General features: G+C 72.8%; 61 protein-coding genes, 1 tRNA gene and 1 pseudogene (2 of these 63 only partly in view). 39 read left to right on the plus strand and 24 right to left on the minus strand.

Annotation, left to right across the window (positions count from 1 at the left end; genetic code table 11):
- From JQN72_RS02500 to JQN72_RS02510, 3 genes are all read right to left on the minus strand, one after another.
- A protein-coding gene (locus JQN72_RS02500) for an RNA degradosome polyphosphate kinase (protein ID WP_204133580.1) crosses the window boundary here: on the minus strand, positions 1-1,193 show its 5' portion. Its footprint begins 1,114 nt before the window's first position; 1,193 of the gene's 2,307 nt are visible here — the first part of the coding sequence; the start codon lies at positions 1,191-1,193; its stop codon lies off the left edge, out of view.
- A 93-nt stretch (positions 1,194-1,286) separates the two neighbouring features.
- On the minus strand, positions 1,287-2,210 hold the full coding sequence (gene mshD / locus JQN72_RS02505) for a mycothiol synthase (protein WP_204133581.1): 924 nt from the start codon (positions 2,208-2,210) through the stop codon (positions 1,287-1,289).
- A gap of 2 nt (positions 2,211-2,212) precedes the next feature.
- On the minus strand, positions 2,213-2,914 hold the full coding sequence (locus tag JQN72_RS02510; protein WP_204133582.1) for a response regulator transcription factor: 702 nt from the start codon (positions 2,912-2,914) through the stop codon (positions 2,213-2,215).
- A gap of 21 nt (positions 2,915-2,935) precedes the next feature.
- Between JQN72_RS02510 and JQN72_RS02515 the strand changes: the two genes are divergently transcribed.
- Together JQN72_RS02515 and JQN72_RS02520 are read left to right on the plus strand one after the other, a co-directional pair.
- Positions 2,936-3,238 carry a MoaD/ThiS family protein gene (locus JQN72_RS02515; RefSeq protein WP_204133583.1) on the plus strand — a complete coding sequence of 101 codons (303 nt, stop codon included), beginning with the start codon at positions 2,936-2,938 and terminating at the stop codon, positions 3,236-3,238.
- A gap of 16 nt (positions 3,239-3,254) precedes the next feature.
- Positions 3,255-4,148 carry a hypothetical protein gene (locus JQN72_RS02520; protein WP_204133584.1) on the plus strand — a complete coding sequence of 298 codons (894 nt, stop codon included), beginning with the start codon at positions 3,255-3,257 and terminating at the stop codon, positions 4,146-4,148.
- Between the two features lie 15 nt (positions 4,149-4,163).
- On the opposite strand, the gene JQN72_RS02525 is transcribed toward JQN72_RS02520, so the two are convergent.
- Complete coding sequence (locus tag JQN72_RS02525) at positions 4,164-4,535, minus strand: DsrE family protein (RefSeq protein ID WP_204133585.1); 372 nt, start codon at positions 4,533-4,535, stop codon at positions 4,164-4,166.
- Positions 4,536-4,547: 12 nt separating this feature from the next.
- Between JQN72_RS02525 and JQN72_RS02530 the strand changes: the two genes are divergently transcribed.
- Complete coding sequence (locus JQN72_RS02530; RefSeq protein ID WP_204133586.1) at positions 4,548-5,057, plus strand: FABP family protein; 510 nt, start codon at positions 4,548-4,550, stop codon at positions 5,055-5,057.
- Between the two features lie 24 nt (positions 5,058-5,081).
- On the opposite strand, the gene JQN72_RS02535 is transcribed toward JQN72_RS02530, so the two are convergent.
- Positions 5,082-6,128 (minus strand): LCP family protein, encoded by a 1,047-nt coding sequence (locus JQN72_RS02535; protein ID WP_204133587.1) that lies wholly within the window; start codon positions 6,126-6,128, stop codon positions 5,082-5,084.
- 59 nt (positions 6,129-6,187) lie between these two features.
- On the opposite strand from JQN72_RS02535, the gene JQN72_RS02540 reads away from it, so the two are divergent.
- The 9 genes from JQN72_RS02540 (at position 6,188) to JQN72_RS02580 (ending at position 12,363) form a co-directional block, all read left to right on the plus strand.
- Positions 6,188-6,607, plus strand: a complete 420-nt coding sequence (locus tag JQN72_RS02540) for a Fur family transcriptional regulator (RefSeq protein ID WP_204133588.1) — start codon at positions 6,188-6,190, stop codon at positions 6,605-6,607.
- On the plus strand, positions 6,604-7,635 hold the full coding sequence (locus tag JQN72_RS02545) for a folate-binding protein YgfZ (RefSeq protein WP_204133589.1): 1,032 nt from the start codon (positions 6,604-6,606) through the stop codon (positions 7,633-7,635). Before JQN72_RS02540 ends, JQN72_RS02545 begins: the two co-directional genes overlap by 4 nt.
- Before the next feature lie 52 nt (positions 7,636-7,687).
- Entirely contained in the window at positions 7,688-8,545 is an 858-nt protein-coding gene (locus JQN72_RS02550) for a 3-keto-5-aminohexanoate cleavage protein (protein WP_204133590.1), read from the plus strand.
- Between the two features lie 134 nt (positions 8,546-8,679).
- On the plus strand, positions 8,680-9,171 hold the full coding sequence (locus JQN72_RS02555) for a DUF4395 domain-containing protein (protein ID WP_204133591.1): 492 nt from the start codon (positions 8,680-8,682) through the stop codon (positions 9,169-9,171).
- A 153-nt stretch (positions 9,172-9,324) separates the two neighbouring features.
- The gene (locus JQN72_RS02560) at positions 9,325-9,699 is read left to right on the plus strand and encodes a helix-turn-helix domain-containing protein (RefSeq protein WP_204133592.1); all 375 of its coding nucleotides are present in this window, start codon (positions 9,325-9,327) and stop codon (positions 9,697-9,699) included.
- A gap of 75 nt (positions 9,700-9,774) precedes the next feature.
- A complete protein-coding gene (locus JQN72_RS02565; RefSeq protein WP_204133593.1) occupies positions 9,775-10,479 on the plus strand; it encodes a hypothetical protein in 705 nt (234 codons plus the stop codon).
- Positions 10,480-10,623: 144 nt separating this feature from the next.
- A complete protein-coding gene (locus tag JQN72_RS02570) occupies positions 10,624-11,610 on the plus strand; it encodes an asparaginase (RefSeq protein ID WP_204133594.1) in 987 nt (328 codons plus the stop codon).
- A complete protein-coding gene (gene dtd, locus JQN72_RS02575) occupies positions 11,607-12,032 on the plus strand; it encodes a D-aminoacyl-tRNA deacylase (RefSeq protein WP_204133595.1) in 426 nt (141 codons plus the stop codon). Before JQN72_RS02570 ends, dtd begins: the two co-directional genes overlap by 4 nt.
- Before the next feature lie 16 nt (positions 12,033-12,048).
- Positions 12,049-12,363 (plus strand): DUF2516 family protein, encoded by a 315-nt coding sequence (locus tag JQN72_RS02580; RefSeq protein WP_204133596.1) that lies wholly within the window; start codon positions 12,049-12,051, stop codon positions 12,361-12,363.
- Positions 12,364-12,390: 27 nt separating this feature from the next.
- Here the strand turns inward: JQN72_RS02580 and JQN72_RS02585 are convergent, their stop codons facing one another.
- Entirely contained in the window at positions 12,391-13,185 is a 795-nt protein-coding gene (locus JQN72_RS02585; protein WP_204133597.1) for a class I SAM-dependent methyltransferase, read from the minus strand.
- Positions 13,186-13,295: 110 nt separating this feature from the next.
- Here JQN72_RS02585 and JQN72_RS02590 point away from each other — a divergent pair, with 110 nt between their 5' ends.
- The 4 genes from JQN72_RS02590 to JQN72_RS02605 are packed head-to-tail and all read left to right on the plus strand — an operon-like array spanning position 13,296 to position 16,660.
- Positions 13,296-14,057, plus strand: a complete 762-nt coding sequence (locus JQN72_RS02590; protein WP_204133598.1) for a hypothetical protein — start codon at positions 13,296-13,298, stop codon at positions 14,055-14,057.
- Between the two features lie 32 nt (positions 14,058-14,089).
- Positions 14,090-15,364, plus strand: a complete 1,275-nt coding sequence (gene mshA, locus JQN72_RS02595; RefSeq protein ID WP_204133654.1) for a D-inositol-3-phosphate glycosyltransferase — start codon at positions 14,090-14,092, stop codon at positions 15,362-15,364.
- Positions 15,361-15,891 carry a YbjN domain-containing protein gene (locus JQN72_RS02600; RefSeq protein WP_204133659.1) on the plus strand — a complete coding sequence of 177 codons (531 nt, stop codon included), beginning with the start codon at positions 15,361-15,363 and terminating at the stop codon, positions 15,889-15,891. The genes mshA and JQN72_RS02600 overlap by 4 nt, the downstream gene beginning before the upstream one ends.
- Positions 15,892-15,922: 31 nt before the next feature.
- Complete coding sequence (locus JQN72_RS02605) at positions 15,923-16,660, plus strand: phosphoglyceromutase (RefSeq protein ID WP_204133599.1); 738 nt, start codon at positions 15,923-15,925, stop codon at positions 16,658-16,660.
- A gap of 18 nt (positions 16,661-16,678) precedes the next feature.
- Here JQN72_RS02605 and JQN72_RS02610 read toward each other — a convergent pair whose 3' ends face one another.
- Both JQN72_RS02610 and phoU read right to left on the minus strand, forming a co-directional pair.
- Complete coding sequence (locus JQN72_RS02610) at positions 16,679-18,514, minus strand: hypothetical protein (protein WP_204133600.1); 1,836 nt, start codon at positions 18,512-18,514, stop codon at positions 16,679-16,681.
- Between the two features lie 149 nt (positions 18,515-18,663).
- The gene (gene phoU, locus JQN72_RS02615; RefSeq protein ID WP_204133601.1) at positions 18,664-19,353 is read right to left on the minus strand and encodes a phosphate signaling complex protein PhoU; all 690 of its coding nucleotides are present in this window, start codon (positions 19,351-19,353) and stop codon (positions 18,664-18,666) included.
- A gap of 186 nt (positions 19,354-19,539) precedes the next feature.
- Between phoU and JQN72_RS02620 the strand changes: the two genes are divergently transcribed.
- Both JQN72_RS02620 and JQN72_RS02625 read left to right on the plus strand, forming a co-directional pair.
- The gene (locus tag JQN72_RS02620; protein ID WP_204133602.1) at positions 19,540-20,736 is read left to right on the plus strand and encodes a cell wall metabolism sensor histidine kinase WalK; all 1,197 of its coding nucleotides are present in this window, start codon (positions 19,540-19,542) and stop codon (positions 20,734-20,736) included.
- Positions 20,733-21,413 (plus strand): response regulator transcription factor, encoded by a 681-nt coding sequence (locus JQN72_RS02625; RefSeq protein ID WP_204133603.1) that lies wholly within the window; start codon positions 20,733-20,735, stop codon positions 21,411-21,413. Before JQN72_RS02620 ends, JQN72_RS02625 begins: the two co-directional genes overlap by 4 nt.
- 9 nt (positions 21,414-21,422) lie before the next feature.
- Here JQN72_RS02625 and JQN72_RS02630 read toward each other — a convergent pair whose 3' ends face one another.
- Positions 21,423-21,947: a hypothetical protein gene (locus JQN72_RS02630; protein ID WP_204133604.1), complete on the minus strand. Its 525-nt coding sequence runs from the start codon at positions 21,945-21,947 to the stop codon at positions 21,423-21,425.
- Between the two features lie 221 nt (positions 21,948-22,168).
- Here JQN72_RS02630 and JQN72_RS02635 point away from each other — a divergent pair, with 221 nt between their 5' ends.
- From JQN72_RS02635 to ispF, 3 genes are read left to right on the plus strand one after another with little or no spacing between them, the layout of a single operon-like run.
- Positions 22,169-22,651: a CarD family transcriptional regulator gene (locus JQN72_RS02635; protein WP_204133605.1), complete on the plus strand. Its 483-nt coding sequence runs from the start codon at positions 22,169-22,171 to the stop codon at positions 22,649-22,651.
- A gap of 36 nt (positions 22,652-22,687) precedes the next feature.
- The gene (ispD, locus tag JQN72_RS02640) at positions 22,688-23,380 is read left to right on the plus strand and encodes a 2-C-methyl-D-erythritol 4-phosphate cytidylyltransferase (RefSeq protein WP_204133606.1); all 693 of its coding nucleotides are present in this window, start codon (positions 22,688-22,690) and stop codon (positions 23,378-23,380) included.
- Between the two features lie 10 nt (positions 23,381-23,390).
- Positions 23,391-23,879 (plus strand): 2-C-methyl-D-erythritol 2,4-cyclodiphosphate synthase, encoded by a 489-nt coding sequence (gene ispF / locus JQN72_RS02645; protein WP_204133607.1) that lies wholly within the window; start codon positions 23,391-23,393, stop codon positions 23,877-23,879.
- 274 nt (positions 23,880-24,153) lie between these two features.
- On the opposite strand, the gene JQN72_RS02650 is transcribed toward ispF, so the two are convergent.
- Complete coding sequence (locus JQN72_RS02650; protein ID WP_204133608.1) at positions 24,154-24,477, minus strand: transcriptional regulator; 324 nt, start codon at positions 24,475-24,477, stop codon at positions 24,154-24,156.
- Between the two features lie 160 nt (positions 24,478-24,637).
- On the opposite strand from JQN72_RS02650, the gene JQN72_RS02655 reads away from it, so the two are divergent.
- Positions 24,638-25,732, plus strand: a complete 1,095-nt coding sequence (locus JQN72_RS02655; protein WP_204133609.1) for an S-(hydroxymethyl)mycothiol dehydrogenase — start codon at positions 24,638-24,640, stop codon at positions 25,730-25,732.
- Positions 25,729-26,400 carry an MBL fold metallo-hydrolase gene (locus tag JQN72_RS02660; RefSeq protein WP_307812376.1) on the plus strand — a complete coding sequence of 224 codons (672 nt, stop codon included), beginning with the start codon at positions 25,729-25,731 and terminating at the stop codon, positions 26,398-26,400. The genes JQN72_RS02655 and JQN72_RS02660 overlap by 4 nt, the downstream gene beginning before the upstream one ends.
- On the opposite strand, the gene JQN72_RS02665 is transcribed toward JQN72_RS02660, so the two are convergent.
- Complete coding sequence (locus JQN72_RS02665; RefSeq protein ID WP_204133610.1) at positions 26,348-26,992, minus strand: hypothetical protein; 645 nt, start codon at positions 26,990-26,992, stop codon at positions 26,348-26,350. The two genes, JQN72_RS02660 and JQN72_RS02665, sit on opposite strands and share 53 nt — an antisense overlap.
- Before the next feature lie 117 nt (positions 26,993-27,109).
- On the opposite strand from JQN72_RS02665, the gene cysS reads away from it, so the two are divergent.
- The 6 genes from cysS to JQN72_RS02695 all read left to right on the plus strand — a co-directional run bounded on the left by cysS (position 27,110) and on the right by JQN72_RS02695 (position 31,841).
- Complete coding sequence (gene cysS, locus JQN72_RS02670; RefSeq protein WP_204133611.1) at positions 27,110-28,543, plus strand: cysteine--tRNA ligase; 1,434 nt, start codon at positions 27,110-27,112, stop codon at positions 28,541-28,543.
- A gap of 1 nt (position 28,544) precedes the next feature.
- Positions 28,545-29,501: a 23S rRNA (guanosine(2251)-2'-O)-methyltransferase RlmB gene (gene rlmB, locus JQN72_RS02675; RefSeq protein ID WP_204133612.1), complete on the plus strand. Its 957-nt coding sequence runs from the start codon at positions 28,545-28,547 to the stop codon at positions 29,499-29,501.
- A gap of 91 nt (positions 29,502-29,592) precedes the next feature.
- Positions 29,593-30,123, plus strand: a complete 531-nt coding sequence (locus JQN72_RS02680; protein WP_204133613.1) for a hypothetical protein — start codon at positions 29,593-29,595, stop codon at positions 30,121-30,123.
- A 140-nt stretch (positions 30,124-30,263) separates the two neighbouring features.
- Positions 30,264-30,845, plus strand: coding sequence for a hypothetical protein (locus JQN72_RS02685; RefSeq protein ID WP_204133614.1), 582 nt, complete (start codon positions 30,264-30,266; stop codon positions 30,843-30,845).
- 176 nt (positions 30,846-31,021) lie between these two features.
- Positions 31,022-31,393 carry a DUF4190 domain-containing protein gene (locus JQN72_RS02690; RefSeq protein WP_204133615.1) on the plus strand — a complete coding sequence of 124 codons (372 nt, stop codon included), beginning with the start codon at positions 31,022-31,024 and terminating at the stop codon, positions 31,391-31,393.
- A gap of 7 nt (positions 31,394-31,400) precedes the next feature.
- Positions 31,401-31,841: a DUF2752 domain-containing protein gene (locus JQN72_RS02695; protein ID WP_204133616.1), complete on the plus strand. Its 441-nt coding sequence runs from the start codon at positions 31,401-31,403 to the stop codon at positions 31,839-31,841.
- 18 nt (positions 31,842-31,859) lie between these two features.
- Here JQN72_RS02695 and JQN72_RS02700 read toward each other — a convergent pair whose 3' ends face one another.
- The 5 genes from JQN72_RS02700 to JQN72_RS02720 form a co-directional block, all read right to left on the minus strand.
- Positions 31,860-32,510, minus strand: a complete 651-nt coding sequence (locus tag JQN72_RS02700; RefSeq protein ID WP_204133617.1) for an RDD family protein — start codon at positions 32,508-32,510, stop codon at positions 31,860-31,862.
- Positions 32,511-32,548: 38 nt separating this feature from the next.
- Entirely contained in the window at positions 32,549-32,971 is a 423-nt protein-coding gene (locus tag JQN72_RS02705) for a DUF2752 domain-containing protein (protein ID WP_307812377.1), read from the minus strand.
- A gap of 2 nt (positions 32,972-32,973) precedes the next feature.
- Positions 32,974-33,414 carry a DUF4190 domain-containing protein gene (locus JQN72_RS02710; protein WP_204133618.1) on the minus strand — a complete coding sequence of 147 codons (441 nt, stop codon included), beginning with the start codon at positions 33,412-33,414 and terminating at the stop codon, positions 32,974-32,976.
- A 95-nt stretch (positions 33,415-33,509) separates the two neighbouring features.
- Positions 33,510-34,757 (minus strand): DUF4032 domain-containing protein, encoded by a 1,248-nt coding sequence (locus JQN72_RS02715; protein WP_204133619.1) that lies wholly within the window; start codon positions 34,755-34,757, stop codon positions 33,510-33,512.
- Between the two features lie 92 nt (positions 34,758-34,849).
- Complete coding sequence (locus JQN72_RS02720; protein WP_204133620.1) at positions 34,850-35,947, minus strand: ABC transporter ATP-binding protein; 1,098 nt, start codon at positions 35,945-35,947, stop codon at positions 34,850-34,852.
- A gap of 194 nt (positions 35,948-36,141) precedes the next feature.
- Between JQN72_RS02720 and JQN72_RS02725 the strand changes: the two genes are divergently transcribed.
- The 8 genes from JQN72_RS02725 to JQN72_RS18155 all read left to right on the plus strand — a co-directional run bounded on the left by JQN72_RS02725 (position 36,142) and on the right by JQN72_RS18155 (position 44,193).
- Entirely contained in the window at positions 36,142-36,570 is a 429-nt protein-coding gene (locus JQN72_RS02725; RefSeq protein ID WP_204133621.1) for a CBS domain-containing protein, read from the plus strand.
- Positions 36,571-36,625: 55 nt separating this feature from the next.
- Positions 36,626-38,335, plus strand: a complete 1,710-nt coding sequence (locus JQN72_RS02730) for a serine/threonine-protein kinase (protein WP_204133622.1) — start codon at positions 36,626-36,628, stop codon at positions 38,333-38,335.
- 116 nt (positions 38,336-38,451) lie between these two features.
- Complete coding sequence (locus JQN72_RS02735) at positions 38,452-39,915, plus strand: threonine/serine exporter ThrE family protein (RefSeq protein ID WP_204133623.1); 1,464 nt, start codon at positions 38,452-38,454, stop codon at positions 39,913-39,915.
- A 77-nt stretch (positions 39,916-39,992) separates the two neighbouring features.
- A complete protein-coding gene (locus tag JQN72_RS02740; protein WP_204133624.1) occupies positions 39,993-41,078 on the plus strand; it encodes an LCP family protein in 1,086 nt (361 codons plus the stop codon).
- An 82-nt stretch (positions 41,079-41,160) separates the two neighbouring features.
- Positions 41,161-41,236 (plus strand) — tRNA-Thr (locus JQN72_RS02745).
- 200 nt (positions 41,237-41,436) lie between these two features.
- Positions 41,437-42,219 carry a winged helix-turn-helix domain-containing protein gene (locus JQN72_RS02750; RefSeq protein ID WP_204133625.1) on the plus strand — a complete coding sequence of 261 codons (783 nt, stop codon included), beginning with the start codon at positions 41,437-41,439 and terminating at the stop codon, positions 42,217-42,219.
- A gap of 214 nt (positions 42,220-42,433) precedes the next feature.
- Positions 42,434-42,598 (plus strand): hypothetical protein, encoded by a 165-nt coding sequence (locus JQN72_RS02755; protein ID WP_204133626.1) that lies wholly within the window; start codon positions 42,434-42,436, stop codon positions 42,596-42,598.
- 944 nt (positions 42,599-43,542) lie between these two features.
- The gene (locus JQN72_RS18155) at positions 43,543-44,193 is read left to right on the plus strand and encodes a Fic family protein (RefSeq protein ID WP_239099992.1); all 651 of its coding nucleotides are present in this window, start codon (positions 43,543-43,545) and stop codon (positions 44,191-44,193) included.
- Between the two features lie 142 nt (positions 44,194-44,335).
- On the opposite strand, the gene JQN72_RS02765 is transcribed toward JQN72_RS18155, so the two are convergent.
- The 3 genes and pseudogenes from JQN72_RS02765 to JQN72_RS02775 form a co-directional block, all read right to left on the minus strand.
- Complete coding sequence (locus tag JQN72_RS02765) at positions 44,336-44,488, minus strand: hypothetical protein (RefSeq protein WP_204133627.1); 153 nt, start codon at positions 44,486-44,488, stop codon at positions 44,336-44,338.
- Between the two features lie 55 nt (positions 44,489-44,543).
- Positions 44,544-45,053, minus strand: a pseudogene (locus tag JQN72_RS19025) (transposase); the annotation flags it as partial.
- Positions 44,978-45,877, minus strand: a complete 900-nt coding sequence (locus tag JQN72_RS02775) for a DNA polymerase beta superfamily protein (protein WP_204133628.1) — start codon at positions 45,875-45,877, stop codon at positions 44,978-44,980. The gene JQN72_RS02775 and the pseudogene JQN72_RS19025, both read right to left, overlap by 76 nt.
- Before the next feature lie 104 nt (positions 45,878-45,981).
- Between JQN72_RS02775 and JQN72_RS02780 the strand changes: the two genes are divergently transcribed.
- A complete protein-coding gene (locus tag JQN72_RS02780; RefSeq protein WP_307812379.1) occupies positions 45,982-47,409 on the plus strand; it encodes a 3' terminal RNA ribose 2'-O-methyltransferase Hen1 in 1,428 nt (475 codons plus the stop codon).
- Positions 47,402-49,936, plus strand: a complete 2,535-nt coding sequence (locus JQN72_RS02785) for a polynucleotide kinase-phosphatase (protein ID WP_204133629.1) — start codon at positions 47,402-47,404, stop codon at positions 49,934-49,936. The genes JQN72_RS02780 and JQN72_RS02785 overlap by 8 nt, the downstream gene beginning before the upstream one ends.
- A gap of 75 nt (positions 49,937-50,011) precedes the next feature.
- Here JQN72_RS02785 and JQN72_RS02790 read toward each other — a convergent pair whose 3' ends face one another.
- The 5 genes from JQN72_RS02790 to JQN72_RS02810 all read right to left on the minus strand — a co-directional run.
- The gene (locus JQN72_RS02790; protein WP_204133630.1) at positions 50,012-51,271 is read right to left on the minus strand and encodes a HipA domain-containing protein; all 1,260 of its coding nucleotides are present in this window, start codon (positions 51,269-51,271) and stop codon (positions 50,012-50,014) included.
- The gene (locus tag JQN72_RS02795; protein WP_307812380.1) at positions 51,264-51,770 is read right to left on the minus strand and encodes a helix-turn-helix domain-containing protein; all 507 of its coding nucleotides are present in this window, start codon (positions 51,768-51,770) and stop codon (positions 51,264-51,266) included. The genes JQN72_RS02790 and JQN72_RS02795 overlap by 8 nt, the downstream gene beginning before the upstream one ends.
- A gap of 250 nt (positions 51,771-52,020) precedes the next feature.
- Complete coding sequence (locus tag JQN72_RS02800) at positions 52,021-52,602, minus strand: antibiotic biosynthesis monooxygenase (RefSeq protein ID WP_204133631.1); 582 nt, start codon at positions 52,600-52,602, stop codon at positions 52,021-52,023.
- Positions 52,603-52,690: 88 nt separating this feature from the next.
- Complete coding sequence (locus JQN72_RS02805) at positions 52,691-53,410, minus strand: DUF4190 domain-containing protein (RefSeq protein WP_204133632.1); 720 nt, start codon at positions 53,408-53,410, stop codon at positions 52,691-52,693.
- A 68-nt stretch (positions 53,411-53,478) separates the two neighbouring features.
- Positions 53,479-54,150: the 3' portion of a hypothetical protein gene (locus tag JQN72_RS02810; RefSeq protein ID WP_204133633.1), read on the minus strand. Its footprint extends 117 nt past the window's final position; the window shows 672 of its 789 coding nt (coding positions 118-789); the start codon falls outside the window, past its right edge; its stop codon occupies positions 53,479-53,481.

Here is a 54,150-nt window from a genome sequence, read left to right on the forward strand (position 1 = left end):
TCCGTCGGGGCGAGGTCGGCGTTGGTGCGGGCGACGAACGGCTCGTAGTGCAGCTCGGAGCGTTCGAGGTCGGCGATGACGTTGAGGGCGCGGAGGTCGAGCGGCGCGGGCAGCCGGTAGACCTCCGAGGACGCGACGCCGAGCTCGCGGACGATGAGGTCGAGGACGTGGTCGTCCATCGCGGCCTCGACCTCGAGGCGCACCGGCGGGCCGAAGCGGCGGCGGGAGAGCTCGCGCTCCAGGGCCGTGAGGATGTTCTCGGCGTCGTCCTCCTCGACCTCGAGGTCCTCGTTGCGGGTGACCCGGAAGGTGTAGTGCTCGCGCACCTCCATCCCCGGGAAGAGCTGGTCGAGGTGGGCGGCGATGACGTCCTCGAGCGGGACGAACCGCGCGTCGTACATGTCGGCGAGCGGCGACTCGTCCGGCCCGGGCTCGATCCGCACGAGCCGCGGCAGCATCGGCGGCACCTTGACCCGGGCGAAGTGCTCCTTGCCCGAGCGCGGGTTGGTGAGGATGACCGCGAGGTTGAGCGACAGCCCGGAGATGTACGGGAACGGGTGCGCGGGGTCGACGGCGAGCGGGGTCAGGACGGGGAACAGCCGGTCCGCGAAGACCCCGCTCAGCCGCTCGCGCTCGTCGTCGGAGAGGTCCTCCCAGTGGACGATCGTGATGCCCTCCTCCTCGAGGGCGGGGCGCACCTGCGCGGCGTAGACCTTCGCCTGCATCGTCATGAGCTCGTGCGCGACGCTCGAGATCTGCTCGAGGACCTCGCGCGGCTCGAGCCCCGAGGCCGAGCGGACCGCGATACCGGTGGCGATGCGGCGCTTCAGCCCGGCGACCCGGACCATGAAGAACTCGTCGAGGTTCGAGGTGAAGATCGCGAGGAAGCGGGCGCGCTCGAGGAGCGGGACGTCCTCGTCGGCCGCCAGCTGCAGGACGCGCTCGTTGAACTGGAGCCAGGAGATCTCGCGGTCGAGGAAGCGGTCGGAGGGCAGGGCGTCCTCGTCGGTGCCCTCCTGCTGCCGCGGCGTGTGGATGAACCGCCCGTTCGTGCCGCGCGGCTGCTGGTGGCGCGTCTCGCTCGCCGATGCGCTCGCGATCGAGACCTCGCTGACGATCGCGGCGTCGGCGGAGGCCTCCGCGGCGGCGTCGCGGGCTGTGGTGTCCTGCGTGACTTCGGACTCGACCGACATGGTCTCCATCCTGTCAGGTTCCGTGCCGGGCGACCGGGGTGCTCACCCGCTGTTCACCCGGGCGGGGCGGACGTCGCCCGGGAGCGACAGGGTTCAGCCAGGGAGCGAGTACTGCGCGTCGACGGCGGCGTCGGTGAACCCGAGCCGCTCGTAGGTGCGCCTCGCCCGGACGTTGTCGCCGTCGACGTAGAGCTCGACCTCCGCGAGGCCCTGGCCGGCGAGGTGCGCCACCCCGAGCTCGGTGAGCGGCCCCCCGAGCCCGCGACCCTGCTCCTCGGGGGCGACACCGACGGCATAGACCTCGCCGCTGCCGTGCCGGGCGCCGGTCATCCCCGGGGCGTGGCTCGCGCGGTCCTCGGGCTCGATCTTGGTCCAGTGGAACGCGACGAGCCGGCCGTCCCGCTCGACGAGGAGGAAGCCCGCGGGGTCGAACCACGGCTGCGCCATCCGCTCGTGGAGGTCGTCGACGGTGAGCCGGCCCTGTTCGGGGTGGTCGGCGAAGGCCGCGGCGTTGAGCCGCACCCAGGCCTCGTCGTCGCGACCGGGCTCGAAGGTCCGTACCGCGTACCCGTCGGGGAGCGTCGGGTCGGTGTCGTCCTCCGCCGTCAGCGGCCGGGACATCACGTGCAGGCTACGGGTGCGCTCGAGCCCGGTCGACTCCGCCAACGCCCGCGCCGCCGGGAGGTCTCCGTGGGCCCACGCGGAACGGGCGCCGTGGGCGAGGGCCGCGTCGAGCAGCGCCCGGCCGTGACCGGTGCGCCGGTCGGCCGGGTCGACGACGAGCTCGGCGACGGCGTGCACGGTGCCGGCGGAGGACACCTGGGCGTAGCCGACGACCCGCTCGTCGTCACCGCGCCGCAGGACGTGGACGACGCCGTCGCGGGACGGGCCGAGCGCGAGCGCGAACGCCTCCGAGACCGGCGCGACGCCGTCGGCCGCCTCCGCCCGGTCCCAGAGGGCGGCGACCTCGGCCGCGAGACCGCCCTCGACGGCGGTGAGCCGCTCGGTGCGGGCCATCGTCAGCCGTCGACCTCCTCGAGGTCCTCCTCGGCGGCCTCGGGGACGAAGCGGTACCCGACGTTGCGGACGGTGCCGATGAGGAGCTCGTGCTCGCTGCCGAGCTTGGCGCGCAGCCGCCGGACGTGGACGTCGACGGTGCGGGTGCCGCCGAAGTAGTCGTAGCCCCAGACCTCCTGGAGCAGCTGCGAGCGGGTGAACACGCGGCCGGGGTGCTGCGCGAGGTACTTGAGGAGCTCGAACTCCTTGTACGTGAGGTCGAGCAGCCGGCCACGCAGCCGCACCGAGTACGTCGCCTCGTCGATGACGAGCGACCCGGCCGTGATGGGGCCGCCCTCGTCGGCCCCGGTCTCGGAGCGGCGCCCCACCGCCAGCCGGAGGCGGGCCTCGACCTCGGCCGGCCCGGCGGTGTCGAGGACGACGTCGTCGACACCCCACTCGGCCGTGAGCCCCGCGAGACCGCCCTCGGTGACGACGACGATGAGCGGGCACACGACGCCGGTGGTCGTGAGCACGCGGCACAGCGACTTGGCCATCGCGAGCTCGCGGCGCGCGTCGACCACGACGGCGTCCGCGTCCGGGGCGTCGACCAGGGCGGACGCCTCGGCGGGGAGGATGCGAACATGGTGGCTGAGGAGCCCGAGCGCCGGAAGGACCTCGGCGCTGGGCGCCAAGGTGTTCGTCAGCAGCAACAGGTGGGCCATTGCCCCACAGGATAGGCGGTCATGGACACAGGGCAGCGCGCCTCGGCGCCAGGTGGGACGGAGGCCACCACCGGGACGGCCGCGGAGGCGACGGTCACGGTGCGGTACTGGGCCGGTGCCCGGGCGGCCGCGGGCGTGGACTCCGACGTCGTCGCGGCGGGCGACGTCGCGACCCTGGCCGAGGCCCTCGTGGCCCTGCGCCCGGGGCTGCGGGACGTCCTGCCGGTGTGCACCGTGCTCGTCGACGGGCGGGCCGCCACCGGCGCCGACGCCCTGCGGCCCGGAGCGGACGTCGAGGTGCTGCCACCCTTCGCCGGCGGGTGATGCGAGGATGCCCGGCGTGGACGACGACGCGAGCGCGGGGGAGGTGACGTACACCAGGTCATCCCGCCACGCGGCCTCCACCGGCGCGGAGTCCGAGACCCGAGCGGCTCGTCGGGCCCGGCGGGAGGCGCAGCTGCGCAACCCCGTGCTGCCCGCGATGGCCACCGTCACCCGGCCGGCCGTCGTCGTCACGACCGTCGTCCTCACCGGGCTGCTCGTCGCCGGGCTGCGCGTCGACCCCGTCATCCTCGCCGGCGGGCTGGCCTGGACCGGCCTGCTCCTCGCCTTCGGCTGGCCCCGGCTCCTCGGCAGCTCGAGCCGGTTCGGGTCTTCGCTGGCCATCGGCGTCGCCGGTGTCCTCACCCCGGTGTCGGCGGTGGTCCCCGACGGCACCGCGAGCCTGGCCGTCGTGCCGGTCGCACTGACCATCGGGCTCGCGCTGATGTTCGGCCACCAGATCGTCCGCACCGACGGCCGGCCCCGGCTCACCGAGTCGGTGGGCGTCACCTCGCTGGGGATCGCCCTCGTGGCGGTCGGGGCCACCTGGCTCCCGCTGACCAGCGGGCACCGGACCGCCGCGCTCGCGGTCGCCGGCCTGGTCGGGGTCGGCGCGGCCTCGCTCGCCGACCTCGCGGTCGGGATGCGCCCGTTGCGGCCCTGGCTGCTCCCGCTCGCGATGGTGCTCGGCGCGTCGGGAGCGCTCGTCTCCGCCGGCATCGTCGGCGGCCCGCGGCCCGCGGCCGCCGCCCTCGCCGGGATGCTCGTCGGCGCGGTCTCGCACGCGTTGCGGCGCGTCCTGTGCGTCCTGCCGCCGGTGACGTCGCTCCGGGGCCAGCTCGCGAGCGCCGCGGCGGGTGTGCTCGTCGGCGGCGTCGTCGCCTACGGGGTGGCGCTCGCCCTCGTCGGCTGAGGTACCGGCGGTGCGTCAGTAGACGAGCGCCCGGGTGCCGGGGGCGATGACCTCCTCGACGAACGCCGCGGCGCCACGGACGGTCGCGCCGGGCACGAGGTCGTCCTCGGTCAGCCCCCGCCGGGCAGCGCACTGGCCGCACACCGTGACCCGCCCACCCTCGAGGACGGCGTCCCGCAGCTCGGCCGCCGGCGCCGCGTGCGGCAGTGCGAGCTCCTCGGCCCGTCCGGGCACCGCCATCCACACCGCGTCGCCGGTGAGCCAGAGGCTGACGTCGAGCCCGGCGGCGAGGGCGGTGGCCGCGACGGTGATCCCCTGGTTGAGCCGCTCGGGCGCCTCGGTGCCGCAGGTGACCTTGACGACGAGGGCGCTCGCGGGGGACTCCATAGACTGCAGCGTATGGTCTTCCAGCTCGACACGAACCTGCACCCGGACCTCGCACCGCTCGCCTGGCTGGTCGGCTCCTGGGCCGGCGCCGGGGTGGTCGGCTACCCGACGATGGAGTCCCAGCGGTTCGGCCAGGAGGTGCTCGTCGGCCACGACGGCCGCCGCTTCCTGCGCTGGGAGTCGCGCAGCTGGCTGCTCGACGACGACGGCAACCAGGTGCGGCCCCTCGCCACCGAGCTCGGGTTCTGGCGTCCGGTCACCGAGGGCGAGGACGGCACGAACGTCGAGCTCCTCCTCGCCCACCCCACCGGCTTCGTCGAGATGTACGCCGGGAAGGCCGAGCCGGCGAAGGTCGAGCTCCGCACCGACGGCGTCATGCGCAGCCCGGAGGCCAAGGAGTACACCGCGGCGCACCGGCTCTACGGCTACGTCGAGTCCACGCTCATGTGGGTCATGGACATGGCGGCCGTGGGTCAGGAGCTGCAGTCGCACGTGTCGGCCGAGCTCAAGCGGGTCAGCTGACCGGGCCGGCCGCCCCGCCGGGGGTCAGGGCGTGACGAAGACGTCGAGGTACTCGTCCATCGAGTCGGTGCGCAGCGCCTCGCCGAGGAGGGCCATCCCCTCCTCGTCGACGATGTCGATGGACCCGGCCTTCGGGTCGGTGCCGAACCCGGTGAACGGCGCGGTCGCGAACACGACGTCGGAGGCGCGGATGCCGCGCAGCTCCAGGGCGTAGTCCCTCATCGTGCCGATCGTCAGGTCGCGGTCGACGACGAGGTTCTCGGTGGCGGCGTCGGTGAACCTCGCGATCTTCACGGGGTTGGCCACCGTCCCCCTGCTCGTCGCCTTGAGCAGCAGCGCCTTGACGAAGGCCAGCTGCCGCCGGCCGCGCGAGATGTCGCCCTCGCTCAGCTCGTAGCGCTCGCGGACGAAGCCGAGCGCCTGCTCGCCGTTCAGCTCGTTCCAGCCCTCCTGGATGGCGATGCCCCCGTTCCCGGACGCCGAGCTGCCCTCCTCGGCGTAGACCCGGACCCCGCCGACGGCGTCGGTCATCCGCTTGAAGCCGTCGAAGTCGGTGCGCGCGACGTGGTCGATGCGGATGCCGAGGAGGTTCTGCAGGGTCTCGACGAGCAGCGGCTCCCCCCCGAACGCGTACGAGGCGTTGATCTTGTTCTTGCCGTGGCCGGGGATCTCGACGAAGAGGTCGCGGGGGAAGTGGATCATCTGGATCGACGTCGGGTCCTCGGGGACGTGGACGAGGACGATGACGTCGGAACGCCCTCGGTCGCTGCCCCGGCTGTCGGAGCCCACGAGCAGGAAGTTGGTGCCCGTGCCCGACTCCGGGACCGGCGACCCGTCGGGTGCCGTGGGGGGCGGTACCGTGGGGAGAAGGTCGGCCTGGGTGACGTTGTCGTTGACCGTCCAGGCGAGGTAGGCGACGAAGCCGCCCGCCGCCACCAGCCCGAGCAGCACGACGGCGACGAGCGCGATGACGACGGCGCGCAGGCCCCGGCGGCGGTGCCGCGGGTGCTCCTCGGGCTCGGTCTCGCCGCTCTCGGGTCCGAAGAGGTCGAGGCTGTCGTGGTGCGTCACCGGCCCAGCATACGAAGGGCGGGCACCCCGGTGCGCCGGGAGCCGCCTACATTGGAGGGATGAGCGACCTCGGGGCCCGCCTGCGCGCGCACGGCAAGCGGCTCACGTCCCAGCGCGAACGCGTGCTGGCGGCGGTGGGGCGGCTCGGCCACGCCACGCCCGACGAGGTCGCCGAGGCGGTCGCGGCCGACGGCGGCGCGGCGGTGCCGGTCTCGACGGTCTACCGCTCGCTCGACGCCCTCCAGGAGCTCGGCCTCGTCGGGCACACCCATGTCGACCACCGGGCGCCCAGCTACCACCTCGCCGAGCACGCCACCCATCTGCACGTCGTCTGCCGAGGCTGCGGCTGGGTCGGCGAGATGCCGCTGAGCGTCGCCGACGAGCTCGTGTCGCGGGCCGACGAGGCCCTCGGCTTCGCGGCGGACGCCAGCCATGCCGCCGTCCACGGACTGTGCCGCACCTGCCGGGAGGACCGATGACCACCACACCCACGACCGCCCCGTCCCCGCTCCTCGGCCGCCACGGTGCCGTCGAGGCGGAGGGCCCGGACGCCGGGGTCGCCGCGCACTACGGCGACCCGATGCGCGAGCAGCGTCTCCTCGCCGAGGGGCTGGCGGTCGTCGACCTCTCGCACCGTGGGGTCGTCACGGTTTCCGGCCCGGACCGGCTCTCCTGGCTGCACTCGATGACGACCCAGGAGCTCACCGGCCTCGCGCCCCGGGAGTCGCGCGAGTCCCTCGTCCTCTCGCCGAAGGGGCACGTCGAGCACGCGCTGCACGTCGTCGACGACGGCGCGACGACGTGGGTCACGGTCGAGCCCGGGAGCGCGCCGGCGCTCGTCGCGTGGCTCGAGTCGATGCGCTTCATGCTGCGGGTCGAGGTCGCCGACGTCACGGACCGATGGGCCGTGCTCGGCGAGCCGGTCGGGGCCGCGTCCCTCGAGGGTGAGCCGCTCGCCTGGGTCGACCCGTGGCCCGGCCCCGTCGGGGACACCGCGACGTACGGCCCGCTCGAGGGGCATCCGGCCGCCGGACGGGCGTGGCGCGAGCTGCTCGTGCCGCGGGAGGGGCTGGACACCGCGGTCGGGGACCGTCCGCTCGCCGGCGTGTGGGCGGCCGAGGCGCTCCGGGTGGTCGCCTGGCGTCCCCGGGTGGGCTGGGAGACCGACCACCGGACGATCCCGCACGAGCTCGACTGGCTGCGGACCGCCGTGCACCTGCACAAGGGGTGCTACCGCGGGCAGGAGACCGTCGCCCGGGTGCACAACCTGGGACGTCCGCCGCGCCGGCTCGCCTTCCTCCACCTCGACGGGTCGGGCCACGTGCTGCCGGACGCCGGGGCCGCGGTCGAGGCCGGCGGCCGCGAGGTCGGGCGGCTGACCTCGGTCGCCCGACACCACGAGGACGGTCCGGTGGCGCTCGCGGTCGTCAAGCGGTCGGTCCCGACCGACGTCGATCTTCTCGTCGGCAGCATTTCCGCCGCCCAGACCGTCGTCGTCGAGCCCTGAGCGCCGTAGATCCTCCGGCGGCCAGGCGGTACCCGGCTGCCATGATGAGCCCATGACGACGCCGTCCGCCGGGGTGACCGGCACGCTCATCACGGTCGCGCCCACCGGCGCGGAGCACGCGAAGGCCGACCTCCCGCAGCTGCCGACCACCCTCGACGAGGTCGTCGAGACCGCGCGGCGGTGCGAGGCCGCGGGTGCCTCGCTCGTCCACCTGCACCTGCGCGACGCCGAGCACCGGCCGACCCTGGACCCCGGTCTGCTCCGGGCTGCGGTCGAGGCGGTGCGCGAGGCGACCGACCTCGTCGTCCAGCTCTCCACCGGCGGCTCGGTGCACGACGCGCTCGAGCAGCGGCTCACCGTCCTCGACGCCGAGCCCGACTCCTGCTCGCTCACCTGCGGGACGACGAACTTCGGCGACGACGTCTTCCTCAACCCGTGGGGGTTCATGAGCGACCTCTACGTGCAGGCGCAGGAGCGGGAGGTCGTGCCGGAGCTCGAGCTCTTCGACCTCGGGCACGTCCACGCCGTGCGCCGGCTGCTCGACACGCACGGGCTGCCGTTCGGCGGGCGGGTGCACGTCGACTTCGTCACCGGTGTGCCCGGCGGGATGCCCGCGACGACGGCCGCGCTCATGGCCGGTGTCGCGATGCTGCCGACGGAGGTGACCTCGTGGTCCGCGACCGGCATCGGCCGCGGCCACCTGCCGGTCATGGCGGGGGCGCTCTCGGCCGGCGGGCACCTGCGCGTCGGCATGGAGGACAACGTCGTCTTCCGCCGGGGTCAGGTCGTGCAGCACAACGACGAGCTCGTGGCCCGGGCCGCCGAGCTCGCCACCCTCGTGCAGCGACCGCCGCTCACGACGTCCGAGGCGCGCGAGCTCCTCGGGGTCAAGGACCGGCGCCGACGCTGACGCCTCGCGGTCCGGCGTCGTGGGTCGGCTCGTGGGGTCGGGCAGTCCGTCTCCCGGGCCGGTCCCTCGTCCGGCAGGTGGGACGGCGGCGATGGACGGGGAACACCTCTGCATAATCCGGGGTTATGGGTTCTATGAGGTCTCTGGTCGGTTTCCCCGCCGTCGTCAACGAGACGGCGGCACGGTCCGTCGCGGCCGGGGTGGTCCTGCTGGCCGGCGCGACGATGGTCACCGGATGGCTCTGGTTGGCCGTGGTCCTCGCCACCGGCTTCGCGCTGCGGGTACTGTCCGGGCCGCGGCTGAGCCCCCTCGGCCGGCTCGCGGCGCAGGTCGTGGCGCCGCGGCTGGGTGCGCCGCGGCTGGTCTCCGGCACGCCGAAGCGGTTCGCGCAGGGCATCGGGCTGGTCGTCTCCGGCGCGGCCGTCGCGGCCCTGGCGCTGGGCGGCACGGCCGTGGCCACGGCCCTGCTCGCCGTCCTCGTCGTCTTCGCCACCCTCGAGGCGGTCGTCGGCTTCTGTGCCGGCTGCTACGCGTTCGGCCTGCTCATCCGGGCCGGGATCGTCTCCGACGACACGTGCGTCGAGTGCGCCGACATCACCGCCCGGCGCCTCCCGGTCGCCGCCTGACCTCCACCCGCCAGGACCCCCGTCACCCCCTCGCGAACGTGTGTGAACACGCCGCAGGATCCGCGGCGTGTTCACAGACGTTCGCAGGGGCGTGGCCGGCTTCACGCTTGCTCCGGTTTGCATTCTGCTAACTGAAGCAAGCACAATGGGTCCGTGAGCAAGAACCCGCTGAACGACCTCGGTGAGAGCCTGGGCGACTACCTGCGCGAGCAGCGCACGTCGGCCCAGCTCTCGCTGCGTCAGCTGTCCGAGCTCGCCGGGGTCTCCAACCCCTACCTGTCCCAGATCGAACGTGGGCTGAAGCGGCCCAGCGCCGAGATCCTCCAGCAGCTCGCCAAGGGCCTGGAGGTCTCCGCCGAGTCCCTGTACGTCCGGGCCGGCATCCTCGACGCCGAGACCGCCCACCCCACGTCCGACGCCCTGGACGTCCGCCGTGCCGTCGCCGAGGACCCGGTCCTCACGGCCCGGCAGAAGAAGACGCTCCTCGACATCTACGCGTCCTACGTCGAGGACGACTCCCGGCAGTGACGCCGACGTAGCCCCCGGCAGTGCCGCCGCACGGGCGCCCCGCACCTCGTCCCCTCCACCCTGAAGGAGTCCGCCATGGCCGTCATCGACGACCTCCGCAAGACCGTCGACACCACCCCGCTGTACGCGATCGCCGGGGTCACCGACCTCGCCGTCGAGAAGGTCCGCGGTGCGCAGAAGCGTGCCGAGACCCGCAGCGCCGAGATCACCAAGCGCGCCGAGGCCGCTCGTGCCGACCTCTCGCCGTCCGCCGTCCAGGCCCGCGCCGAGCGCCTCGCCGAGCAGGTCAAGGACCTCCCGGCCCTCGCCCTGAACCAGGGCCTCGTCGTCTCCGGCCGCGTCACCGAGGGCTACGAGGCCTTCGCCACCCGCGGCAAGGACGTCGTCGGCCGCATCCGCACCCAGAAGTCCACCCAGGACCTCGTCGCGCAGGCCGGCACGACCGTCGCCCAGGCCAAGGGCGCCGTCACCACCGCCCGCCACGCCGCCGCCGAGATCGAGCGTTCCGCCAAGGCCACCCTGACGACCGGCCGCAAGGAGGCCGCGAAGGTCGCCACCGTCCTCACCGACTCCGTCGCCGAGGAGGCCAAGGAGGCCCAGGTCGAGGTCGCCGCGTCGGCCAAGCGCACCCGCGCCGCCGCCAAGCGGACGAGCACGACGTCCAAGAAGGGCACGAAGCGCACGACCGCCTCCACCAAGGCGGCCGGCACGAGCGCCCGCAAGACGGCCAAGGCCTCGACCAAGGCCGCCGAGAAGGCGGCCGAGAAGGTCGGCGACTGACTCCTCCCGAGTCGCGGCGGTGACACGCCGCGAACGGTCACCGGTTCGCCCCCTTTCCGGTGACACCCTGGTCAGGCCCGGGGGCCGGTTACCCTGCCCGGCCCCCGGGCCGCTCCATGTCCGAGCCGCGGCTAGCGTGTGGGCGTGCCGCAGCCCACACCCTCCGCTCTCGCCGATGCCCCCGTCGTGGCCCACGTCGTCCGCGGAGGCGTCGTGGAGTCCGTCCACCGCGCGAGTATCGCGGTCACCGACCCCGACGGCTCGCTCGCCGAGGCGTGGGGCGACCCGCACGACCCGGTCCTGCCACGGTCGTCGACCAAGCCGCTGCAGGCGGTCGCGATGCTCCGGGCCGGCCTCGATCTCCCGTCGGAGCACCTCGCGCTCGCCTGTGCGAGTCACAGCGCCGAGCCGTTCCACCTCGACGGCGTCCGGGCGATGCTCGCGGCCGCGGACCTCGCCGAGGCCGACCTCGGCAACACCCCGGACCTGCCGTACGAGCCGTACGAGCGCGACGTGTGGGTCGCTGCCGGTCACGTCGCGCGGCCGCTCGCCCAGAACTGCTCCGGCAAGCACGCCGCCATGCTCGCCACCTGCGGGGTCGCCGGCTGGGACCGGCGGACCTACCTCGACGCCGACCACCCGCTGCAGCGGCACGTCACGGCGACGATCGAGGACCTCGCCGGCGAGCGGGTGACGGCGACGGTGGCCGACGGATGCGGCGCGCCCGCCGTGGCGGTCTCGCTCGTCGCACTCGCCCGTGTCTTCGGGGACATCGCGACCGCCGCCCCGGACACGCCCGAGGGCCGCGTCGCCCATGCCGTGCGGGCCCACCCCGACCTCCTCGGGGGGACCCGCCGCGACGTCACCGCCCTCGTGCGGGGGACGCCGGGCGTGGTCGCCAAGGACGGCGCGGAGGGCGTCTACGCGGTGGGGCTGCCGGACGGGCGCGGCGTCGCGCTCAAGGTGGCCGACGGCGGGCAGCGTGCCCGGGCCGTCGTCCTCGCCGCCGTGCTGCGCCGCCTCGGCGTGGAGTCGCGGGCCTACCCGCGCCTCGAGGACGCCCCGGTCCTCGGGCACGGCGAGCCGGTGGGGTCCGTCGTGGCGGTGGGCATCGCTGAGGGTCCGGGATGAGGACCGTCCTTCAGCGGGTCAGTCGCGCCGCGGTGAGTGTCGACGGCGAGGTCGTCGGGGCCCTCGACCGCCCGGGGCTCGTCGCGCTCGTCGGCGTCACCCACGACGACGGTCCCGAGCAGGTGGAGACCACCGCCCGCAAGATCGCCGGGCTGCGCATCCTCGACGGCGAGCGCTCGGCCACCGACCTCGGTGCGCCGGTCCTCGTCGTCAGCCAGTTCACCCTCTACGCGGACGTCCGCAAGGGCCGACGGCCCTCGTGGAACGCGGCTGCTCCCGGCCCCGTGGCGGAGCCGGTCGTGGAGGCCGTGGTCGCCGCGCTGAGGGCCCGCGGGCTCGAGGTCGCGACCGGGCGGTTCGGGGCCCACATGGACGTCGAGCTCGTGGGCGACGGCCCCGTGACCATCGTCCTCGACGTCTGACACCTAGGCTGTGCCCATGTCGTTCGGCACGCTGCAGTCCTACATCGAGCTCCTGCTCACCCTCGTGGCCCTCGGGGTCGAGCTCTACGCGGTCGTCGACTGCCTGCGCCGCCGCCCCGACGCGTTCACCGCGGCGGGCAAGCGGACCAAGGGCTTCTGGCTCGCCGTCACCGGCGTGGCGGTGCTCTTCGGCGTCGTCGCCGTGGGCGGTCTCGGGATCATCGGGATCATCGCCGTCATCGCCGCCGGGGTGTACCTCGCCGACGTCAAGCCGGCGCTCGACCAGGTGATGGGCCGCGGCGGCCAGCAGGGGCCGTACGGGCCCTGGTGACCTCGGCGGACGACGTCCGCCGAGGCCTCAGCGTGGCGCCACGCAGTCCCATGCGACGGTGAGCTCGCCCAGCCGCCACCGGGACGGTCCGTCGAGCAGCGGCCACCCGGCCTCGCGCAGCGACCGGGCCGCCCCCAGGAAGCGCTGCCGTACCCCGTAGGACGCGAGCGGCGCGTGCCGCACCCACGCGTCGTCGAGCGCGGTGAGCAGCGCGTGCACGTGCTCGCCCGGGACGTTGCGGTGGATGAGCGCCTTGGGCAGCCGCTCGGCCACCACGCCGGGACGCTCGAGCCCTCGCAGCCGCCATGCGAGCGACAGGCTCTGCGGGCCGTCCGCGGTGACGGCGACCCAGGTCGCGAGCCGCCCGAGCTCGTCGCACGTGCCGTCGACGAGCATCCCGTCCGGTGCGAGCCGTCCGGTCGTGCGTTCCCAGGCGCCGGGCACCTCGGCCTCGTCGTACTGCCGCAGCACGTTGAAGGCACGGACGACCACCGGCCGCGCCCCGCCGGGCAGCGGCACCTCGAACCCACCCCGGGCGAAGCGCAGCCCGGGCCGCTGCAGCGGGCGGGCGGCGGCGACGCGGTCCGGGTCGATCTCGATGCCGACGACCTGGAGGTCCGGGCGGACGCGCAGCAGCCGGTCGGACAGCTCGACCGCGGTGACGGGCGAGGCGCCGTACCCGAGGTCGACGACGACCGGTGCCGGCCCGGCCCGGCGCAGGCGCCACGCCTGCGGGCCGGCCAGCCAGCGGTCGCAGCGGCGCAGCCGGTTCGGGTTGGTCGTCCCGCGGGTGATGACCCCCTCGGGGCGCTGGCCGGCCACCTGGCCAGCGTAGATGCGTCCGTCGGACCTGGGCCGTCCCCTCGTCGACGCGGCGCCCGTCCTACCCTGATCCCGTGCTGGATCGGCTACGGGTGAGGCGGGAGAGCGAGGTGAGCCTCTCCATGCTCGCGCTCGTCGTGTCACTCGCGGCGGCCCTCGTCCTCGGCCTCGTGTCGTGGGTCCCGCGGGTCCTCGCCCTGGAGGTCGGCATCACCGACGTCGAGCCGGGCCTGCTCTCGGTGGCGCAGAACACCCGCGGCGTGCAGTCGCTCGGTGCCGACCTCACGGTGACGCTCTACGACCGCGGCTTCCGGCTCTCCCGCGGGACGACGGTCCTCGCCGACACCGTCACCAAGGGTGCGCCGGTCGTCGCGCTGCGCGGCTCGGTGGTCTCGGGCGAGGAGCACCCGCAGGAGCGGGTCCGCTCGGCCCTGGTCGACGTGAGCATCGACGCCGTGACCCGGGACGGCGAGAAGGTCACGTACAGCGGGGTCGTTTCGGGCCCCGGTGAGGCGCTGCCGCTGCGGATCACCTTCGAGCCGCTCGACGGCCGGATCCGGATGGACGTCGCGGTCGAGGGCGCCTCCGCCGTCGCGCTCAACCTCGACTGGCGCCCCGCGACCACCGGCATCGCTCCGGCCCTGCCCGCGCGCAACCTCAAGGCCAAGGCGTACTGGGTCGACCCGACCGTCGTCCAGCAGCCGGCGTTCACCTGGGTGCTCGGTACCGACGTCTCGATCGGACCGGTGCGGGTGCCGCGGGCGGTCGACCTGCGCCAGGACGGCCGGATCGCGGTGCACGTCTGGGCCCCACGGGCCGTGGTCACGGTGACCGACACCCCGCGCGGGGCCCGTGACACACTCGAGGGGTGACTGACCGACCCGCCGCGCCGCACCGTGTCGCGATGGTGTCCGTGCACACCTCGCCCCTCGCCCAGCCGGGCACCGGCGACGCCGGCGGGATGAACGTGTACGTCCTCGAGGTCGCCCGCCAGCTGGCCCGGCAGGGCACTGCCGTCGACCTCTTCACCCGCACGACGAGCGCCTCGCTCGCCGACCTCGTCGAGGTCGAGCCCGGCATCGTCGTCCGGCACGTCGCCGCCGGCCCGTACGAGGGGCTGTCGAAGGAGGACCTCCCGGGGCAGCTCTGCGCCTTCGCCGCCGGGATGATGCGGGTCGCCGCGCACGCGCCGTCCGGCTACTACGACCTCGTGCACTCGCACTACTGGCTCTCCGGCCAGGTGGGGTGGCTCGCGGCCGACCGGTGGGGTGTCCCGCTCGTCCACACGATGCACACGATGGCGCGGGTCAAGAACCTCCACCTCGCCGACGGCGACGAGCCGGAGCCGCGCGGCCGCGAGATCGGTGAGGCGCAGGTCGTTGACGCCGCCGACCGGCTCGTCGCGAACACCGAGCGCGAGGCCAGCGAGCTCGTCGAGCTCTACGGTGCCGACCCCGACCGCGTCGCGGTGGCGGAGCCCGGGGTCGACCTCACGACCTTCCGGCCCGGGTCGCGGGTCGAGGCACGGGCCGCGCTCGGGCTGCCGTCCGAGGCCGTGCTTCTCCTGTTCGTCGGTCGGATCCAGCCGCTCAAGGGGCCGGACGTCCTCGTCCGCGCGGCCGCCGAGCTCGTGCGCCGCGACCCGTCCCTGCGTGAGCGCCTCGTCGTCGGCATCCTCGGTGGAGCGAGCGGGTCCGGCGTGCGCAACCCGATGGGCCTCCCGGAGCTCGCCGAACGGCGTGGCATCGGCACCGCGCTGCGCGTCGTGCCGCCGGTCGACCGCGAGACCCTGGCGCAGTGGTACCGCGCGGCCGACGTCGTCGCGGTGCCCTCGCACAGCGAGTCGTTCGGGCTCGTCGCCGTCGAGGCCCAGGCCTGCGGGACGCCGGTCGTCGCCGCGAACGTCGGTGGCCTGCCCACCGCGGTCGGGGACGCCGGCGTGCTCGTCGACGGCCACGACACGGCGTCCTGGGCCAGCGCCCTGGGCTCGGTGCTGTGCGACCCGGAGCTCGCCTCCGGGCTGTCCCGCCGCGCGGTCGAGCACGCCCAGGGGTTCGGATGGGCGCGGACGGCCGAGAAGCTGCAGGGCGTCTACCGGGAGGCCCTGGCCCGCCGCAAGGACGTCTCCATCCACGACGCCGAGCGGCTCGAGGACATCCCGCGGGCGGTCATCCCGTGAGCGCTGCCGAGCTCGTGGCCACGGTGCGCTCCGCCCTCGACGAGACGGGCGTCGAGTACGAGACGGGTGCGCGCGACGACGAGCTCGTCGCCAGCCTGCCCGGCGAGAAGAAGCTCAAGACCGTCGTCTCGCTCGTGTGCTCGGACCAGGCACTGTCGGTGTCGGCGTTCGTCATCCGCAACCCGGACGAGAACCACCTCGAGGTCTACCGCTTCCTCCTCGGCCGCAACCTGCGTCTGCCCGGGCTCGCGTACAGCGTCGACAAGACCGGCGACGTCTACGTGACGGGCCGGGTCCCCGCGGCGGGCGTCGGCACCGAGGTCGTCGACCAGCTGCTCGGGGTCGTCCTCGCGGCCGCGGACGAGCCGTTCAACGAGCTGCTCGTCCTGGGCTTCCTCACCTCGATGCGCAAGGAGTGGGAGTGGCGGGTCGACCGCGGCGAGAGCCTGCGCAACCTCGAGGCCTTCCGGCACCTGCTCGAGCGCCCCGGCGACCCCCCGCGGGCCACGGAGCAGCCACCCGGGTGACCCGGGTCACGTCGTCGCTAGGCTGGCTCGCATGACGGAGCACACCCTCATCCTCCTGCGCCACGGCGAGTCCGACTGGAACCAGAAGAACCTCTTCACCGGGTGGGTCGACGTCGACCTCACCGAGAAGGGCCGCGTCGAGGCGGTCCGCGGGGGGCGGCTGATCCAGGACGCCGGGCTCCTGCCGGACGTCGTGCACACCTCCGTCCTGCGCCGCGCCATCACGACCGCCAACCTCGCCCTCGACGCCTGCGACCGCCACTGGGTGCCGGTGCACCGCAGCTGGCGGCTCAACGAGCGGCACTACGGCGCGCTGCAGGGCCTCGACAAGGCCGCCACCCGCGAGACGTACGGCGACGAGCAGTTCATGCTCTGGCGGCGCAGCTTCGACACCCCGCCGCCCCCGATCGAGCAGGGCAGCGAGTACGACCAGTCCGGCGACCCGCGCTACGCGGGCATCGAGGTCCCGACCACCGAGTGCCTCGCCGACGTCATCCCGCGGCTCATGCCCTACTGGGAGGGCGACCTGCGCGAGGACCTCGTGGCGGGGCGCACCGTCCTCGTCGTGGCCCACGGCAACAGCCTGCGCGCCCTCGTCAAGCACCTCGACGGCATCGGCGACGACGACATCGCCGGGCTCAACATCCCCACCGGGATGCCGCTCGTCTACCGGCTCGGGGACGACCTCATGCCCACCGGCCCGGGCGAGTACCTCGACCCGGACGCCGCCGCCGAGGCCGCTGCCGCGGTCGCGAACCAGGGGCGCTGACCCCCGACCGGGGCCCGCTCACAGGGTCCAGCCCGGCTGGTCCCACACCATGGGGCGGACGGACGGGACGTCGTCGAACACCCGCCGGCCCTCCCCGTCCTCGAGCCGGAGCCGGAAGGCGGCCGCCTGGTCGGCGTTGACGACATCGACGACCGCCGCGCCCTCACGCATCCGGGTCACCTTCGAGACCGGGTAGGCGTTGGGGCTGGTCGCCAGCAGCTGTGCGGTCCGCACGCCGCCCGCCGGGGTGTCCGGGGCCACGACGAGGAACCTCCCGGTGTTCGCCCGCGGGTCGACGACGCGGACGACCGCCGGCTCGCGCGCGTCGGCCGCCGGGACGACGACGGCCGGCTGCCACAGCTCGGTGTCGTCCGGTCGGACCACCCCTTCGGTGACGACCGACCGGACGACCCCGCCCCCCGGGGTCCGCACGAGCACGACCCGCACCCGCGTCGGGGCGTCCGACCAGCCGTCCTCGAGGAGGGGGAGCTCGACCCGGGTGTCGAGGACGACCTCCCGGTGGAGGAGTGTCCGCTGCACACCGGTCGCCAGCGCGACCTGGGTCACGAGGGTGTCCACCGGGTCACCGCTCTGCGCGATCCCCGGATAGGGGTCGGTCAGCCCGACGGGCCCGTCGTGGCCGGCGCAGCGCAGGCGGGTGGCGAACGACGGCGGGCTCCCGAGCAGCGGGAGCCCCACCCCTGCGAGCAGCGCTGCCGGTGTCCACGTGCGCCGGATGTCTCCCGACGCCAGGGGCTCGACCACCGTGCTCAGCTCGAGCCCCTGCTCCGTTGGCGGGGCGAGTACGAGGAGGCGGGGTGGCTCGGCATCCGGTACCTCGACCGCCACGACCGGGGCCTCGCCCTCCGAGGGGAGCAGGACCGGGGCGGGCCCGTCGAGCGCCCGCGGGTCGGTGCCGGAGGGCCCGTGCCACACCTCGAGGGTTCCCGGGACGAAGCCGTCCTGCGCGGTGAGAGTCACGGCGACCCGGCGGTCGGCGACGTCGTCGGCGAAGAGCAGGCGGGTGCGGCCGGAGGACACGCGGGCGACGAGCGCCTGCACCTCGAGGTCCGCGGCGAGGTCGCCGCGCGGACCCCACGACACCACCGAGTCCCACGCCGGGTCGTCCGCCGGGAGCGCCGGCGAGGGCGACGCGGTGGGCCCGGGGGCCGGCCCGGTCGTGGTGTCTCGGGATGCGGCGACGGCCCAGGTCACGGCTCCCACCGCCGCTGCACCGGCGCCCGCGCCGACCACCGCCCGTCGCGTGACGGGAGTGCGCCCGGTCCGGACGAGGCCCGCCGGGTCGGGCGGCGGCTCCGGCCGGAGCCGGTCGAGGAGGAGGTACAGGTCGGGGTCCAGCCGCTCGTCGGAGGGCTGGAGACCGTCGGCCTCGCGCGCGGCGCGGTGGGCCTGGGTCAGGCGGTCGTGAGCAGCGGCGACGTCCGCCGTGAGGGTGCGTCCGGCTCGGCTCGCGACGGCCGCGACCCGGCCGGCCGGCAGCTCCCACTGCAGGTCGGCCGCGAGCGCGAGCCGCACCAGCGGGGGCTCGGCGGCGAGGGCGTCGTAGAGGGCGCCCGGGACGGCGTCCCCGGGATCGGCCACCGTGTGCCGCGGGACGGACGGCACGGCCTCGGACCGGCGCCCGGCCACGGCCGTGACCACCGCCCGCTGCGCCGCCGCGGTCGGGGCGCCGTCGTGCTCGTCCCACCGCCGGACGACGCCCGCGAGGGCACGGGTGGTCAGCTCCCGCGCCGCCGCGGGGTCGAGGAGGGCGACGAGTGCGACCGACTCGAGGTCGCTCCAGCGGGCCGTGACGAAGCCGTCGAGGTCCTCGTCCGCCGTCGCCCGCGCCACGTGCTCATCATCACCGACGAGCACGTCGCGCACAGGGCATCGGTCAGAGCCGGGGCAGCACCCGCGTCGTGTGCTCGCCCTGTTCGAAGATCCGCGAGACCGGGCGTCTCGTCCACCCTCCGAGGGTAGTCCCGCGCGCCGCGCCGGGCTCAGACGGGACTGCCGTCCTCGACGTCCTCGTGGCTGCCGCCGGCCTCCATCCCCCACTCGCCGGTGACGATCCACACGACACGCTCCGCGACGGAGACCGCGTGGTCGGCGAACCGCTCGTAGTAGCGGCCGAGGAGGGTGATGTCGACGGCGGTCTCCGTGCCGTGCGGCCACTGGCCGCTCGTGACGTGCTCGAAGAGCTCGCGGTGCAGGTCGTCCATCGCGTCGTCGTCGCGCTCGATCTGCCGGGCACCGTCGACGTCACGACCCGCGATGACCGAGCCGACCTTCTCGACGATCCGCTCGGCCACCTGGCCCATGTCACGGAACGTCGAGCGCAGCTCGGCCGGCACGGCCGACTCGGGGTAGCGCAGCCGGGCGACCTTGGCCACGTGGCGGGCGAGGTCGCCCATCCGCTCGATGTCGCTGCTCATCCGCATGCTCGTGACGACGACCCGCAGGTCGGTGGCGACCGGCTGCTGGAGGGCCAGCAGGTCGAAGGAGAGGAGGTCGATCTCCTCGCGCAGCGCGTCGATCTCGGCGTCCGCGGTGATGACGGAGTCGGCGAGGTTCACGTCGGCGTCGAGCAGGGCCGTCGTCGCCCGAGTCATCGCCGAGGCGGCGAGGTGGGTCATGTCGACGAGGGACTCGGCGATCCGGTCGAGCTCCTCGTGGTAGGCCTTGCGCATCACAGGATGAGGTCCTTCGGTGGTCGTGGTGGCGCGCCGTACCGCTGCCCGGCGCGGCCGTCGCCCGGCCACTCTCCCAGGGGGGAGTGAACCGGTGGCACCGCGCAGGTGAACATCGGGCGTCCAGCCGACGCGACGGTCGGTCGGTGTCACGGCGGGGTTCCTCCCCCACCGTACGCTGAGCGGGTGGACCCGACGATCGCGGCGACCCTCGGCGGGGCGGTTGGCCTCGTCATCGGTGCCGTCGCCGTCCTCGCCGGCCGCTGGTCCGAGCGGAGCTATGCGGACGCGCCCCTTCCGGAGGACCCCCCGCTGCCCCGCGGCGTCGGCGACGTCCTCTCCGTGCTGCGCTCCATCGCCATCGTCGTGGACACCTCGGACGCCGTGGTCACCAGCTCGGCGCCGGCCGTCACCTACGGGCTCGTCCGGCGCGGCGAGCTCGTGCACTCCGAGATGCGCCATCTCGCGCGCCAGGTCCGGCGGGACGGCGTGATCCGGGAGGCCGAGCTCGACCTCGCGCGCGGCCCGAGCCCCGACGCCAGCGTCGTCATGCGGGTGCGCGTGGCTCCGCTCGGGGTGTCGCACATCCTGCTCCTCGCCGAGGACCACACCCACGCCCGCCGGGTCGAGGAGGTCCGCCGCGACTTCGTCGCCAACGTGAGCCACGAGCTCAAGACACCGGTCGGCGGGATCGCGCTGCTCGCCGAGGCCGTGCTCGACGCCAAGGACGACCCCGAGGCCGTCGCCCGGTTCGCGCAGCGCATCCAGGTGGAGTCCACCCGGCTCGGCCGGCTGGTCCAGGAGATCGTCGACCTCTCGCGGCTGCAGGTCGCCGACACCCTCCACGAGCCGCAGCTCGTCGAGCTCTCCGCCGTCGTCGCCGAGGCCGTCGACCGGGTCCGGGTCGCCGCCGAGGCCAAGCAGATCGAGGTCAGCGCCGTGGCACCGGAGGTCCGGGTCTTCGGCGACCCGGACCTCCTCGTCACCGCCGTCGCGAACCTGCTGACCAACGCCGTGAACTACAGCGACGCCAGCACCCGGGTCGGCGTGGGGCTGCGCCGGGTCGGGGAGACCGTCGAGGTCGCGGTGACCGACCAGGGCCAGGGCATCCCCGGCACCGAGCAGGAGCGCATCTTCGAGCGCTTCTACCGGGTCGACGCCGCGCGCTCCCGCGCCACCGGAGGCACCGGCCTCGGCCTGGCGATCGTCAAGCACATCTGCGCCAACCACGGGGGCGAGGTCACCGTGTGGAGCGAGGAGGGGCGCGGCTCGACGTTCACGATGAGACTTCCCGTCGCGGTGGAACCCGCCACCGACGACACCCCTGCGGGCACTGCCGACGACGGCGTGCCCGCCGGCACCCGAGGAGAGAGCACCGCATGACCCGCATCCTGATCGTCGAGGACGAGGAGTCATTCTCGGACCCGCTGTCGTACCTCCTGAGCAAGGAGGGGTACGAGGTGTCGGTGGCCGACAACGGCAACGACGCGCTCGGCGACTTCGACGCGGCGGGCGCCGACCTCGTGCTTCTCGACCTCATGCTCCCCGGTCTGTCCGGGGTGGACGTCTGCCGGGCCCTGCGGCAGCGCTCGAACGTGCCGGTCATCATGCTCACGGCCAAGGACAGCGAGATCGACAAGGTCGTCGGCCTCGAGCTCGGTGCCGACGACTACGTGACCAAGCCCTACTCGTCCCGCGAGCTGCTCGCCCGGATCAAGGCGGTGCTCCGCCGCGGCGCCGAGCCGGAGGAGCTCCTGCCGTCGACCGTCGAGGCGGGCCCGGTGCGGATGGACGTCGAGCGGCACGTCGTCGCGGTGCGAGGAGCCCAGGTGTCCTTCCCGCTCAAGGAGTTCGAGCTCCTCGAGATGCTGCTGCGCAACGCCGGCCGGGTGCTGACCCGCGTGCAGCTCATCGACCGCGTCTGGGGCAGCGACTACGTGGGGGACACCAAGACCCTCGACGTGCACATCAAGCGGTTGCGGGCGAAGGTCGAGTCCGACCCCGGGAGCCCGGTGCACATCCTCACGGTGCGCGGCCTGGGCTACAAGTTCGAGGCCTGAGCCCCGGGCTCAGCCCTCGGCGGACGCGGAGGGCGACGGTGACGCGGAAGGCGACGGCGAGGTGCCCCCGGCCTCGGGCGCGTACTCCTCGTAGTACCGGTCGGCGGGCAGTACCGGCACGAGCACGACGTTCTCACCGGCCTCCTGGGTCGCCACGGTGAGCGAGACCATCGTCCCGGGGGCGCTCGGCACGGCGTCGAGCCGTACCGGTGAGCCGGAGTCGCTCAGTGCGTCGCCGGAGTACGCCGGGACGGACGCGCTCGCCGGGGACGTGCCCTCGAAGCCGAGCAGGAGGTCGACGGCGTCCGGGCCCTGGTTGACCGCCTGGCCCACGAGCACCCCGGGGCCACCGGCCTCGTCGGCGACGACGACCAGGTTGCGCAGGTCCAGGCCCGGCATCCTGAGCGCGACGCCGTCCGCCGGGATGTACGGGTAGTCCGTCTGGACGGGCGAGAAGACCCCGCACCCGGCGAGGGTGAGGGCGGCGCCGGCGAGGGCGCCGAGACGGAGGGCGGAGGCGGCGCGGTTCGTCACGCGGGCCACGATACCGGGGGCCGGGAGGGGCGTCTCGGGCCGCCTCCTCCACGCGCGCCCGGGCCGCGCGCGATGCACGTGGACGGCCGTTCTGTCAAGACCCAATTCTGGTCCAGAAGGCCCTCTCGCAGGCCTCTGACCTGCGCAAACGTCGCTTCGGCACATTGGGCTCGACGGGCGTGTCGTGGTAGACTTCTCCCCGCGAAAGGGGACAACAACACATGGTTTTCAAGGTCGGCGAAACGGTCGTGTACCCCCACCACGGGGCCGCACGGATCGAGGAGATCAACAACCGGACGATCCGTGGAGAGGAGAAGCTCTACCTCAAGCTCAAGGTCGCGCAGGGTGACCTCGTCATCGAGGTACCAGCCGAGAACTGCGACCTCGTCGGCGTCCGCGACGTCGTCGACAAGGCAGGCCTGGACAAGGTCTTCGAAGTCCTGCGCACCCCCTACGCCGAGGAGCCGACCAACTGGTCGCGCCGCTTCAAGGCCAACCTCGAGAAGCTCGCCTCCGGCGACGTCATCAAGGTCGCCGAGGTCGTCCGCGACCTCTGGCGCCGCGACAAGGACCGCGGACTCTCCGCGGGTGAGAAGCGGATGCTCGCCAAGGCCCGCCAGATCCTCGTCTCCGAGCTCGCGCTCGCCGAGAAGACCGACGAGGAGAAGGCCGAGACCATCCTCGACGAGGTCCTCGCGTCCTGATGCGTCTCGTCGCCCCCGGCGACAGCACCCACTGACGTGACCGACGCCCACGCCGCACCGCGCGGCGTGGGCGTCGTCGTCGTCGCGGCGGGGTCGGGCTCCCGTCTGGGCGCGGGCCGGCCGAAGGCGTTCGTCCCGCTCGGTGGCCGTCCGCTGCTCGACTGGGCGCTGGAGGGCGTGGCTGCGGTGGCGGGGCTGCGGTCGGTCGCCGTCGTCGTGCCGGCCGAGCTCGTGGACGCCGACGGCTGGGCGGGCGTGGCACTCCCACCGGGTGCCACGGTCGTCGCCGGAGGGGCAGAACGCACCGAGTCGGTGGCCGCTGGGCTGGCGGTGCTGGACCCGGCCTGCGACGTCGTCCTCGTCCACGACGCGGCCCGCTGCCTCACCCCGGTGTCCGTCTTCGACCGGGTCGTCGAGGCGGTCCGGGCCGGGGCGGACGGCGTCGTGCCCGGGCTCGCCGTCGTCGACACCGTGAAGACGGTCGACACCGAGGGCTACGTCACCGGGACGCCCGACCGCTCCGGGCTCCGGGCCGTCCAGACACCGCAGGGCTTCCCGCGGGACGTCCTGCTCGGGGCCCACGCCTCGGGGATGGTCGCCACCGACGACGCCGCACTCGTCGAGCGCACCGGCCACCGGGTCCGCGTCGTCGAGGGCGACCCGCTCGCGTTCAAGGTGACGACGCCGGACGACCTCGCGCGCGCCGAGCGTCTCGTCGCCAGGGCCTAGCATCGACCCCGTGGACCCTCTGCCGCGCGTCGGGATCGGCGTGGACGTGCATGCGCTCGCGCGGGAGGGGTCCGACCGCGAGCTGTGGGTCGCCGGGCTGCACTGGCCGGGCGAGCGAGGCCTCGAAGGCCACTCCGACGCCGACGTCGCAGCCCACGCCTCCTGTGACGCGCTCTTCTCGGCCGCCGGCATCGGCGACCTCGGCGCGCACTTCGGCACCGGGCGTCCCGAGCTCGCCGGAGCGTCCGGGAGCACACTGCTCGCCGAGGCCGCACGGCTCGTTCGTGCGGCCGGCTTCCAGGTCGGGAACGTCGCGGTGCAGGTCGTCGGCAACGGGCCCAGGATCGGGTCGCGGCGAGCCGAGGCCGAGGCCGCCTTGTCCGAGGCCGCGGGTGCACCGGTGTCGGTGAGCGGCACGACGACCGACGGGCTGGGTCTCACCGGCCGCGGCGAGGGCGTCGCCGCGATAGCCACCGCGCTCGTCGTCCCCCGCCCCTGACCTCGGCCGAGGCTGCTCCGTCCGCGTAGCCGGGCTCCTCCGCTGCGGGCGGGATACACCGACCGCGCACGAGCAGCTGTGCTGAGCACGATGACCGGCCACGACGCCGCCCCGATGTATCCGGCCCGTCGGCGACCACCAGATGCGCACCGCGTCGGGAGGGAACGTCACGGAGCCGACGAGAGTGCGCGACATGCGGATGGGGGAGCGCCCGCGCCCGCATGTCGTGCACCCTCGTCGACGCGCGGGGACGGTCAGCGAGGCTCGGGGACGGTCAGCGGGGGCGGGCGGCCGAGCGCCGGTCGGTGCCGACGATGCGGGCCATCCGCTGGAGCTCGGCGACGTGACCGCACAGCGCGTCGCGCCCGGACGGGGTGAGCACGACGCTGGTCACCTGCCGCCCGTCGCGCACGCTGCGGTCGAGCCGGGTGTACCCGTGCGCGGACAGGGACTTGAGGTGCTTGGACAGCGCCGAGTCGGACAGCCCGAGGGCGTCGCGGACGTCGCCGAAATCCCGTGAGGGGGCAGGGACGAGGTAGGCGCAGATCTGCAGCCGGTGCGGCTCGTGGATCACCTCGTCGAACACCGGGTGCGGCATGGCTGCAGGATACGTCGGCTTTCCTCCCCGGAAACCCCGAAACGGGCGGCCGTCGTGCGGACCGTGCCCGGCGACGGACGTCGGGGGCGCTCACCCGCTCCCGCGGCGGCACTAGCGTGGGCGGACGACAGCAACGCCGCTGACCTCCGAGGAGGAGATCGTGCCCCAGACCGTCCAGGGCGTCATCGCCCGCAGCAAGGGCGCCCCCGTCGAGCTCGTCGACGTCGTCGTCCCCGACCCCGGCCCGGGGGAGGCCGTCGTCCAGGTGCAGGCCTGCGGCGTCTGCCACACCGACCTGCACTACCGCGAGGGCGGCATCAACGACGAGTTCCCGTTCCTCCTCGGGCACGAGGCCGCCGGTGTCGTCGAGGCGGTCGGGGAGGGCGTCACCGAGGTCGCGCCCGGCGACTTCGTCATCCTCAACTGGCGGGCGGTCTGCGGGGAGTGCCGGGCCTGCGCCAAGGGCGAGCCCCAGTACTGCTTCGCCACCCACAACGCCACCCAGAGGATGGCGCTCACCGACGGCACGGAGCTCTCGCCCGCTCTCGGCATCGGCGCGTTCGTCGAGAAGACCCTCGTCGCCGCCGGCCAGTGCACGAAGGTCGAGGACGCCGACCCGGCCGCCGTCGGCCTGCTCGGGTGCGGCGTCATGGCCGGCTTCGGCGCGGCGGTCAACACCGGCGGCGTGACCCGGGGCGACTCCGTCGCGGTCATCGGCTGCGGCGGCGTCGGTGACGCCGCCATCGCCGGGGCCCGGATCGCCGGCGCGACGACGATCGTCGCCGTGGACGTCGACGCCCGCAAGCTCGAGACCGCCAAGGCCTTCGGGGCCACCCACACCGTCGACGCCTCCGCCGAGGACCCCGTCGAGGCAATCCGGGCGCTCACGGGCGGCTTCGGGGCCGACGTCGTCGTCGAGGCCGTGGGACGGCCCGAGACCTACGAGCAGGCCTTCTACGCCCGCGACCTCGCCGGCACCGTCGTGCTCGTCGGGGTACCGACGCCCGAGAAGCAGGTGACGCTCCCGATGATCGACATCTTCGGCCGGGGCGGGGCGCTGAAGTCCAGCTGGTACGGCGACTGCCTCCCCTCGCGCGACTTCCCCATGCTTGTGGACCTGTACCGCCAGGGCCGCTTCGACCTCGACGCGTTCGTCACCGAGCGGATCGGCATCGGCGACGTCGAGGCCGCGTTCGACAAGATGCACGCCGGCGACGTCCTGCGCTCCGTCGTCGTCATGGAGGGCGCGAGGTGAGCGGCGCGACCGCCATCGGCGCGGACGTCCCGACGACCCCGGGCGGGGTCCGGGTCGAGCGGGTCGTCACCTCCGGGACCTTCGAGCTCGACGGTGGGTCGTGGGAGGTCGACAACAACGTGTGGCTCGTGGGCGACGACCGGCAGGTCCTCGTCATCGACGCCGCACACGACGCCGGGCCGATCCTCGCGGCCGTCGGCGACCGCGAGGTCGTCGCCGTCGTGTGCACCCACGGGCACAACGACCACGTGGGCGCCGTCGCCGAGGTGTGCGCGGCCACGGGCGCCACGTCCTACCTCCACCCCGACGACCGGGTGCTGTGGGACCAGAGCCAGGACCAGGATCCGGGTGCGGACCTCTCCGACGGGCAGACGTTCACCGTCGGCGACGTCGGCCTCATCACGCTGCACACCCCGGGACACGCTCCGGGCGCGTGCTGCCTGCACGCGCCGGCGCTCGGGGTCGTCTTCAGCGGGGACACGCTGTTCGCCGGCGGTCCCGGGGCGACCGGGCGCAGCCACAGCGACTTCCCGACGATCGTCGAGTCGATCCGCACCCGGCTGCTCGAGCTGCCGCCAGAGACGGTCGTACTGACCGGCCACGGCGACCCGACCGTCATCGGGGACGAGGCGCCGCACCTGCAGGAGTGGATCGAGCGCGGGCACTGAGGGCCGCGACCGCCCACCCGACGAGACCGACCAGGACCGCGCCCGCGAGCAGCAGCACCCCGATCGCCACGCCCACGAACAGCGCGTAGGGCTCGAGCGCGTCGCGGCTCAGCCAGGCGCCGGCCACCACCGGGGCGGGTGCGGCGAGGAGCAGCGCCACCGACGTGCGGGTCGCCCACCGCGGTCCGGACGTCCGGGTCCGCAGGCCGCCGACCACGAGGGCGGCCACGGCCGCGGCGGGCAGGACGAGAGACCAGCCGGAGCCGGCGAGCACGGCGGCCGCGGCGAGCCCGGTCAGCGCCAGCGCGCCGGCGAAGCGACCGGTCCGGACGGCGACCGGCAGCCGCCGGACGGGGACGGGCCGCGGACTCGCGTGCACGGTGGCGACGCCGAGGGCCGCGACGTCCAGGGGCGCGAGCACGAGCAGCAGCGTCACCGGCAGGAGGGGCGAGCCCGTGACGGCCGCCAGGCACAGCGCGACGGCGGCGACGTTCAGGACGACCAGGGCCACGGCCGCGCCACGCAGGAGGTGTCGGCGCGGGGGCCGCGTGCGCTGCGCCTCCCTGCCTGCCCCGGCCACCCCCGTCGTCATGGCCGGAGGTTAGCGGCGCGGGACCGCCCCGTCCCGCGGTTCGGTGCAGGTCGCGGCCGGACCGTCCGCGGGCCGCGGGGTTCGGGGCGGCCGTGCCCCGCCGGTAGCCTGTCGCGGGTGACCCTCAGGCTCTTCGACTCCATGTCCCGCGAGCTGCGTGACTTCGTCCCCGTCGTGCCCGGCACCGCGGGGATCTACATCTGCGGGCTCACGACCCAGGCCCCGCCGCACATCGGGCACGTCCGCTTCGCCGTCGCCTTCGACGTCCTGCGTCGCTGGCTCGAGCGGGGCCACGGCTACGACGTCACCCTGGTGCGGAACGTCACGGACATCGACGACAAGATCCTCGCCCGCTCGGCCGAGGCCGGCGAGCCCTGGTACGCCCTCAGCTACCGCAACGAGACGGAGACCGCGGACGCGCTGGAGGCCCTCGGAGTCCTCCCGCCGACGTACGAGCCGCGCGCCACAGGTCACGTCCCCGAGATGGTCGCCCTCATGGAGACGCTCGTCGAGAAGGGCCACGCCTACGCGGCCGAGGACGGCTCCGGCGACGTCTACTTCGACGTCCGCTCCTGGCCCGAGTACGGCGAGCTGACCCACCAGAGCCTCGACGACATGGCCGAGGCCGAGGACGCCGACCCGCGCGGCAAGCGCGACCCGCGCGACTTCGCGCTGTGGAAGGGGCACAAGCCCGAGGAGCCCGAGACGGCCTCGTGGCCGACACCCTTCGGGGTCGGACGCCCCGGGTGGCATCTCGAGTGCTCGGCGATGGCCCGCAAGTACCTCGGCGACACCTTCGACATCCACGGCGGTGGCGTCGACCTGCGCTTCCCGCACCACGAGAACGAGGTCGCACAGTCCCGCTCGGCCGGGCTCGGCTTCGCCAACTACTGGCTGCACAACGCATGGGTCACGATGGGCGGCGAGAAGATGAGCAAGTCGCTCGGCAACTCGCTGCGGGTCAGCGAGGTCGTCCACGAGCACCGTCCGCTGGCCGTCCGCTACTACCTGACGGCCGCGCACTACCGCAGCACGATCGAATACCACGAGGGGTCGATCGAGGAGGCCGCGACGGCCGTCGAGCGCGTCGAGGGCTTCCTGCACCGGGCACTGCCGGGTATCGCCACGATGCTGCCGGACGGCACCGCCGAGCTCCCGTCGGACTTCCGCGAGGCGATGGACGACGACCTCGGCGTCTCCGACGCGCTCGCCGTCATCCACCAGGCGGTGCGGACCGGCAACACGGCCCTCGACGACGGCGACCACGACGACGCCGCGGCCATCGCCCGGCAGGTGGTCGCGATGACCGACGTGCTCGGCGTCAACCCGCTCGACCCCGCGTGGTCCTCGGGCGACTCGGGCTCCGGTGACGTCGCCGCCGCCCTGGACGCCCTCGTCCGCGAGCGCCTCTCGGCCCGCGCCGCGGCTCGCGGCTCGCGCGACTACGAGACCGCCGACGCCATCCGCGACCAGCTGGCCGAGGCCGGTGTCGTCATCGAGGACACCGCGGCCGGTGCCCGGTGGAGCATCGCCCGGACGAAGGGCGACTGAGATGGCCGGCAACAGCCAGCGCCGCGGCGCGGTCCGCAAGGGCGGCAAGAAGGGGCCCCAGGTCGGCTCCGGGGGGCAGCGTCGCAAGGGCCTCGAGGGCAAGGGCCCCACCCCGAAGGCCGCCGACCGGCCGAACCACAAGGCCCATCGGTCCGCCAAGTCTGCGGCCAAGCGCAGCGGAGGCGCTCCGGGCGGCCGCTCGGGGGGTCGCAGGCAGGCCGGCTCCAGCGAGGTCGTCGCCGGGCGCAACGCCGTCGTCGAGGCGCTGCGGGCCGAGGTCCCGGTCACGACGATGTACGTCGCCGGGCGCATCGACGCCGACGACCGCGTCCGCGAGGCCATCAAGACCGCCGGGCAGCGCGGCATCCCCGTCCTCGAGACCCCCCGGGGCGAGCTCGACCGCCTCACCGACGGCGCCGTCCACCAGGGCCTCGCCGTCCAGGTCCCGCCCTACGAGTACGCCCACCCCCGGGACCTCGCCGCCCAGGAGCTGCCGGGCATCCCTCTCGTCGTCGCTCTCGACGGCATCACCGACCCGCGCAACCTCGGGGCGATCGTGCGCTCCACCGCGGCGTTCGGCGGGCACGGGGTCGTCGTCCCGAGCCGTCGCTCTGCGGGGATGACGGCGAGCGCGTGGAAGACGAGCGCCGGCGCCGCCGCGCGCATCCCCGTGGCGCAGGCCGCGAACCTCACCCGGGCGCTGGAGGACTACCGCGCGGCCGGGTTCTTCGTCATCGGCCTCGACATGGACGGCGACGTCGATCTCCCGGAGCTCGAGCTCGCCTCGGAGCCCTTGGTCGTCGTCGTGGGCTCCGAGGGCAAGGGCCTCTCCCGGCTGGTCCGCGAGACCTGCGACCAGATCGTCTCGGTGCCGATGAGCTCGGCGGTCGAGTCGCTCAACGCCGGCATCGCCGCGGGGGTCACCCTGTACGAGGTCGCGCGCCGCCGTCGCGGGTGAATCTGCCGTTTCACCAGCGGCGACGAGCCGCGCTGTGACAGCATCCCTGTCGTCGTCCACCCCCGCTGCCGGACGACGGAAGGGGTGCGACATGGCCAACCGCTACGCCGTTCCGACCCAGGGGACCTTCGTCTCCCCGGGGTGGGAGGAGATGCCGCGACCGCGCACCATCGACGCCGCCGTCCGGCTCATGTGGATCCAGGCCGGGCTGATCCTCTTCGCCATCCCGGCCTCGATGCTCATGCACGACGAGATGCGAGGGCTGTTCGAGGAGCAGGCCCAGCGCAGCGGACGTGCCGTCAACACGGCGTCGCTGGACAGCGTCCTCATCTACATCGACGTCCTCGTCGCGATGGGTGCACTGCTCATCGCCGTCACGTGGCTGTGGATGGCCACGGCGAACGGCCGCGGCAGGCCCTACGGCCGGGTCGTCGCGACGGTGCTCTTCCTCGTGATGGCGCTGGGCTTCGCGGGCAACCTCGTCGACGACGTCAGACCGCAGTGGGCCGCCACCGCCGACATCGTGTACTTCGCTATCTGCACCGTCATCATCGTGCTGCTCTGGGTGCCGTCGTCCTCGCGGTACTACCGCGAGGCGTCCAGGTTCCGCCGCCTCCGCTGAGGCACCCGGGGGCGGCCGTCGGCCGGCGGCCCGGCCCTCGGTGCGCCAGCCCGACGAGTGGGGCTGTGGAAGGATCTGTGCCGCCGGGACCCGCCGGTAGCGGTCCGTCCGGGCCCTTCCACCACCGAAGGAGCGAGCCCGTGTCCGACCCCGGTACGCCTCCGCCCCCGCCCGAGAACCCGTACGGCGCTGCACCTCCGCCCCAGAACCCCTACGGAGGGCCGCCCGCACCCGAGTACGGCGGTGCGCCGACCGGACCGGTGGCCCGACCGCCGGCGATGGACCGGGCCGTCCTGCTCATGCGGGTCGGCGCGGTGCTGTCCTTCCTGTCGTTGGGCACGGTGTTCTTCCTTGGCGACGAGATCCGGGAGACGGCACGGCAGAGCGTCGAGAGCTCGGGCGAGACCCTCGACCCCTCGCTCATGGACGCCCTGGTGGCCGTGGGCATCGTCGTGGGCGTCGTGTTCGGGCTGCTCGGTGTCGCGCTCTGGCTCTTCATGGCGTGGGCCAACGGGGCCGGCAAGCCCTGGGCCCGCGTCGTCGCGTCGGTGCTCTACGGTCTGTCGGTGCTGTCCTTCCTCTCGGGACTGCTGCAGCCCGCCCCGATCCTGTCCAGGGCGCTGTCGGTCCTGACCGTCGCGCTCGGCGGGTACATCGTCTACCTGCTGTGGCAGAGGGAGTCGTCGCAGTTCTACGCCGCGAGCTCGGCGCCGCGGTACTAGGTCGTCAGGCCCGGCCGCGGGAACGGTCCTCCGGCCGGGGAGCGCTACCCGTTCCGGACTGCGGGTTTTCGGCGCGGACGGTCGAAAACTGCACGGCTGCTGTGCGAGGATCGGCGCCGCCGGGAACAGCCGGCAGGGGGCAGAATGAGCCCTCAGGAGACTGAAAGAGGGAGACCATGTCTGACTACGGATCGACGCCCCCGCCCCCGCCCCCGGGTGACGGCTCCGGCGGCTACGCGGCCCCCCCGCCGCCGGCAGGTGGCACAGGTGGTCCGGTCGACCACCCCAAGGGCATCACGATTCTGGTGCTCGGCATCCTGTCCGTCGTCTGCTGCTCGCCGCTCGGCATCGTGGCACTGGTCATGGGCAACAACGCGCTCAAGGAGATCGACGCCAACCCCAGCGCCTACAGCAACCGCCAGATCGTCCAGATCGGCCGGATCCTCGGCATCATCGGCATCGTCTTCCTCGTGCTGGGCATCATCTGGTTCCTCTTCCTGGGCGGTCTCGCCGCCGTCTCGGGCGACGCGAGCGGCAGCTCGCTCTGACATCGCCATGACGCAGGTGGAGGAGGCGGCGGCCCTCGTGGACGACACGTCCCGGGGCCGTCGCCTCCTGCTCCCGGCGGGCATCGCCACGGCGGTCGCGGCCGGCACCACCTACGTGTGGGCGGTGGACCCCAACCAGCCCGGCCACTACCCGCTGTGCCCCACCCTCGCCATCGGCGGCATCTACTGCCCCGGCTGCGGCATGCTGCGCGCGACCCACGACCTCGCCCACCTCGACATCGCCGGCGCGGTCGCGATGAACCCCTTGGCCATCCCGCTCTACATCGGGGTGGTCGTCCTCTTCGTCGTCTGGGTCCGCGCGCGTTGGCAGGGCCGGACACTGCACTGGGACCCGCCCACGTGGATGCCCGCGGCCCTGGGCATCTCGTTCGTCGTCTTCACCGTGGCCCGCAACGTCCCGGGATGGACCCTGCTCGCACCCGGCTGACCGCGCGGCGGCGCCGACTCAGCTCACCGGGCGCTTGACGACCGTCGAGGTCACCACCATGTCCGCCAGGGTCACCCGGTTGGGGTCCCAGAGCATCCAGAGGTAGCTCAGGTAGAAGACCTGGTTGATGATCGAGGACATGAGCTCGCGCAGGAAGCACGTCCCGGCGCCGATCGGTTGTCCGCTCCGGGCGTCGACGAGGATGAGCCCCATCTTCTCCTTGCCGATGCTGCGCCCGGTCCGGCCCATCCGGAACACCCGGTTCCACAGACCGATCGCAACCATCGCCAGGACGCCGACGAGCATGAGGACGAGCCCGGCCACGGCGAGCGGCGTGTTGACCTCCTCGTACGGGTCGCTCGGGGCTCCGACCCCCAGCAGGCCGGCGCCGACGAACATCGGGACCAGGCCGATGAGCTGGATCGCGGAGTCGATGAGCAGCGCGAGCACGCGGTCGCCGAACTGTGCCACCGGGCCGAAGTTCGCCTCGACGTAGCCGAGCGAGCCGACAGGCGGCGCGTAGCCGGCCTGCGGTGGAGCGGGGGCGGCCCCGTACGGGTTCTGCTGCGGAATGCCTCCGTAGGGGTTGTGCTGTGGGGCGGCACCCGGGTAGGGCGTTGGGGGCGGCGTCCCCTCGGGCGGCCGCGGTGGCTCGGGTGGGTGGCTCATGGTGCGTCCGTCCTCGTGCGGGTCGATGGTGCGAGCGGTCAGGCGGGTGACAGCCAGGTCCAGCCGGGCACGTTACGCAGGACGCCGAACACCAGGGCCACCAGTGCGATGGCCACCGGGAACCAGACCGGGTAGGCCGGGGCCGGCAGGGACGGCCGCCATCGCCGGACCAGCCGGAGAGCGAGGAGCGCGGCCGCGACGACGACCAGGACCGGGACGAGGGGATGGCGGGCGAACGCCCCCGCCAGGTCGCCGTGCAGGAGGTCGTACGTCGCACGGGTCCCGCCGCACGCGGGGCAGTACAGCCCGGTCGTGGCGAGCAGGAAACATCCCGGGTAATGACCTGCCTCGTGGGGGTCGTGGGTGGCGATCCACGCGAGCGCGCCCGCGCCGGACGCGCCGGCGGCGGCCCACCACAGCCGCGGTGAGAGGCCGCCGGGGTGCAGCGCAGTGGTCGTCACCCTCAGGGCGCCATGTTCTCGAAGGCGTCGCTGACGCCGAGCGCCGCACCGACGATCATGAGGATGACGGCGAGGACGATGGCCACGACACTCGTGATGAGACCGGCCTTCGCCATCCCGGCCCCGCCCTGGGTGCCGTTGCTCCGGGAGATCTCCTGGCCGGCGAGGTACCCGAGGACGGCACCGACGATGCCGAGCACGAGTCCCAGGGCGGAGCAGCAGATGGCGAAGACGATGCCGGCGATGCCGGTGACGAGCGCGGCGACGGCTTTCGTGTTGTTGCCCGGAGCGGCAACCACGCCACCTCCGTAGGGGGCGGCGGGCGGTGGGGCGCCGTAGCCGCCGGTTCCTCCCGTACCGCCGGGGCCGTTCTCCTCGGGCTCGGGCGGCGGGAAACCGCTGCCGGGAGGCGGCGGTGGTGGGGGCGGTGCGCTGCTGCTCATGGATCCTCCGTGTCGGCGGGTTGGCGTCCGGGTGCGCACACCCTAGCCAAGAGCCGCGGTCATCTCCGGGTGTTCGAGGGCACGGCCAGCAGGCTCTACGGACCGGTGTCGGCGACCACGGGCAGCTCCTCGGTGTCGACACCGAGGACGGAGCGCTCGTCCGGCTTCTTCGGCAGCACCTTGGCGACGTAGTCGGCGAGCGCGTCGGTGATCGGGATGTCGTGCTGTGCGCGCTCGGCCAGGTACCAGCGGTGCTCGAGGACCTCGTGGAAGACCTCGGCGGGCTCGAGCTTGGCGAGGAGCTCGCGGGGCACGCCGCGGGTCACCGGCTCGTAGACCTTGGCGAGCCAGTCGTGGGCGACGATCTCCTCGTCCTCCCCCTGGCGGTCGGTGGCCGCCGAGAAGACCTCGAGGTCGTTGAGCAGCCGGCGAGCCTGGTTCTCGCGCACGTCCAGCCCGGTGAGCCGCAGCAGCCGGCGAGAGTGGTGACCGGAGTCGACGACCTTCGGCTGGATCCGCAGCGACGCACCGTCGACGTCCGTCATGATCTCGAGCTCGTCGACGTCGAAGCCGAGCTTGTTGAGCCGACGGATGCGGTCGTCGACCCGCCAGCGCTCGGTGTCGTCGATGAGCTCGGAGCCGGTGAGCTCGGCCCACAGCTCGCGGTAGCGCGTGACGATGCGCTCGCTGATGGCGATGGGGTCGCGCTCCTCCTGGAGCAGGCCGCCGGCGTCGAGGTCCATGAGCTCGCCGGCGATGTTGACGCGGGCGATCTCGAGGTCGTGCTCGCGCTGGCCGTCGCTCAGCCGGCTGCGCAGCTCTCCGGTCTCGGCGTCCACGAGGTAGGCGGCGAAGGAGCCGGCGTCGCGGCGGAAGAGCGTGTTCGACAGCGACACGTCGCCCCACCAGAAACCGGTCAGGTGCAGGCGGACGAGGAGCACGGCAAGGGCGTCGATGAGACGGGTCGCGGTGCCCTTGCGCAGGGACTGCGAGTAGAGCGCCCGGTACGGCAGCGAGAACTGTAGGTGCCGGGTCACGAGGCAGGCGTCGAGCGGCTCGCCGTCGGTGCCGACCCGCCCGCTGACGACGGCGAACGGCTCGACCGCGGGCAGGGCGAGCCGGCGCAGGTTGCGGAGCATCTCGTACTCGCGCCGGGCGATGTCGTCCTTGATCTCCTTGATCGCGAGCACCCGCCCGGAGAGCCGGACGAAGCGGACGACGTGCCGGGAGATCCCGCGTGGGAGCGCCGCAAGGAGGTCTTCCGGCCACTCTTCGAGGGGGATGCGCCAGGGGAGGTCGAGGAGAGCCGGGTCGGGCCGTGCGGCGGTGAGCTCGAGCGCCATGGGTCCATCCTCCCGCAGGTGCCCGGCAACGGGCGACGCCCCGGCGAGCGTGGCTCGTCCGGGGCGTCGCGGGGTCGTGCGGCGGGGGTGCCTCAGAGGCGCTGGCCGGAGTCCTTGTCGAAGACGTGGAGGTGCTCGCCCTTGGGGTAGACGTAGACGGTCGAGCCCTTCTCGGGGACCTTGCGGCCGTCGACACGGGCGATGAACGGCTTCGCGAGGTTGTCGTCGCCGCCCTCGAGGGTGATCTTGCTGTCGGTGGGCGTGCCGTAGATGTACGCGTCCGCGCCGAGCTCCTCGATGACGTCGACGGTCAGCTCGAGGCCGTCGTTGTTCGTCGTGAGCTCGACGTCCTCGGGACGGACGCCGACGACGACGTGGGAGCCACCCGCGCCACCCTCACGGGGGATCTTCACGGTGTGGTTGCCGAACTTCGCGCCGTCGGACGTGGCCGGGACGGCGACGAGGTTCATCGCCGGCGAGCCGATAAAGCCCGCGACGAAGAGGTTCGCCGGCTTGTCGTACATCTCGCGGGGCGTGGCGCACTGCTGGAGGATGCCGTCCTTGAGGAGGGCGATGCGGTCGCCCATGGTCATGGCCTCGACCTGGTCGTGCGTGACGTACACGGTCGTGACGCCGAGGCGGCGCTGCAGCGAGGCGATCTGGGTGCGGGTCTGGACCCGGAGCTTGGCGTCGAGGTTCGACAGCGGCTCGTCCATGAGGAACACCTGCGGGGAGCGGACGATCGCCCGGCCCATCGCGACGCGCTGGCGCTGGCCACCGGAGAGGGCCTTCGGCTTGCGCTCGAGGTACTGGGTGAGGTCGAGGATGTTCGCGGCCTCCTCGACGCGCTTGCGGATCTCGCTCTTGTCGACGCCGGCGATCTTGAGCGCGAAGCCCATGTTGTCGGCGACGGACATGTGCGGGTACAGCGCGTAGTTCTGGAAGACCATCGCGACGTCGCGGTCCTTGGGGGACAGGTCGGTGACATCGCGGTCGCCGATCCAGATCTTGCCGCCGTTGACCTCCTCGAGGCCGGCGAGCATCCGCAGCGAGGTGGACTTGCCGCATCCGGAGGGACCCACGAGGACGAGGAACTCGCCGTCCGCGATGTCGATGTCCAGGGAGTCGACCGCCGGCGTCTCCCCGCCCGGGTAGATGCGGGTGGCCTCGTCGAACTTCACAGTTGCCATGGCGTCATTGCCTTCCTTCACCGGCAGGAACGTGCCGGACGATCCGTTGTAAAGGTGGTGCTCCCGCCTGACTCGGTGCACGCGGTGCCGCTCAGTATGCCCGACGCCCGGACGTGCCCGGGAGGGGCGTCCGCACCTCGTGACACCGTGGTCCACCTCTGGCGCGTCGGGGCGCACCGCCCTACCGTTGGCCCATGAGGATCGCGGACGTCGTCAAGCGCAAGGGCGGGGAGGTCGTCACGGTGTCGTCGGACGCCACCGTCACCGAGCTGCTCTCCCTCCTGTCGGAGCACAAGATCGGTGCGGTCGTCGTGAGCGACGACGGGACGGGGCTCGACGGCATCGTCAGCGAGCGCGACATCGTCCGGCACCTGGAGACCGACGGTGCGGCCCTGCTCGACGCCCCCGTCCGGCAGATCATGACGTCCGACGTCCACACCTGCACCCCCGACGACGACCTCGAGGACATGGCGGCGCGGATGACCGACCGCCGCATCCGGCACGTGCCCGTGCTCTCCGAGGGCGCGCTCGCGGCGATCGTGAGCATCGGCGACATCGTCAAGTTCCGGATCGACACCCTGCAGGCCGAGCGCGACCAGCTGCGCGACTACATCTCGCACTAGGCCCTCGCCGGAGGGCCTTCAGCGTCCACCCAGTCTCAGCCCCTACCGTGGTTCCATGACCGCGGACGCCCCGGTCGGCGACCACGTGCCCGGACACGCCGACGACGGACCCGAGCAGCGCATGCTCGGGCCGTACCGGTTGGTCCAGCGGCTCGGCGAGGGCGGGATGGGCGTGGTCCACCTCGCGCTCGACCGGCACGGCCGTGCGTACGCGCTCAAGGTCCTCCGCGCGCACGTCGCCCAGGACCCGCACGCCCGCGCCCGGCTGGCCCGCGAGGTCGCGACGCTCTCCCGGATCGACTCGCCGCGCGTCGCGCCGGTCATGGACGCCGACGTCGACGGCGAGACCCCGTACGTCGTCACCCGGTTCGTCGACGGGCCCTCCCTGGACGACTTCGTCGAGGAGCGCGGGCCGCTCGCGCCGGACGCGCTGCACGGGGTCGCGGCCGGCCTGGCCGAGGCGCTCGACGCCATCCACTCGGCCGGGGTGGTGCACCGCGACGTCAAGCCCGGCAACGTCCTCCTCGTCGACGGCGACCCGGTGCTCATCGACTTCGGCATCGCGCACGCGGTCGACGACGTCCGGCTCACCTCGGCCGGGCTCGTCATGGGCACGCCCGGCTACCTCGCCCCGGAGGTCGTGAGCGGGGAGGACGTCAGCCCGGCGACGGACTGGTGGGGATGGGCCGCGACGACCGCCTTCGCGGCATCGGGCACCCCGCCGTTCGGGCGTGGCTCGATGAACGCGGTCCTGGCCCGGGTGGCCACCGGCGAGCCCGACCTCGTCGCCGTCGACCCGAGGATCGAGCCGCTCCTCTACGCCGCGCTCTCGCCGGAGCCGGGGGAGCGGCCGCACCAGGCCGAGGTCGTCCGGGCGCTCGAGAGCTACGCGCACGGTGCCCCGGCCACGGAGGCCATCACCGTCCGGCGGGTGCGGGACAGCACGGAGGCGCTGCCGGCCACCGGGACCGCCGTCCTGCCGGTCGGGACGCCCGCCGCGGCTCCGAGCGCCCCGCCGCCGGCCCCCCCGTCACCCCGCGCGGAGCCCCCTCGCGCCGAGCTGCCACCACCGCCACCCCCGAGCGGTGCGGGGTACCCGGGGCCGCCGCACCAGCGCCTCGGAGAGGACGACGACCTCTCCGGCCGGGTCGTCGACCCCCGCATCGGGATGCCGACCCGGTCCGGGACGCTGCTCGCCCTGCTGGCCCTCCTCGCGGGGGTCACCGTGGCCGCACCGCTCGTCGGGCTCCTGCTCCTCGGTGTCTGGATGGTCGTCGCCCGCACCTCGGACCGCTCCGTCACCTCGCTCGTCATGCGCCGGCACGAGCGGGGGCAGCGGGGCAGTGACGTCGCCGTCGCCGTGGTCGCGAGCCCGTGGCATCTCGTCGTCGGGCTCGTCGGGACGCTCATCACCCTCGTCCTGCCCCTGCTCGTCGGGGTCTGCGCGATGTTCGCGGCGACGCTCGTCGTCGGCCAGGGGACCGGTCGGGAGACGAGCGCGGACGGCGTCGTGCCGCTGGTCGCGGCCGGGGTGTTCACCGCGCTCACGGCGTGGTGGGGTCCTGGCGGGGCCAGCCTGCGCCGCGGCAGCCGCAGCCTGGTCCGCGGCGTCACCCGGAACCCCACGGCGCGGCAGGTCGTCGTCATCGGCCTGCTGCTCGCGGCGGCCGTGCTCGTGGCGCTCACCGTGAGCCGGGGCGAACCGTCGTGGGTGCCGCTGCAGGAGGCCCCGTCCTGGGTCGACGGGTTGGTCCCCGCGCCGTGAGCGACCCGCAGCCCTCGCCGGACCGCAAGGCCCGAGCGGGCCGCGCTACCCGCCGGCCCGTCCCCCGAAAGCCACCCCGGCGCCCCGCCGGGCCGAGCCAGGAGCCGCACGACGACATGGACCAGGTGACGCCGAAGCCGAAGCGGCAGCGGGTCATCCGAGGGGACGTGCCCACCGAGCCGATGCCGATGCTGGACCTCCTGCGTCGCACGCCGTTCCGGCACACCCGCATCCCGGAGCAGGCCGGGGCGGACGAGCACGTGCGCGTGGGGCTCGACCTCGCGGTGCGGGTCGGCGAGCTCATGCTGCGCTCCGGGGCGGGCGCGCCGCACGTGGAGGGCGCGATCGCCGCGGTGGCCGCCGCCGCAGGTGTGCACCGGGTCGAGCTCGACATCACGATGCAGTCGATCTTCCTCCAGGCGACGAGCAGTGACGGGCGGGTCCACACCCTGCTCAAGGTGGTCCGGCACACCCGGTTCGACTACGCGCGGCTCACCGCCGTGCACCGGCTGGTCCACTCGCTCGTCGAGGGGGACGTCACCACCGAGCAGGCGGCGGTGCGGCTCGGCGAGATCGAGCGGCATCCGCGCAACTTCCCGGTCTGGGTCGTCGCGGGGGCCAACGCGGTGCTGGCGTCCGCCGTCGCGGTCATCATCGGGGCGGGCCCGGTCGCGGCGTTCGTGACCGTCGTCGTCGTGCTCCTCGTCTCGTTCGTCGGGCGGCTGCACGCGAAGGTCGACCTGCCGGAGTTCTACGGCAACGCGATCAACGCCTTCGTCGCCACGCTGCTCGCCGGGGTGGGGTACGCCCTCGGCGCGATGGGCGTGATCGAGCTGAGCCGGACCGACTTCGCGTTCGTCGTGGCCGGCGGGATCGTCGCGATGCTGCCGGGGCGGACGATGGCCTCGGCGATCGAGGACGTCATCTTCGGTTACCCGCTGACCGGCGCGGGGCGGCTGCTCGCGGTCTTCCTGTCCCTCACCGGTCTCGTCATCGGCATCGCCGCGGGTCTGGGCGTGATGGTCGAGGTCACCTCGCGGCTCGAGACGTCCTTCGTGTCCCCGGACGTGCTCGACCTTCGGGTCAGCGAGGCGCCGCTCGTCCCGGGGCTCGTCGCCTCGCTCGTCGTCGGGCTCGCGGCGTCCCTCACGGTGCAGAGCCGGAGGATGCTCGTCGTCCCCACGGGTGTCCTGACGGTCGTCGGGGTGGCCGGCGTCGCGTTCCTCACCCGCGGGGTGGGCATCGGCGTCATCACCGCCACCGGGCTCGCGGCGGTCGTCGTCGGGGTGATCGGTCGGCTCGTGTCGCAGCGGATGGACGCGCCGCCGCTGGTCCTCGTCGTGCCGGCGTCGTTCGGCCTGCTGCCCGGTCTGACGATCTTCCGGGGCCTCTACGAGATGGTCGGCCAGGGCTCGCAGGCGGGTGTGCTCACCGTCCAGTCGGGGATCACGACGCTGCTCAGCGCGGGGGCGGTCCTCCTCGCGATCGCGACGGGCACCGTGCTCGGCGAGTTCGTCGCGTCCCCGTGGGACAGCCAGATGCGCGGTGCGCAGGACCTGTCGGGTCGCTCCGGCCCGTGATCCCGGGCGCGGACCCTGAGAACCGCCCCAGGTGTCGGTTCCGCTCCCGGCTCGGGTTCCGCCTACCCTCTGGTGCCATGCGTACCCGTGCCGTCGCCGCACTCATCGTCGTCCTCGCCCTCGCGGCCGGCTGCTCCGGAGACCCCGAGCCCGCGTCCACCGTCGCCGCGACCAGCGCGTCCGCCACCCCGACGCAGACCCCCACGCCGGACGTCGTCGTCGAGGGGGCCGACGAGCAGCTCACCGCCGCGGTGGCCGAGGTCTACGAGGGCAAGACGGGCATCACGGCCGAGGCGCACCTCGGCACGTGGAAGAAGGAGAAGGTCGCGGTCGTCACCTCCGGGGACGACGTGACCCTGGCCGTCGGGCCGACGTGGAAGGTCGTCGGTGGCTGGTGGCCGTCGCTGGACAAGGAGCCGCAGCTCGGCAAGGGGCCGCGTTTCGTCCTCGTCATCGGCTCGGACGCCCGCTCGGACGAGTCGCTCGAGGGCACCCGCGGTGACACCCTCCAGATCATCGGCGTCGACGGCAAGGGCGGCGGTGGCGTGATGGGCCTTGCCCGGGACATCTGGGCGCCGATGCCGGGCGGGGGCAAGGCGAAGCTCAACGCCGCGTTCGCGTTCGGTGGCGGCAAGGGCCAGGTATCCAGCGTGAAGGAGGTGACGGGCCTGCCGATCGAGGGGTACGTCGTCACCGGGTTCAAGGGCTTCAAGGCCATCGTCAAGGGCAACGACGGCGTCCCGATGGACATCGCCAAGACCCTCGTCTTCCTCAAGAAGCAGACGATCAAGAAGGGCAAGCGCACCCTGGACGCCAAGACCGCGCTGCGGTACGTCCGGGAGCGCAAGTCGCTGCCCGACGGCGACTTCGGGCGGTCGTACAACCAGGGCGACATGCTGCTCCAGGCAGCGGTCGCGGCGCGGATCTCCGGTGTCGACATCCTGGCGAAGGAGATGACCCTCGTCTCGAAGAACGCCGAGTCGGACATGTCCGCCGAGGACGTGCTGACCTTCGTCGCGTCGTTCTACAAGCTCGACCCCGGCAAGGTGGGCCACGAGGTCGCCAAGGGCGGTTTCGGCACGTCGTCCGACGGGCAGTCCATCGTGGTCCTCGACGCGGACTCCAAGGCGAACTTCAGGAAGTTCCGCGACGGTCGTCTCTGACGCGTCGGGCAGTCGTCCCGGGTGGCCGGACGCCGCCGGCGCCGCCGCGTAGAGTGTGTGGCCGTCCGCCGCTCGGCGGTTCGCTGGCGTGGCGCAATCGGTAGCGCACCTGTCTTGTAAACAGGTGGTTGGGGGTTCGAGTCCCCCCGCCAGCTCCAATTGCGCGGTGGCGCAGCCGAATTGCGCTTCGGCCTCATGGCGGGGACAACTGTCCCACAAACAGGTGCGCTGCGTGCGTGTTACAGCCCCGATACCTCCGTTGACCAGCGACGATGCCGGGTCGGGTGGCGGATCGCAGGAGGGGTCGCTGTCTGCGAGTGGCACTCGTGGGTCGCCAGCAGGTGGCACCCGATCGCACGTGGGCGGCACGGACCTGCGTGCGGGAACCGGCACCGGTCAGGTGCAGCTGACGATGAGACGGTTGGGACACGCCCTCGCTGATCGCCTCTGTCCGCCCCCGACTTCCGGTTGCCTGGCCGCCATGAGGGCCTCTGCCTCGATCAAGTGGCACCGTCGGATCTTTCATGAGAACGATGTTATGATTCATTTCATGAAAGAAGGCTCGGCGGTGCTGCTGCCGCTGCTGCGCTCGCGCACGCAGGGGGACATCATCGCGTGGATCCTGCTCCACCCGGAAGAGCAGTTCTCGCTGACGGAGATCGGGCGGGCGGTCGGCGTATCGGGGCCGACGGTCATGAGAGAGGTCGACCGCTTGGCGGAGGCAGGGTTGATCCGTGAGGAACGGCGTGGGAACCAGCGGCTGGTCAGCGCCGATACGGCGAACCCGGTGTTCGGGCCGTTGGCCGGCTTGATGGCCGTGACGTTCGGCCCGGTGCCGGTGCTGCGCGAGCTCCTGGCCGACGTACCCGGCGTGCGTGAGTCATGGATCTACGGGTCGTGGGCGGCTCGCTACGCCCAGCAGCCAGGGCCGGTCCCCGGGGACATCGACGTCCTCGTGGTGGGGTCTGCGGACCTCGACGTCCTCGACGAGGTAGCCCAGTCGGCGGGGCAGCGGCTCGGTCGCGAGGTCAACATGCGCCGGGTGCGCCCCTCGGCCTGGGACGCCGCCGACGCAGATCCGTTCAAGGCGACCGTGACGTCCCGGCCGATGGTTGCCCTGATCGGCGGTGAGGGCCGATGACCCGCTGGGCTACCGGGCGAGAGGACCTCGAGGCGATGGTCACGGCCGGCGACCTCGAGCAGGTCGCCCCGTCGCCGGAGAACGCGGCGCGCTTGCTGGCCGAGGCCGAGCGACATCTCCGATCCGCCGAGCTCGTCGCGGAGGCCGACCCGGCAAGGGAGGGCACATCGCGGTCCAGGAGGCGGTAACCGCGCAGCTGGGTCGCAGCGGCGCCGTGGTGCGACCGTTCGGCCGGCTCCGGAGAACTCGCAACGACGCCGACTACCCGCGACTGGACACGCCAGAACTCAGCGCGGAGGACATCGCCGAGGACCTCCCGAAGGCCAAGGAGATCGTCGCCGCGATGCAGCGCCTACTACCTCACCTGCAGCCGTGGTGAGCGTCGGGGGTGGCGCTTCGTGCAGTGCCAGGACCTGTGATGAAAGTCGTCGCAGCCAGTGGTCGATGCTGGCGATGTGGACGGTCGCGGCGTAGCGGATGGCGAGCTTGTCGTATCTGGTGGCGAATTCGCGGTGGTGTTGAGGTGGTTGAAGCCGCATTCGACGGCGTGCCGGTCTTTGTCGTGCTCGGTGTCGAACGCGGGTGGTCTGCCGCCGTGGGGGCCGCGCCGGGCCCGGTGTCCGGCTTGGTCGGCCGGGACCGGCGCTTCTCATCGACGAATGCGTCGACCCGGCGATGCGTGAGGTGCCCAGAGGCGCATACCCTCATCTATTGAGATAAATGAGGGTATGCCTCTCGGGTGGTCTCAGATACTCAGTCGGCCCCGCCCGGTGGCGCGCAGGGTGGTTCGATGACGGCGCCCGGTAACGACGAGTCCACTGTGAACATCGAGAGGCCTTGGCCGCCCGTGGGGTATGAGGAGGTTGTCTGGGACGTCGACCCGGTCTCGGGGATGCCCCGGCAGGACCGTGCCTGGATCGGCCGACCGTACCGAGCGGCGGTCCCGCCGGCTATCGCTGTACTGGACATCCGCACCTCCGGTGAGGTGGCTGCCCTCGCCGAGGAGGCCGCCTCCGAGGTGCGCGCATTCGATGCCGAGATGGGGCACGAGATCGCTCCTTTCGCGGCTGTGCTGCTGCGAACGGAGTCCGCGGCCAGCTCGCAGATCGAGCAGTTGTCGGCTTCTGCTCGCGAGATCGCCGAGGCCGAGGCGGGAAGCGCCGGCAGCGAGCACGCCCAGATGATCATCGCCAACGTGCGCGCCATGACGGCCGCCCTGGAGCTCTCCGACCGTCTCGACGCCGGCGCGATCTTGGCCATGCATGACGTGCTGATCTCCCCGAGCGACCCCGAGGTCGCTGGGCGGTGGCGCGTCGACCAGGTATGGATCGGCGGTCCACGGGGGCTGGGGGCTCAGGTGCCGCACCGCGCGACGTCGTTCCCCCGGTCGCGGGGCGCGTCCCGGCAGCCATCGACGACCTCGTCGACTTCGTTTCCCGTGACGACCTGCCGGCACTCGCACAGGCCGCGATCACCCACGCGCAGTTCGAGACCATCCACCCTTTCGTCGATGGCAACGGGCGCACAGGCCGCGCCCTCCTTCATGCGATGCTGCGGGCAAAGGGCGTTTCTCAACACGTCTCGGTACCGATCAGCGCGGGGCTGCTGACCGATACCGACGGGTACTACGACGCACTGACTGACCGCCTTCCGCGCAGGCGAGCACGAGCCGATCATCGCCACCGTCTCGCGCGCTGCCCTCGTTGGCGCCGACAACGGGAGGCACCTGGTCTCCGACCTCGCCGACGTCGTCGCCCGCTGGGAGGACCAGCTGACCGGCATCCGCCGAGACGCGGCCAGCCGCAGGCTGACGGCCGCACTGCTCCGCGCCCCGGTCGTGTCCGCGCCCATGGTTCGCGACATCCTGGGCATCGACAAGAACGAGCACCGCCACATCGACGCCCTTGTAGAGCGAGGAATCTTGGTGGCGCACACCGACTACAAGACCCGAAACCGGACTTGGCGCGCCCCTGACGTGCTAGAGGTTCTCGACCGCTACTCCCAGCGAGCTGGTCGCCGCGGCTCGTCCTGAGCACCAGGGGCGGAGAACTCATCGACACGGTATGGAGGAGGTCGCGTCTGACCTGTGGTTCCCCCCGAATCGTGGAGGGCTTGGCTATGCGGCTTCCCGGTCGGGGGTCGCGGTGTTCTCGTAGTTGATGGGACTCATCATGCCTGCCGAGCCGTGTCGGCGTTCGTGGTTGTGGAAGCCGTAGCGCCACTCGAGCACGACGGCCTGCGCGGCGCGGGTGCTTCGACAGCCCGTCACGGCCCTCTCGTGCCTCCTCGGCACGGGCCACCCAGTTGCCCAAGGTGCCCTCGTTCACGCCGAGGTCACGCGCGACCTGCGCGATCGGCTTCCCGGTCTCCTCGACGATCCGAACCGCTCCCTCACGGAACTCCCGATCGTACTTCTTCCTGATCTCTTGCATCTCGATCCTCATCGTCGATGCTCTACGGTTCGGGGGTCCCCCATCTCGCGAAGCGCCTCGTCGACCCCGCGCTCTCCGGCGATGCCGATGGCAAGGCCTGGTCGCACGAAACGCTGTCCTGGACCTGAGGCAAGTCGCAAGAACGCCAGCCCGCCATGACGGGCGCCCTTCCCAGGTTGTCGAGCGCATTCGCGGCGCGGCGCCGGATCGTCCGGGCCGCGAGCGTGTGATCCGCACTAGTCGACTGGGCGACCGACGGTCGCCAGCTCTCTCCGTTGGCCGCCGCGAGCCTCGCTGACGCTGTTGCAGGCGCCGGATGCACGACCTCAGCCAGGCTCGCCGGTGCCGGCCTCCGCGGCCCAGTAGGACAGGTGGCTGCGGTGCAGCCACCTGTCCACCCATTCCCGATCAGGATGAGGTGGCACGTCAGCGGAGCCCTGCAGGAGAGTCAGCCTGGACTCGGCCTCGTCGACCTTGGCGACCACCTCGTCCAGCTCGACCTCCCCATGGCGCACGCGTCGCAGGTACTCGCGGCCCGGCTCCGGAACAGGCAGGGTGATGCGCCCCGTGGTCAGGAGCTCGACGCCTTGGATGCCGAGTCGAAGGGCGTGCATCGCGAACTTCGTGTCGTAGCCGTGCTCGGCGACCAGCTCGGGGCGGTTGGTGTGGGCTCCCACCTGCCCCGTCATCGCCGCTCGCTGCGACCGGAGGTACCCGAGGAAACGGGCGGCGGCCAGCCGGGAGACGAAGCGGTGGGAGTTGTCGACCAGCTCTGCTCCGGCGTGGTTGCGGAAGACCACCTCCTCGTCCGGGACGAACAGCGCGAGCAGGACCGTGGGGTTCCCTCCCAGAGCCAGCCGGCACCACTTCCTCGCCGAGTAGACGACGACATCGAGGTCCCCAGCGCCGGACCGGTTGGCAAGCCCGCCGGGCCGGTCCCACACCGTGTGCCGCTGGTACTGCTCGAACCCGACCTCGGCGTCGCCGTGGCCGGTCCCGCGCGGGACGCGGGCCAGCCCGGTCACGAAGCGGGCCGGCTCGAGGCAGATGCCCATCTCGTCGCGGTCGTCCTGGCCGCTGATCGAGGTGCCGTGCACCCCCGAGCCGACCTGGACGCGCAAGATCATTCCCTCTTCGGCGATCGCCCTGGCCTCTTCGGACGCGTGCGGGTGGGCGAAGCCCGGAGGCAGGGTTCGGTCGCCCTCGATTACGGATGCCGGCGTCATGCGCGGAACGCTACGTCCTGACCGACCCGGCTACGACGGACTTTCCAGGGAGCGCCAACACGAGCAGCCAGAACACGAATCCACTCGATCGACGATGTCGACTCGTGCACACTGTGCCGGTGCTCATGACGGTGACGACCACCCACCAGCCGGCGACGGACCTGGGCTACCTGTTGCACAAGCACCCGGACCGGGTCCAGCAGTTCTCCCAGTCGTTCGGGACGGCGACCGTGCTCTACCCGGAAGCTACGCCCGAGCGATGCACGGCAGCGTTGCTGCTGGAGGTCGACCCGGTGCGGCTGGCCCGTTCGCGGGGCAGGAAAAGCCCGGACTTCAGCCTCGGGCAGTACGTGAACGACCGTTCGTACGCCGCGTCCTCACTGCTGGGTGTCGCCATGGCGGACGTGTTCAGCACGGCCCGCGCAGGGCGGTGCGCCTCCCGGCAGGAGCTCGCGGACTCGGCGATACCGCTGGAGATCGCTCTGCCGGTGCTTCCGTGCCGCGGAGGCGAGGACGTCGCCAGGAGGCTCTTCGAGCCGCTCGGGTGGTTGGTGGAGGTCGAGACGATCGCCCTGGACGACGGGTTCCCGGAGTGGGGTGACTCGCGTTACCTGCGGCTGCGGCTGTCAGGGTTGACCCGCCTCTCGGACGCACTGAGCCAGCTGCACGTGCTGCTGCCCGTGCTCGACGAGTCCAAGCACTACTGGCAGGGACCGGACGAGGTCGACAAGCTGCTGCGCTCGGGCGAAGGGTGGCTGGCGACGCACCCGGAGGCGACCCTGATCACCCGGCGCTACCTCGGCCGAGGTGGGGGGCTGGCCAGGGCGGCCCTGGCTCGCCTGGCAGAGCTCGGCGACGACGTCGAGGAGGCCCTCGAACCCAAGGCTGAGGAGGAGGCGCTGCAGCCGGAGGAGAGGAGGGTTCCGCTGAACACCGCGCGGCACGACGCGGTCCTCGCGGCGCTGCTCGAGCTGGGAGCGGGCTCGGTCATCGACCTCGGGTGCGGCCCCGGCCAGTTCCTCGACCGGCTGGTCCGGACCCCGGCCTTCACCAGGGTCTCGGGGTGCGACGTGTCGACCCGGTCCCTGCAGCTGGCCGCCCGTCGCTTGCGGCTGGAGCGGATGAGCGAACGCCAGGCGGAGCGCGTCACTCTGTTCCAGGGCGCACTGACCTACGAAGACGCGCGGTTCGCCGGCTACGACGCGGCAGTGCTCATGGAGGTCGTCGAGCATGTCGACCCGCCCCGGCTGGCGGCGCTGGAGCGGGTCGTGTTCTCCGCTGCCCGTCCCGCGGCCGTCGTCGTGACCACCCCGAACGCCGAGTACAACGTCCGGTACGAGGGGCTGACGGGGATGCGGCATCCCGACCACCGCTTCGAGTGGACCCGCGCCGAGTTCGCCGGCTGGGCCGAGACCGTCTGCGACGCGCACGGCTACACCGTCGTCCTGCGCGGGATCGGCGAGGACGACCCGGAGGTGGGCAGCCCGACCCAGATGGCGATCTTCACCCGAGGGGAGACGAGCGATGACTGAGGCCGGTACCCGGCCGGGCCCGACGATCCAGGTCACGGTTCCTGCCCGGGGGCTCGTCGTGCTCGTCGGGGTGTCCGGGAGTGGAAAGTCCACGTTCGCCCGGACGCACTTCAAGCCCACTGAGGTGATCTCCAGCGACTTCTGTCGTGGGCTCGTCGCCGACGACGAGAACGACCAGTCCGCCACTCCTGACGCTTTCGACGTCCTCCACTACATCGTGGGCACCCGCCTGCGTCGCGGCCTGCTGACCGTCGTCGACGCGACGAACGTGCAACCGGCGGCGCGGGCCTCCCTCGTCAAGCTGGCGAAGAGCCACGATGTCCTCGTGGACGCCATCGTCATCGACGTGCCCGAGGCCGTTGCGGTGGACCGCAACCGGCAGCGGCCCGACCGGGACTTCGGCGACCACGTCATCACGCGCCAGCGCCGTGACCTGCGTCGTTCGCAGGGGCGGCTGGGTAAGGAGGGTTTCCGACGCGTCCACACTCTCCGCGGCACCGACCAGGTCGAGGCCGTCGAGATCGTCCGCGAGCGTCCGTGGAACGACCGCACCGACCTGCACGGCCCGTTCGACGTCATCGGCGACGTCCACGGCTGTGCGTCCGAGCTCCGTTCGCTGCTCGTCGACCTCGGATGGCAGCTCGACCTCGACGACGCCGGCCGCGCCGTCGGGGCCTCGCATCCGCAGGGGCGGCAGGCTCTCTTCGTCGGTGACCTCGTCGACCGGGGCCCGGATACTCCCGGCGTCCTGCGACTGGTGATGGGCATGGTGGCCACGGGGTCCGCGCTGTGCGTCAGCGGCAACCACGAGGCGAAGCTCGTCCGCGCACTCAAGGGCGCCCGCGTCAAGGTGTCACACGGGCTGGCCGAGTCCCTGGCCCAGCTCGAGCCGGAGGCGGACGAGTTCCGGGCCGACGCGCTGGCGTTCATGGACGGACTCATCAGCCACTACGTCCTCGACGACGGCAAGCTCGTCATCGCCCACGCCGGGCTCAAGGAGGCCTACCACGGGCGCACCTCGGGGAGGGTCCGCTCCTTCGCCCTGTACGGCGACACCACCGGTGAGACCGACGAGTACGGGCTGCCGGTGCGCTACCCGTGGGCGCGGGAGTACCGGGGCCAGGCCGTGGTCGTCTACGGCCACACGCCCGTCCCGACCGCGGAATGGGTCAACAACACCATCTGCCTGGACACCGGCGTGGTCTTCGGTGGCTCGCTCACGGCGCTGCGGTACCCCGAGCGCGAGCTCGTCTCGGTCCCGGCCCAGCAGCAGTGGTACGAGCCGGTGCGACCGCTCGCGCCGGCCACCCCCGAGCGCGATGCCGCCACGCTCGAGATCGGAGACGTCACCGGGACGCGATGGATGGAGACCAGACACGCCGGGAAGGTGAAGATCCCGGAGGAGAACGCCGCCGCGGCCCTGGAGGTGATGAGCCGTTTCGCCGTCGACCCGCGCTGGCTGATCTACCTCCCGCCGACCATGTCGCCGGTCGCCACCTCCACGCGCGAGGGCTTCCTCGAGCACCCCGAGCAGGCATTCGAGGAGTACTCCCGCTGGGGTGTGACCCGAGTGGTGTGCGAGGAGAAGCACATGGGCTCGCGTGCCGTGGCGGTCATCGCCCGCGACGCCGAGGCCGCTGCGCGACGCTTCGGTGTCACCGACGGCTCATCCGGCGTGGTCTACACCCGCACCGGACGCTCCTTCTTCCCCGACACGGCCCCGCTCGTGGACGGGCTCCGCTCCGCGGCAGGGCCGCTGTTCGAGTCGCTCGACACCGACTGGCTGGCTCTGGACTGCGAGCTGCTCCCGTGGTCCGCCAAGGCACTCGCGCTCATCCGTTCGCAGTACGCCTCTGTCGGTGCCGCGGCACGCGCAGCCCTACCGGAGGCGCTCACCGTGCTCGAGCAGGCTGCTGCGCGAGGGCTCGACGTCGCGGACTTCACCGACCGGACCCGACGGCGGCTCGACAACGCGCATGCGTTCCGTGACGCGTACGCCGCCTACGTCCGTCCGACCGACGGCTTCGAGGGAGTCACCCTCGCACCGTTCCAGGTCCTCGCCGCCGAGGGGCGCGCGCTCGCCGTCACCGAGTCCCACGAGTGGCACCTGAGCACGCTGGCCCGCCTCGAGGGCGATCTCATCACGGCAACACGGCACCGCTACGTCGACCTCGCCTCCCCGGCGGACCGTGACGCCGCGACCCGGTGGTGGCTCGACCTCACTGCGGCCGGCGGTGAAGGCATGGTGGTCAAGCCGGCCCACCTCGTCGACGGCAGGGTCCAGCCGGGAGCGAAGGTCCGAGGACCGGAGTACCTGCGCATCATCTACGGACCCGACTACACGGACTCCCTCGACGTGCTGCGAGGCCGCCACCTCGGCAAGAAGCGACAGCTGGCCTTGCGCGAACACGGGCTCGGGCTCGACGCCCTGTCGGCCTTCGTCCAGAACGAGCCCCTGTGGAAGGTCCATCAAGCCGTGTTCGCCGTCCTGGCGTTGGAGTCCGAGCCCGTCGACCCCCGGCTGTGAGGCCGGGCCTGACGAGGGTCTCGATCCCGGTGGGTGTGGGCGAGGTCGGCGAATCTACGGTCCAGGGGTCGCGCGTCACAGCCGGGCGATGATCCGATCGCAATGGGCGGACACCTCGCCGACGGAGCGGTCACGCACCTCGTCCACACCAGGTGCGTCGCCGAGGTCATGCAGGGCGCGGTCGTAGGCCGCGGGGAAGCCGCTGGCGAGCTGGTGCACACGTGCGCGCAGTAGGTCGGCTGGAAGAGCGAGGATGCGTGCGGCCCGGCCCCATTGCTTGGCGTAGATCCGAGTGAACAACCGTTGTCCACCCACCGACAGCGCCACCTTGCGCTCCACGCGGCCGGTGTCATAGACGAGCGCAGTCGCCAGGTCGTACAGGGGCGCGATGAGGTTGCCGTGCGGGCCGCGAAGGATCGACAGGTTCTTCGAGTGCCCGTCAGGGGCGCCGGACACCACGTTGATGACGAGGAAGTCCGCCAGTGCCAGCAGGTCGTCCCCGACCTGGGAAGACTGCTGTCGGACGGTGCGCACCATGTCCTCGAGGGTAGGCCCGCCTTTGTCCTCGTACTTTCGCTCAGGCATGCGGCCCAGCGCTTGGCAGAAGTCCTCCTGGTGGATTCGGACGATCGACCCGTCGGCCGCAACGGCGCGATCGAACCGTTCGATGACGATGGCCCATCGGTCTCCGAAGCGCTGGTAGTGCGTGGGGGCGACGTCGACGCCGAGCATGCGGGCTGCGGCCATGGTGGCGTGCTCGACGAGGGCCTGCTGGTGCAGGTCGCGGATGCCCGGTTTGACGATGTGCGTGGTGGCGCCAGCACCGTGCGCGCTGTGCCACGCATCATCGATGCGGGCGAGGGCGAACTTCTCCTGCTGGCCGCCCAAGGACCAATGCTCGTCGGGCATCGTCCACGACACCGGGTCCTCGGCCAGGTGAGTCAAGCGCTCTTCGATGTCGGCGTCGGTGAGTCGCTCGTAGCGCGTGTCTCGTCCGGTGAGCAGGTCGAGCTGGTCCGGGCGGCAGAACTGGACTGCGCCGGGGCAGTCCCAGCCCATCTCCGCGAGGACTGCAAAGATGTCGTCCTCGTCTGTACCCAGCTGACGCGCCCAGCGCTCGCGGGCACCCCGACTCTCCGGGAGCAGCCCGGCAAGGAACGGCAGGGCGCGTTCAGGGGCGTACGCCTCGCCTTGAAGCGGCAACCGGGCAGAGAGCGCGACCGAGCCTTGACGAACGTAGTCGGGCAGATACTGCAGTGTGGGGGATTGATGCGGTTGTTGCTGCAGGCGGGCGACGACCTGCCCGTACAGCAACACGAGCAGGTCGTCAGCCATCGCCGCCTTCAGGGGAGCCGTGGTCGAGAGGATGGCCTTCAGTGGTGGGATTCTCGGCCGCCAGGAGCCAGCCCTTTCGGCGCACCAAGGCAGCGTCGATCTGCCGCTCCAGTGCGAGCTCGACGGGGGTGGCGTCGTGACGGGGGCGGGGGAGGCGCTTGAGCGGGATCGTCTTCGGGGTGGTTGTGGCCTGCCGTTTCGCCCGCTTGGGTGTGTGCTTCGTGGCCGGCTCACCTGCGTCGGACCCCGACGGTCGCGATGACTCACCGCCGTCCTGTGCCGGTGATGGCTCGTCGAGGAGAAGGGTCATGCCCAAGGCGCTGAGCAGCCGGAACAATGGTTCGAGCTCGGCACCGCGGTGACCACCTTCGAGGCGGGTCAGCCACGATCGAGAGACGCCCGCGCGCTCAGCGAGATCGGCCTGGCTCAGTCCTTGTCGGCGGCGGGAACTGCGCACGATGGCGCCGAGCTTGGTCCAGTCGTTGATCAGTGTTGCCACGGTCACCACCTTGCAGTATATCTTCGTTCGAAGTCATATTTCCACGGACCTCGAACGAAGGCAAGGATGCTATGTCTGCGAACGAGGTCGCTTGGTGAATGCTCGATCGAAGACGGTCCGGCCCCGGCATCCAACGCGAAGTGAAGCCTCGCCCGGAGGCTGGACGCGGTGCTGCGCGTGCTCTACGTCTTCGTCGGGCTCGCCCTGCGCGCCGAGGGTGACCGGGACGGCTCGTCGGGACGAGCCGACGTCACCGGCGCCAGGGCGGGGGCTCGCCCTGAAGGAACCAGGACATCCGGCGGGTGACCCACGGCAGGGCGAGGTAGGTCATCGTCGGCGTCATGACGAGGATCGTCACGAGGACCCGGGGCACGAGCGGCAGCGTGTCCAGGCCCACGTGCGGGACGAGCCAGTTGACGAGCAGGCTGAGCGGGAAGAACACGAGGAAGATGGTCACCGCCTGCTTCCAGCGAGGGGGCGCCACCGGCTGGGGACGAAGGTCGTCGACGTCGCGCAGCGCGGGCTCGTCGAACCAGCCCTCGATGCCGGTGCGCCGTTCGACGCGAGACTCGACCACCCCGAGCCCTGCGGCCGAGTCGCGCCACCAAGCCCGCTGCTGCGAGGCCTCCCACCGGGCGAGCGAGTCCGCGTCGGCGAAACGGTAGAGCATGTGCCATGTCCCGGAGTCCGGGCCGGGACGCACCCATCCGGCGCCGAGGAAGCCTGGGAAGCGCTGCGCGAGGGCCGTTCCGGCCTGCACCCAGCTGGTCATCTCGGGCTCGTGGCCAGGGTCGAGGTGGCGGGTCACGGAGACGGTGACGGGTCCGGTCATGGCCTCCATGATCCCGCAGGCCGCGGGACGCCCGGCACCGGCTCACCTCGCGGGTACGCTGCGTCCCCCGCGAGGGGCGTCGCCGACGTCACACGGGTGCCGACTCCGGCCCGGGCAGCGAGAGTGCGATGCACACGATCTCCCGGTCGCCCTCCCGCCAGTTCTGCCGCAGTGGGTACAGGTAGTAGAGGTCGAACTCGTCGCTCGTGGTCGACCCGAGCGCGCTCGTCTCGAAGCGCTCCGTGCAGCCGCGCGTCGCCAGGGTGTCGAGGCGGTCGTCGCCGGGGAAGGGGCCGGGCTCGAGGTCGAACGTGGCGAAGACCTCGGCCTGGTGCGGCTCGCTGCACGGCACGGCGGGCAGCGAGTAGATCGTGCTCCGTTCCGTGATCTCCTCGAAGCAGTCCCCCACGTGCAGGTCCCTCGCCGACACCTGCCCGGACGACACGACCGCGCCGTCGTCACCCCGGGTGGCCGAGGACAGCACGGCGAACGCGACCGCCCCGACCAAGGCCAGGACCCACGCCCCGGACAGGCACAGACCGGCGACGGCCATCCCCCGCCCCGCCTGGCCGGTGCGCCTGACCTGCGAGAGGGCCGCGATCCCGAAGCCGACGGAGAACAGCACGGCCCCGAGGAGACCCAGGACGAGGGAGGTGATCGCGAAGCCGTTGGTGCCGGGTGGACGGACGACCATCGGCTGCCCGGGCGGTGCGGGCCAGGCCGGGTGCGGCGGGTACCCGGGGGGTGGCGTCGGCAGGCCGGGCGCGGGCGGGTACGACGACGGCTCTCGGCCCCCCGGATGGTCCATGCGGTCAAGCGTACGGGGCGTCGTGCGGACGCCGCGGGCGATCGGGCATCCCGGTGCGCGGCCGCCCGCTACGGCAGCTCGACGTAGACCAGGGCGTCCTCCCCGCCGCGGCACTCGACCGGCCGGGTGTTCTCGCACTGCATCTCGTAGTCCTGGTCGGTCACCGACGAGTACGCGGTGATGCCGGCGGGTAGCTCGGGGGCGGCATCGCGCAGGGCTTCGGCGGTGGAGACCGCGAAGGGGCAGGAGGTGACGTCGTTGCCGCTCCACGCCACGGCCCCGCCCTCGACCTCCTCGCAGCGGGTCGCGCCCTCGGCCTTGACGACCTCCCGGGGCTCCCCGGACTCCGACGGCGACTCCTCCGGCGACGAGGACGGTGACTCCGGCGTGGACTCGTCGGGGGATGCGGTGGTCCCGGACGACGGCGCCGGGGTCCCGGTGGCGGCGACCTCCGGCTCGTCACCGCCGCCCGTGCCGAGGAACCAGACCACGCCGGCCAGCACGAGCGCGACGACGAGGATGACCACGAGGGCGCCCCAGAGCCCGCCGTCGCGGCGCCGGCGCGAGGGGGGAGCGTCCCTGGGAGGAGCCGCCGCTGCTGGTCCGGCATCGACCCACCCGCCGCGGGGGTCGGCCTCCCGGGGGTCGGACTCGAGGGGGAGGAACTCGTCGAGCATCATCGTCGGCTCGTGGTCCGCGGCGGAGGACCGCCAGGCGTCGTCCTCGGCCCGGGCGGCCCC

The sequence above is a fragment of the Phycicoccus sp. CSK15P-2 genome, from assembly GCF_016888005.1.
GTDB lineage: Bacteria > Actinomycetota > Actinomycetes > Actinomycetales > Dermatophilaceae > Phycicoccus.

Coding starts and splice junctions, on each gene's coding strand:
- mshD (WP_204133581.1), bottom strand. CDS start 2,210: ATGGCCCGCACCGAGCGGCTCACCGCCGTCGAGGGCGGTCTCGCGGCC.
- JQN72_RS02510 (WP_204133582.1), bottom strand. CDS start 2,914: ATGGCCCACCTGTTGCTGCTGACGAACACCTTGGCGCCCAGCGCCGAG.
- JQN72_RS02515 (WP_204133583.1), top strand. CDS start 2,936: ATGGACACAGGGCAGCGCGCCTCGGCGCCAGGTGGGACGGAGGCCACC.
- JQN72_RS02525 (WP_204133585.1), bottom strand. CDS start 4,535: ATGGAGTCCCCCGCGAGCGCCCTCGTCGTCAAGGTCACCTGCGGCACC.
- JQN72_RS02530 (WP_204133586.1), top strand. CDS start 4,548: ATGGTCTTCCAGCTCGACACGAACCTGCACCCGGACCTCGCACCGCTC.
- JQN72_RS02540 (WP_204133588.1), top strand. CDS start 6,188: ATGAGCGACCTCGGGGCCCGCCTGCGCGCGCACGGCAAGCGGCTCACG.
- JQN72_RS02545 (WP_204133589.1), top strand. CDS start 6,604: ATGACCACCACACCCACGACCGCCCCGTCCCCGCTCCTCGGCCGCCAC.
- JQN72_RS02550 (WP_204133590.1), top strand. CDS start 7,688: ATGACGACGCCGTCCGCCGGGGTGACCGGCACGCTCATCACGGTCGCG.
- JQN72_RS02555 (WP_204133591.1), top strand. CDS start 8,680: ATGAGGTCTCTGGTCGGTTTCCCCGCCGTCGTCAACGAGACGGCGGCA.
- JQN72_RS02565 (WP_204133593.1), top strand. CDS start 9,775: ATGGCCGTCATCGACGACCTCCGCAAGACCGTCGACACCACCCCGCTG.
- dtd (WP_204133595.1), top strand. CDS start 11,607: ATGAGGACCGTCCTTCAGCGGGTCAGTCGCGCCGCGGTGAGTGTCGAC.
- JQN72_RS02580 (WP_204133596.1), top strand. CDS start 12,049: ATGTCGTTCGGCACGCTGCAGTCCTACATCGAGCTCCTGCTCACCCTC.
- mshA (WP_204133654.1), top strand. CDS start 14,090: ATGGTGTCCGTGCACACCTCGCCCCTCGCCCAGCCGGGCACCGGCGAC.
- JQN72_RS02605 (WP_204133599.1), top strand. CDS start 15,923: ATGACGGAGCACACCCTCATCCTCCTGCGCCACGGCGAGTCCGACTGG.
- phoU (WP_204133601.1), bottom strand. CDS start 19,353: ATGCGCAAGGCCTACCACGAGGAGCTCGACCGGATCGCCGAGTCCCTC.
- JQN72_RS02625 (WP_204133603.1), top strand. CDS start 20,733: ATGACCCGCATCCTGATCGTCGAGGACGAGGAGTCATTCTCGGACCCG.
- JQN72_RS02635 (WP_204133605.1), top strand. CDS start 22,169: ATGGTTTTCAAGGTCGGCGAAACGGTCGTGTACCCCCACCACGGGGCC.
- JQN72_RS02650 (WP_204133608.1), bottom strand. CDS start 24,477: ATGCCGCACCCGGTGTTCGACGAGGTGATCCACGAGCCGCACCGGCTG.
- JQN72_RS02665 (WP_204133610.1), bottom strand. CDS start 26,992: ATGACGACGGGGGTGGCCGGGGCAGGCAGGGAGGCGCAGCGCACGCGG.
- rlmB (WP_204133612.1), top strand. CDS start 28,545: ATGGCCGGCAACAGCCAGCGCCGCGGCGCGGTCCGCAAGGGCGGCAAG.
- JQN72_RS02680 (WP_204133613.1), top strand. CDS start 29,593: ATGGCCAACCGCTACGCCGTTCCGACCCAGGGGACCTTCGTCTCCCCG.
- JQN72_RS02690 (WP_204133615.1), top strand. CDS start 31,022: ATGTCTGACTACGGATCGACGCCCCCGCCCCCGCCCCCGGGTGACGGC.
- JQN72_RS02695 (WP_204133616.1), top strand. CDS start 31,401: ATGACGCAGGTGGAGGAGGCGGCGGCCCTCGTGGACGACACGTCCCGG.
- JQN72_RS02700 (WP_204133617.1), bottom strand. CDS start 32,510: ATGAGCCACCCACCCGAGCCACCGCGGCCGCCCGAGGGGACGCCGCCC.
- JQN72_RS02710 (WP_204133618.1), bottom strand. CDS start 33,414: ATGAGCAGCAGCGCACCGCCCCCACCACCGCCGCCTCCCGGCAGCGGT.
- JQN72_RS02715 (WP_204133619.1), bottom strand. CDS start 34,757: ATGGCGCTCGAGCTCACCGCCGCACGGCCCGACCCGGCTCTCCTCGAC.
- JQN72_RS02720 (WP_204133620.1), bottom strand. CDS start 35,947: ATGGCAACTGTGAAGTTCGACGAGGCCACCCGCATCTACCCGGGCGGG.
- JQN72_RS02725 (WP_204133621.1), top strand. CDS start 36,142: ATGAGGATCGCGGACGTCGTCAAGCGCAAGGGCGGGGAGGTCGTCACG.
- JQN72_RS02730 (WP_204133622.1), top strand. CDS start 36,626: ATGACCGCGGACGCCCCGGTCGGCGACCACGTGCCCGGACACGCCGAC.
- JQN72_RS02735 (WP_204133623.1), top strand. CDS start 38,452: ATGGACCAGGTGACGCCGAAGCCGAAGCGGCAGCGGGTCATCCGAGGG.
- JQN72_RS02740 (WP_204133624.1), top strand. CDS start 39,993: ATGCGTACCCGTGCCGTCGCCGCACTCATCGTCGTCCTCGCCCTCGCG.
- JQN72_RS18155 (WP_239099992.1), top strand. CDS start 43,543: ATGGATCGGCGGTCCACGGGGGCTGGGGGCTCAGGTGCCGCACCGCGC.
- JQN72_RS02775 (WP_204133628.1), bottom strand. CDS start 45,877: ATGACGCCGGCATCCGTAATCGAGGGCGACCGAACCCTGCCTCCGGGC.
- JQN72_RS02785 (WP_204133629.1), top strand. CDS start 47,402: ATGACTGAGGCCGGTACCCGGCCGGGCCCGACGATCCAGGTCACGGTT.
- JQN72_RS02790 (WP_204133630.1), bottom strand. CDS start 51,271: ATGGCTGACGACCTGCTCGTGTTGCTGTACGGGCAGGTCGTCGCCCGC.
- JQN72_RS02800 (WP_204133631.1), bottom strand. CDS start 52,602: ATGACCGGACCCGTCACCGTCTCCGTGACCCGCCACCTCGACCCTGGC.
- JQN72_RS02805 (WP_204133632.1), bottom strand. CDS start 53,410: ATGGACCATCCGGGGGGCCGAGAGCCGTCGTCGTACCCGCCCGCGCCC.